General features: G+C 71.3%; 49 protein-coding genes and 1 pseudogene (1 of these 50 only partly in view). 21 read left to right on the top strand and 29 right to left on the bottom strand.

The genetic code is table 11. The features are described from left to right. From AB0M59_RS37700 to AB0M59_RS37690, 3 genes are all read right to left on the bottom strand, one after another. On the bottom strand, positions 1-478 hold the 5' portion of the coding sequence (locus AB0M59_RS37700) for a glucose 1-dehydrogenase (RefSeq protein ID WP_364624999.1). Its footprint begins 287 nt before the window's first position; the window shows 478 of its 765 coding nt (coding positions 1-478); it begins with the start codon at positions 476-478; the stop codon falls past the left edge of the window. Beyond that, positions 475-1,332, bottom strand: coding sequence for a 3-oxoacyl-ACP reductase (locus AB0M59_RS37695; RefSeq protein WP_364624997.1), 858 nt, complete (start codon positions 1,330-1,332; stop codon positions 475-477). Before AB0M59_RS37695 ends, AB0M59_RS37700 begins: the two co-directional genes overlap by 4 nt. Positions 1,333-1,414: 82 nt before the next feature. Next, positions 1,415-1,606: a ferredoxin gene (locus AB0M59_RS37690; RefSeq protein ID WP_364624996.1), complete on the bottom strand. Its 192-nt coding sequence runs from the start codon at positions 1,604-1,606 to the stop codon at positions 1,415-1,417. 70 nt (positions 1,607-1,676) lie between these two features. On the opposite strand from AB0M59_RS37690, the gene AB0M59_RS37685 reads away from it, so the two are divergent. From AB0M59_RS37685 to AB0M59_RS37675, 3 genes and pseudogenes are all read left to right on the top strand, one after another. Beyond that, positions 1,677-2,837, top strand: a complete 1,161-nt coding sequence (locus AB0M59_RS37685) for an acyl-CoA dehydrogenase family protein (protein WP_364624994.1) — start codon at positions 1,677-1,679, stop codon at positions 2,835-2,837. 9 nt (positions 2,838-2,846) lie between these two features. Next, positions 2,847-3,863 (top strand): acyl-CoA dehydrogenase family protein, encoded by a 1,017-nt coding sequence (locus tag AB0M59_RS37680; RefSeq protein ID WP_364624992.1) that lies wholly within the window; start codon positions 2,847-2,849, stop codon positions 3,861-3,863. 65 nt (positions 3,864-3,928) lie between these two features. Continuing rightward, positions 3,929-4,979: pseudogene (locus tag AB0M59_RS37675) on the top strand (LLM class F420-dependent oxidoreductase). A 252-nt stretch (positions 4,980-5,231) separates the two neighbouring features. Here the strand turns inward: AB0M59_RS37675 and AB0M59_RS37670 are convergent. The 4 genes from AB0M59_RS37670 to AB0M59_RS37655 form a co-directional block, all read right to left on the bottom strand. Beyond that, positions 5,232-6,362, bottom strand: a complete 1,131-nt coding sequence (locus tag AB0M59_RS37670) for a serine hydrolase domain-containing protein (protein ID WP_364624990.1) — start codon at positions 6,360-6,362, stop codon at positions 5,232-5,234. A 3-nt stretch (positions 6,363-6,365) separates the two neighbouring features. Beyond that, entirely contained in the window at positions 6,366-9,047 is a 2,682-nt protein-coding gene (locus AB0M59_RS37665; protein WP_364624988.1) for a GNAT family N-acetyltransferase, read from the bottom strand. Positions 9,048-9,049: 2 nt separating this feature from the next. Further along, positions 9,050-10,219 (bottom strand): acetoin utilization protein AcuC, encoded by a 1,170-nt coding sequence (locus tag AB0M59_RS37660; RefSeq protein WP_364624986.1) that lies wholly within the window; start codon positions 10,217-10,219, stop codon positions 9,050-9,052. Positions 10,220-10,352: 133 nt separating this feature from the next. Continuing rightward, positions 10,353-11,198 carry a sulfurtransferase gene (locus tag AB0M59_RS37655; protein WP_364624984.1) on the bottom strand — a complete coding sequence of 282 codons (846 nt, stop codon included), beginning with the start codon at positions 11,196-11,198 and terminating at the stop codon, positions 10,353-10,355. 113 nt (positions 11,199-11,311) lie between these two features. Here AB0M59_RS37655 and AB0M59_RS37650 point away from each other — a divergent pair, with 113 nt between their 5' ends. The 3 genes from AB0M59_RS37650 (at position 11,312) to galE (ending at position 14,301) form a co-directional block, all read left to right on the top strand. Further along, positions 11,312-12,028, top strand: coding sequence for a metal-dependent transcriptional regulator (locus AB0M59_RS37650; protein WP_284741136.1), 717 nt, complete (start codon positions 11,312-11,314; stop codon positions 12,026-12,028). Then, positions 12,025-13,209: a galactokinase gene (galK, locus tag AB0M59_RS37645; RefSeq protein ID WP_364624982.1), complete on the top strand. Its 1,185-nt coding sequence runs from the start codon at positions 12,025-12,027 to the stop codon at positions 13,207-13,209. The genes AB0M59_RS37650 and galK overlap by 4 nt, the downstream gene beginning before the upstream one ends. 102 nt (positions 13,210-13,311) lie before the next feature. Then, entirely contained in the window at positions 13,312-14,301 is a 990-nt protein-coding gene (gene galE / locus AB0M59_RS37640) for a UDP-glucose 4-epimerase GalE (protein WP_364624980.1), read from the top strand. A gap of 64 nt (positions 14,302-14,365) precedes the next feature. Here galE and AB0M59_RS37635 read toward each other — a convergent pair whose 3' ends face one another. After that, a complete protein-coding gene (locus AB0M59_RS37635) occupies positions 14,366-15,478 on the bottom strand; it encodes a DUF4192 domain-containing protein (protein WP_364624978.1) in 1,113 nt (370 codons plus the stop codon). Between the two features lie 158 nt (positions 15,479-15,636). Beyond that, positions 15,637-16,491 (bottom strand): M23 family metallopeptidase, encoded by an 855-nt coding sequence (locus tag AB0M59_RS37630; protein WP_364624976.1) that lies wholly within the window; start codon positions 16,489-16,491, stop codon positions 15,637-15,639. 96 nt (positions 16,492-16,587) lie between these two features. Here AB0M59_RS37630 and AB0M59_RS37625 point away from each other — a divergent pair, with 96 nt between their 5' ends. Together AB0M59_RS37625 and AB0M59_RS37620 are read left to right on the top strand one after the other, a co-directional pair. Next, positions 16,588-17,712 carry a histidine kinase gene (locus AB0M59_RS37625; protein ID WP_364624974.1) on the top strand — a complete coding sequence of 375 codons (1,125 nt, stop codon included), beginning with the start codon at positions 16,588-16,590 and terminating at the stop codon, positions 17,710-17,712. Then, entirely contained in the window at positions 17,709-18,350 is a 642-nt protein-coding gene (locus tag AB0M59_RS37620) for a response regulator transcription factor (protein WP_364625095.1), read from the top strand. Before AB0M59_RS37625 ends, AB0M59_RS37620 begins: the two co-directional genes overlap by 4 nt. Position 18,351: 1 nt before the next feature. Here the strand turns inward: AB0M59_RS37620 and AB0M59_RS37615 are convergent, their stop codons facing one another. The 3 genes from AB0M59_RS37615 to AB0M59_RS37605 form a co-directional block, all read right to left on the bottom strand. Then, complete coding sequence (locus AB0M59_RS37615; RefSeq protein ID WP_364624972.1) at positions 18,352-19,533, bottom strand: hypothetical protein; 1,182 nt, start codon at positions 19,531-19,533, stop codon at positions 18,352-18,354. A 79-nt stretch (positions 19,534-19,612) separates the two neighbouring features. Beyond that, complete coding sequence (locus AB0M59_RS37610) at positions 19,613-20,251, bottom strand: YdcF family protein (protein ID WP_364624970.1); 639 nt, start codon at positions 20,249-20,251, stop codon at positions 19,613-19,615. Next, a complete protein-coding gene (locus tag AB0M59_RS37605) occupies positions 20,251-22,059 on the bottom strand; it encodes a Xaa-Pro dipeptidyl-peptidase (RefSeq protein ID WP_364624968.1) in 1,809 nt (602 codons plus the stop codon). Before AB0M59_RS37605 ends, AB0M59_RS37610 begins: the two co-directional genes overlap by 1 nt. An 84-nt stretch (positions 22,060-22,143) precedes the next feature. On the opposite strand from AB0M59_RS37605, the gene AB0M59_RS37600 reads away from it, so the two are divergent. Beyond that, a complete protein-coding gene (locus tag AB0M59_RS37600; RefSeq protein ID WP_364624966.1) occupies positions 22,144-23,706 on the top strand; it encodes a DUF4139 domain-containing protein in 1,563 nt (520 codons plus the stop codon). 3 nt (positions 23,707-23,709) lie between these two features. Here the strand turns inward: AB0M59_RS37600 and AB0M59_RS37595 are convergent, their stop codons facing one another. From AB0M59_RS37595 to AB0M59_RS37580, 4 genes are all read right to left on the bottom strand, one after another. Next, positions 23,710-27,096: a DUF3376 domain-containing protein gene (locus AB0M59_RS37595; RefSeq protein ID WP_364624964.1), complete on the bottom strand. Its 3,387-nt coding sequence runs from the start codon at positions 27,094-27,096 to the stop codon at positions 23,710-23,712. 163 nt (positions 27,097-27,259) lie between these two features. Continuing rightward, positions 27,260-27,691, bottom strand: a complete 432-nt coding sequence (locus tag AB0M59_RS37590) for a CBS domain-containing protein (protein WP_364624962.1) — start codon at positions 27,689-27,691, stop codon at positions 27,260-27,262. Between the two features lie 101 nt (positions 27,692-27,792). Beyond that, complete coding sequence (locus AB0M59_RS37585) at positions 27,793-28,239, bottom strand: hypothetical protein (RefSeq protein WP_364624960.1); 447 nt, start codon at positions 28,237-28,239, stop codon at positions 27,793-27,795. Continuing rightward, a complete protein-coding gene (locus AB0M59_RS37580) occupies positions 28,236-29,648 on the bottom strand; it encodes a PLP-dependent aminotransferase family protein (RefSeq protein WP_364624958.1) in 1,413 nt (470 codons plus the stop codon). The genes AB0M59_RS37585 and AB0M59_RS37580 overlap by 4 nt, the downstream gene beginning before the upstream one ends. Before the next feature lie 77 nt (positions 29,649-29,725). On the opposite strand from AB0M59_RS37580, the gene AB0M59_RS37575 reads away from it, so the two are divergent. Then, positions 29,726-30,298, top strand: coding sequence for a TIGR03086 family metal-binding protein (locus AB0M59_RS37575; protein WP_364624956.1), 573 nt, complete (start codon positions 29,726-29,728; stop codon positions 30,296-30,298). Here AB0M59_RS37575 and AB0M59_RS37570 read toward each other — a convergent pair. Further along, positions 30,291-31,217, bottom strand: a complete 927-nt coding sequence (locus AB0M59_RS37570) for a neutral zinc metallopeptidase (RefSeq protein ID WP_364625093.1) — start codon at positions 31,215-31,217, stop codon at positions 30,291-30,293. The genes AB0M59_RS37575 and AB0M59_RS37570 overlap by 8 nt on opposite strands. Positions 31,218-31,398: 181 nt before the next feature. Between AB0M59_RS37570 and AB0M59_RS37565 the strand changes: the two genes are divergently transcribed. Then, entirely contained in the window at positions 31,399-33,411 is a 2,013-nt protein-coding gene (locus AB0M59_RS37565; protein ID WP_364624954.1) for a prolyl oligopeptidase family serine peptidase, read from the top strand. On the opposite strand, the gene AB0M59_RS37560 is transcribed toward AB0M59_RS37565, so the two are convergent. After that, the gene (locus AB0M59_RS37560) at positions 33,401-33,715 is read right to left on the bottom strand and encodes a multidrug efflux SMR transporter (RefSeq protein WP_364624952.1); all 315 of its coding nucleotides are present in this window, start codon (positions 33,713-33,715) and stop codon (positions 33,401-33,403) included. The genes AB0M59_RS37565 and AB0M59_RS37560 overlap by 11 nt on opposite strands. Further along, positions 33,715-34,326: an NAD(P)H-dependent oxidoreductase gene (locus AB0M59_RS37555; protein ID WP_364624950.1), complete on the bottom strand. Its 612-nt coding sequence runs from the start codon at positions 34,324-34,326 to the stop codon at positions 33,715-33,717. Before AB0M59_RS37555 ends, AB0M59_RS37560 begins: the two co-directional genes overlap by 1 nt. 76 nt (positions 34,327-34,402) lie before the next feature. On the opposite strand from AB0M59_RS37555, the gene AB0M59_RS37550 reads away from it, so the two are divergent. Further along, complete coding sequence (locus tag AB0M59_RS37550; RefSeq protein WP_364624948.1) at positions 34,403-34,942, top strand: helix-turn-helix domain-containing protein; 540 nt, start codon at positions 34,403-34,405, stop codon at positions 34,940-34,942. On the opposite strand, the gene AB0M59_RS37545 is transcribed toward AB0M59_RS37550, so the two are convergent. After that, on the bottom strand, positions 34,939-35,673 hold the full coding sequence (locus AB0M59_RS37545) for a ferritin-like domain-containing protein (protein WP_364624946.1): 735 nt from the start codon (positions 35,671-35,673) through the stop codon (positions 34,939-34,941). The genes AB0M59_RS37550 and AB0M59_RS37545 overlap by 4 nt on opposite strands. Before the next feature lie 101 nt (positions 35,674-35,774). Here AB0M59_RS37545 and AB0M59_RS37540 point away from each other — a divergent pair, with 101 nt between their 5' ends. The 3 genes from AB0M59_RS37540 (at position 35,775) to AB0M59_RS37530 (ending at position 37,265) form a co-directional block, all read left to right on the top strand. Beyond that, positions 35,775-35,930: a ribbon-helix-helix domain-containing protein gene (locus tag AB0M59_RS37540; protein WP_364624944.1), complete on the top strand. Its 156-nt coding sequence runs from the start codon at positions 35,775-35,777 to the stop codon at positions 35,928-35,930. Then, positions 35,927-36,247, top strand: a complete 321-nt coding sequence (locus AB0M59_RS37535; RefSeq protein WP_364624942.1) for a VOC family protein — start codon at positions 35,927-35,929, stop codon at positions 36,245-36,247. Before AB0M59_RS37540 ends, AB0M59_RS37535 begins: the two co-directional genes overlap by 4 nt. A gap of 259 nt (positions 36,248-36,506) precedes the next feature. After that, positions 36,507-37,265: a hypothetical protein gene (locus tag AB0M59_RS37530; protein WP_364624940.1), complete on the top strand. Its 759-nt coding sequence runs from the start codon at positions 36,507-36,509 to the stop codon at positions 37,263-37,265. Positions 37,266-37,331: 66 nt separating this feature from the next. On the opposite strand, the gene AB0M59_RS37525 is transcribed toward AB0M59_RS37530, so the two are convergent. Next, a complete protein-coding gene (locus tag AB0M59_RS37525) occupies positions 37,332-38,030 on the bottom strand; it encodes a TetR/AcrR family transcriptional regulator C-terminal domain-containing protein (RefSeq protein ID WP_364624938.1) in 699 nt (232 codons plus the stop codon). Positions 38,031-38,121: 91 nt separating this feature from the next. On the opposite strand from AB0M59_RS37525, the gene AB0M59_RS37520 reads away from it, so the two are divergent. After that, entirely contained in the window at positions 38,122-39,642 is a 1,521-nt protein-coding gene (locus tag AB0M59_RS37520; protein WP_364624936.1) for an FAD-dependent oxidoreductase, read from the top strand. A 44-nt stretch (positions 39,643-39,686) separates the two neighbouring features. Next, positions 39,687-40,478 carry an isocitrate lyase/phosphoenolpyruvate mutase family protein gene (locus tag AB0M59_RS37515; protein ID WP_364624934.1) on the top strand — a complete coding sequence of 264 codons (792 nt, stop codon included), beginning with the start codon at positions 39,687-39,689 and terminating at the stop codon, positions 40,476-40,478. A 34-nt stretch (positions 40,479-40,512) separates the two neighbouring features. Here AB0M59_RS37515 and AB0M59_RS37510 read toward each other — a convergent pair whose 3' ends face one another. From AB0M59_RS37510 to AB0M59_RS37500, 3 genes are all read right to left on the bottom strand, one after another. After that, on the bottom strand, positions 40,513-43,326 hold the full coding sequence (locus AB0M59_RS37510; RefSeq protein WP_364624932.1) for a vitamin B12-dependent ribonucleotide reductase: 2,814 nt from the start codon (positions 43,324-43,326) through the stop codon (positions 40,513-40,515). A 31-nt stretch (positions 43,327-43,357) separates the two neighbouring features. Beyond that, complete coding sequence (nrdR, locus tag AB0M59_RS37505) at positions 43,358-43,852, bottom strand: transcriptional regulator NrdR (RefSeq protein ID WP_086676168.1); 495 nt, start codon at positions 43,850-43,852, stop codon at positions 43,358-43,360. A 463-nt stretch (positions 43,853-44,315) separates the two neighbouring features. Next, positions 44,316-44,786 carry a LysM peptidoglycan-binding domain-containing protein gene (locus AB0M59_RS37500; RefSeq protein WP_364624930.1) on the bottom strand — a complete coding sequence of 157 codons (471 nt, stop codon included), beginning with the start codon at positions 44,784-44,786 and terminating at the stop codon, positions 44,316-44,318. 358 nt (positions 44,787-45,144) lie between these two features. On the opposite strand from AB0M59_RS37500, the gene lexA reads away from it, so the two are divergent. Then, a complete protein-coding gene (lexA, locus tag AB0M59_RS37495; protein WP_364624928.1) occupies positions 45,145-45,804 on the top strand; it encodes a transcriptional repressor LexA in 660 nt (219 codons plus the stop codon). A 271-nt stretch (positions 45,805-46,075) separates the two neighbouring features. Here the strand turns inward: lexA and AB0M59_RS37490 are convergent, their stop codons facing one another. From AB0M59_RS37490 to AB0M59_RS37480, 3 genes are read right to left on the bottom strand one after another with little or no spacing between them, the layout of a single operon-like run. Further along, positions 46,076-47,089 carry a hypothetical protein gene (locus AB0M59_RS37490; protein WP_364624926.1) on the bottom strand — a complete coding sequence of 338 codons (1,014 nt, stop codon included), beginning with the start codon at positions 47,087-47,089 and terminating at the stop codon, positions 46,076-46,078. 52 nt (positions 47,090-47,141) lie between these two features. Then, the gene (hflX, locus tag AB0M59_RS37485) at positions 47,142-48,590 is read right to left on the bottom strand and encodes a GTPase HflX (RefSeq protein WP_364624924.1); all 1,449 of its coding nucleotides are present in this window, start codon (positions 48,588-48,590) and stop codon (positions 47,142-47,144) included. A 42-nt stretch (positions 48,591-48,632) separates the two neighbouring features. Continuing rightward, a complete protein-coding gene (locus tag AB0M59_RS37480) occupies positions 48,633-49,136 on the bottom strand; it encodes a winged helix-turn-helix domain-containing protein (RefSeq protein ID WP_364624923.1) in 504 nt (167 codons plus the stop codon). Positions 49,137-49,198: 62 nt separating this feature from the next. Here AB0M59_RS37480 and AB0M59_RS37475 point away from each other — a divergent pair, with 62 nt between their 5' ends. Together AB0M59_RS37475 and valS are read left to right on the top strand one after the other, a co-directional pair. Further along, entirely contained in the window at positions 49,199-50,452 is a 1,254-nt protein-coding gene (locus AB0M59_RS37475) for an MFS transporter (protein ID WP_364624921.1), read from the top strand. 9 nt (positions 50,453-50,461) lie between these two features. Next, positions 50,462-52,978 (top strand): valine--tRNA ligase, encoded by a 2,517-nt coding sequence (valS, locus tag AB0M59_RS37470; RefSeq protein ID WP_364624919.1) that lies wholly within the window; start codon positions 50,462-50,464, stop codon positions 52,976-52,978. Positions 52,979-52,994: 16 nt separating this feature from the next. On the opposite strand, the gene dapF is transcribed toward valS, so the two are convergent. Together dapF and miaA are read right to left on the bottom strand one after the other, a co-directional pair. Next, positions 52,995-53,822, bottom strand: coding sequence for a diaminopimelate epimerase (gene dapF, locus AB0M59_RS37465; protein ID WP_364624917.1), 828 nt, complete (start codon positions 53,820-53,822; stop codon positions 52,995-52,997). A gap of 10 nt (positions 53,823-53,832) precedes the next feature. Continuing rightward, complete coding sequence (gene miaA / locus AB0M59_RS37460) at positions 53,833-54,759, bottom strand: tRNA (adenosine(37)-N6)-dimethylallyltransferase MiaA (RefSeq protein WP_364624915.1); 927 nt, start codon at positions 54,757-54,759, stop codon at positions 53,833-53,835. A 218-nt stretch (positions 54,760-54,977) separates the two neighbouring features. Here miaA and AB0M59_RS37455 point away from each other — a divergent pair, with 218 nt between their 5' ends. Further along, positions 54,978-56,291 (top strand): DUF349 domain-containing protein, encoded by a 1,314-nt coding sequence (locus tag AB0M59_RS37455; RefSeq protein WP_364624913.1) that lies wholly within the window; start codon positions 54,978-54,980, stop codon positions 56,289-56,291. The last annotated feature ends 346 nt before the right edge of the window (positions 56,292-56,637 follow it).

Here is a 56,637-nt window from a genome sequence, read left to right as displayed (position 1 = left end):
CGCGGATGGCGAACTTGCTCGCGGTGTAGGCGACGAGGTAGGGCATCCCGGCCAGTCCCTCCACAGAGGACACGTTGACGATGGAGCCACCGCCGGCGGCGGTCATCGGTTCAACGACCGAGCGCATCCCGAGAAACGCCCCGATCTGGTTCACCCGGATGACGCGTTCGTAATCGGCCAGTTTCGTCTTGCCGAGTTCGGAGAAATGGAGGATCCCCGCGTTGTTGACCAGCACGTTCGGCGCGCCGAACTCGGTGGTGACCCGGTCGAGGGCGGTGACCCAGCCGTCCTCGTCGCCGACGTCGAGGTGCTGGTAGACGGCCCGCTCCCCGAGTTCGGCGGCGAGCTGCTTGCCCTCGTCGTCGAGGATGTCGGCGATCAGCACCTTCGCGCCTTCGGCGACGAACGCGCGTGCGGCGGCCTCGCCCTGGCCGCGCGCGGCGCCGGTGATGAGGGCGATCTTCCCGTCCAGCCTCATGACTCTCCCAGGATTTCGGTGGTGGCGAACATCCGGCCGGGGTCGCGGTCGGCGAAGAAGGAGCTGACCGACGTCTCGAGCTCGTCGAGGGACCAGCGCCGCTCGATCCGCGGCGCTTCGACCAGCGACACCGTGCCGCCGTGGACGATGAACACCTGGCCGTTGACGTGCTCGGCCGCAGGTGAGGCGAGATAGGCGACAAAAGGTGCGACGTGTTCGACCGAGAGCGGGTCGGCGCCCTCGGCGGGAGCCACGCCGAACACGCCCTCGGTCATCGCCGTCCGCGCGCGAGGGCAGATCGCGTTCGCGCGGACGCCGTACTTGGCCAGGCCGCGGGCGGCCGACATGGTGAGCGCGGTGATGCCGGCTTTGGCGGCGGCGTAGTTGGGCTGGCCGGGCGAGCCGATGAGGAACGCTTCGGACGCGGTGTTGACCAGTCGCCCGTAGACCGGCCTCCCGTCCGCTTTGGACTGATCCCGCCAGTACTTCGTCGCGTTGCGGGACAACAGGAAGTGGCCGCGCAGGTGGACGCGGAGCACGGTGTCCCAGTCGTCGTCGGACATCGAGAAGAGCATCTTGTCGCGCAGCACGCCGGCGTTGTTCACGACGATGTCGAGCCCGCCGAGGTCGAGCGCGGCCGCCACGAGGGCGTCCGCGGTGGCCCGCTCCCCCACGTCGCCGGCGACCGCGACGGCCTTGCCACCGGCGGCTTCGATCTCTTCGACGACGTCCTTCGGCTCACCGATGTCGTTGACGACGACCGTCGCGCCCCGGGTGGCCAAGGCGAGCGCTTCGGCCCGCCCCAAGCCCGCGGCGGCGCCCGTGACGATCGCTGTCCTGCCGGTCAGGCTCACGCGCGGCCTCCTCGTCGAGTCCTGTGATCGGGCCTACACTAGAATCTGTTCTCGTTCAGAGCAAGCTTTTCAGTAAACGGCGCTAACCGGCGATGAACAGGGCGTTCTTCGGGCACCCCTTGACCGCATCAGAAACACGTTCTACCTGGTCGGCCGGCACCGCGCCCGGCGCGATGACGAGTTCTTCGTCGTCGTCCAGGTCGAAGACGTCCGGCGCGAACCCCACGCACACCGCGTTCGCCTCGCAGAGCGAACGATCGACGCCGATCTCCATGCTTCCTCCGCCGCGTGAGTCCTGGTACAACTAGAACAGGTTCTACTATAACGCCGGATCGAGGTGACGGGTGCGGATCGACTACACACCGGAGCAGCGCGCGCTGGCCGCGGAGCTCCGTGAGTACTTCGCCGAGCTGATGACGCCCGAACGGCGGGAAAGCCTCCGCGCGGGCGACGAGTACGGCGACGGGTTGGCGTACAAGGAGATCGTCCGGCAGCTGGGCAAGGACGGCTGGCTGGCGCTCGGCTGGCCGAAGGAGTACGGCGGGCAGGGCCGGCCGATGCTCGACCAGCTCATCTTCACCGACGAAGCGGCCGTCGCCGGGGTCCCGGTCCCGTTCCTGACGGTGAACACCGTCGGGCCGACCATCATGCGCTACGGCACCGAAGAGCAGAAGGCGTTCTACCTGCCGAAGATCGCCGCCGGCGAGCTGCACTTCTCGATCGGCTACTCCGAGCCGGAGGCCGGCACCGACCTGGCGTCGCTGCGGACGCGCGCGGTGCGCGACGGCGACGAGTACGTCGTCACCGGGCAGAAGATGTGGACCAGCCTGATCGAGTACGCCGACTACGTCTGGCTCGCCGTCCGGACCGACCCCGACGCCAAGAAGCACCGCGGCCTGTCGATCCTGATCGTGCCGACGTCCGCGCCCGGGTTCTCCTGGACCAAGGTGCGCACCGTGGCGGGTGCGGGCACCAGCGCGACGTACTACGACGAGGTGCGCGTGCCGGTGTCCGCGCGCGTCGCCGACGAGAACGCGGGCTGGCCGCTGATCACCAACCAGCTCAACCACGAACGCGTCGCGCTGACCTCGTCGGCGCCGGTGCGTAAGGCCCTCGCTGACGTCGTGGCCTGGGCGAAGGAGACCGGCGCCATCGACCAGGAATGGGTGCGGCTGCACCTCGCGCGGGTGCACGCCGGCGCGGAGTACCTGAAGCTGCGGAACTGGCGGATCGCCTGGGCGGCCGCGGCGAGCGAGCTCGGCCCGGCGGAGGCGTCGGCGACGAAGGTGTACGGCACGGAGTTCGCGATCGAGGCCTACCGCCTGCTGATGGAGGTGCTGGGCGCGGGGGCCGTCGTCCGCGACGGCTCGCCGGGCGCGCTGCTGGCCGGGCGGATCGAGCGGCTGCATCGATCCGCGCTGATCCTCACCTTCGGCGGCGGCACCAACGAGATCCAGCGGGACATGATCGCCGCGACCGCCCTCGGCCTGCCCGTCACGCGCTAGGAGCGTCTCATGGACTTCACCCCTTCCGAGGCGTCGGCCGACCTGGCGGCGCTGACCCGGCGGATCCTCGCCGACAAGGCCGGCCACGACCCGCACGGCACCGGCGGCTTCGACGCTCCCTTGTGGACGGCCCTGGGGCAGGCCGGCGTGCTCGACGCGGCGCTGCCGTCCTCGCTGGGCGGCGGCGGGTTCGGCCTGCTGGAGCAGTGCGCGGTGCTCACCGAGATCGGCCGCGCGGTGGCGGCGGTCCCCTACCTGCCGTCGATCACGATGGCGGCGTCGGCGGTGGCCGAGTTCGGCACGCCGGAGCTGGTGGACCGCTGGGTGCTGCCGGTACTGCGGGGAGAACGCGTTCTAGCGGTGGCGCTGTCCGGTTTCACCGCTTCGGAGGGACTGCTCTCGGGCTCCCGGTCCGCGGTGCACTTCGGCGCGTTCGCCCACGGTTTCCTGGTGGCAACGGCCGACGAGGTCTTCCTGGTCGACGCTTCCGCGCCCGGCGTGACGGTGCGGCCTCAGCAGACGACCGACCACGCGGACGCTGGTCTGGTGGAACTGTCCGACGTGCCCGGGACTTCGCTGGGCGACATCGGCGAGTGGCTGCGCCTGCGCGGGACGGCCGGGGTGTGCGCGCAGCAGCTCGGCGTGGTCGAGCGGGCCTTGGAGCTGACGGCGGCGTACGCGGCCGAGCGCAAGCAGTTCGGCCACGTGATCGGTGGGTTCCAGGCGGTCCGCCAGCGCCTCGCGGACGCCTACGTCGACGTGGAGGCGGTGCGGCTGACGTCCCTGCAGGCGGCGTGGCGGCTCGCGTCGGACCTCCCGGCGGCGGAAGCGGTGGCGACGGCCAAGTTCTGGGCGGCGGAGGCGGGCCACCGGGTGGCCCACACGACGGTCCACGTCCACGGCGGCGTCGGCATCGACGTGGACCACGAGGTCCACCGCTACTTCACGGCGGCGAAGCGCCTCGAATTCGAGCTGGGCTCGGCGACTCCGCAGCTGCTGGCGCTGGGGAACCTGCTCGCCGGATGATCGGCACCCCTGTCCCACCCCTGTAAACCGGTAGTTCGATGATTACCAACGGTAACTTCGAGTGCGTGAAAATCGGACTGAACATCGGGTATTGGGGTGCCGGGGACGACTGGGCGAATCTCGAACTGGCCGGGGAAGCCGACCGCCTCGGGTTTTTCCGTGGTGTGGGTGGCCGAGGCCTACGGTTCGGACGCCGCGACCGTGCTGGCATGGCTGGCGGCGCGGACCGAGCGGATCGATCTGGGCAGCGCGATCCTGCAGATCCCGGCGCGCCGCCCGACCATGACCGCGATGACGACGGCGACCCTGGACAACCTTTCCGGCGGCCGGTTCCGGCTCGGGCTCGGGGTTTCCGGCCCGCAGGTCGCCGAAGGCTGGTACGGCGTCCCGTTCGGGAAACCGCTGGAACGCACGCGCGAATACGTGGAAATCGTGCGCAAGGCCCTGCGGTACGAACGGGTCCGCCACGACGGCGCGCATTTCCGGCTGCCGCTGCCGGGTGGCCCTGGCAAGGCTTTGCCGCTCGCGGTGCCGCCGGTGCGCGAGCACATCCCGCTCTACCTCGCTTCGCTCGGCCCGAAGAACCTCGAACTCACGGGCGAAATCGCGGACGGCTGGCTCGGCCTGTTCTTCTCCCCCGACCACGGCGGCGAGGCGCTCGCCCGGATCCGCGCGGGCCGCGCGAAGATCGGCGAAACGCTGGCCGGGTTCGACGTGGTGACGACGGTCCCGCTGGCGGTCGACGCCGACTGGCGAAGGGCGGCCGACCACGCCCGGCCGTATGTGGCGGGGTTCGTCGGCGGAGCGGGCAGCCGGGAGCGCAACTTCTACCGCGACCTGGTGGCCCGCATGGGCTACGAAGCCGCGGCCGACGAGGTGCGCGAGCGGTACCTGACGATGGACTACGACGGCGCGATGGCGGCGATCCCGGTGGAGTTCCTGGACGCGACGTCGTTGCTCGGCCCGAAGGAGCGGATCGCCGACGGGATGCGCGCTCTCGCCGAGGCGGGGGTGACGACGTTGGCGGTGTCGCCGGTGCACGACGATCCGGCGGCGAACAAGGCGGCGCTGCGGTGCGCGGCGGAGGCTCTCGAGTCGGCCGGGGTGGGCGACTGACGCGAGGCGGAGGCTCTCGAGTTGGCCGGGATGGGCGACTGACGCGAGGCGGAGGCTCTCGAGTCGGCCGGGGTGGGCGACCGACGCGACCGGAGGCTCGGCAGCGGCGTCGAGCCTCCGCATCGCGCATGGTCGGCAACCGGCGCGGGCCGGGCTTGCCTCCGCACCAGCCCGGAAGCTCCGCCTCCGCACCGGCGGAGGCAATCCCGCTGCGAGCGCGCCGGCCTACCGCGGCTGCTCGCCCGCGGGCCGTCACTGCTCGGCGGCGTACTGCCAGAACTCGCGCATCAGCTCGGTCGGTTCCGGGCTCGTCATCTCGACCTGCGTCAGCAGGACCGTGACCGTGCCCGTCGCCGGGAGCAGGTGCCACGCCGTGCTCGCGCCGCCGACCCAGCCGTAGCGGCCCGGGACCTCCCACGGCTGCTTCGCCTCGACGTCGACCGCGCCGCCGTAGCCCCAGCCCTGGCCGCGCAGGAACACCCGCCCGGCCTCGCGCTGGGCCGGGGTCAGGTGGTCGGCCGTCATCCGGTGCACCGACTCCGGTGTCAGCAGCCGGTGGTCGCCGGCGGTGCCCTCGTCCAGCAGGAACCGGGCGAACGCGAGCAGGTCGTCGGCCGTCGAAACCAGGCCCGCCGCGCCGGACGGAAACGGCGGTGCGACGCTCCACCGGCCCTCCGGCGAGTCGATCAGCCGCAGCCCCGCTTCGCCCGGCCGGTACGCGCTGGTGAACCGGCCCAGCGCCGCGGTCGGCACGGCGAACCCGGTGTCGGCCATGCCCAGCGGTTCGAACAGCCGCTCCGCCAGGAACTCCGGCAGCGGCCGGCCCGACACCCGCGCGACCAGCACGCCCTGGATGTCCGAACCGGTGTCGTAGAGCCACGCCTCCCCCGGCTGGTGGAGCAGCGGCACCTGCGCCAGCGCGGCCACCCACTCGTCCGGCGCCAAGGCCCGCGGCGCCGCCGCCGGGTGGCCCAGCACCTGCAGCAGCAGGTCGACCGCGGGCAGCGTCATGTCCGCCGCGAGGCCGTACCCGCAGCGGAACGTCAGCAGGTCGGCCACCGTGATCGGGCGGACGGCGGGCACGACGTCGTCGACCGGCCCGGCCGGCGTCCGCACGACCACCGGCGACGCCAGCTCCGGCAGCCACCGCGCGATCGGGTCGTCCAGCGCGAGCTCGCCCTCGTCGACGAGCAGCATGACCGCCGCGGCCATGATCGGCTTGGTCAGCGACGCGATGCGGAACAGCGAGTCCCGCGCCATCGGCACCGTGCCCCCGGCGTCGGCCGAGCCCACGGCCGCCACCTCGACCTGGTCGCCGTGCGCGACGAGGGCCACCGCGCCGGGCAGGTCCCCGGCGTGCCGCTTCAGCAGTTCGGTCAGCACGGTTCAGTCCACGGGGTTGATGGCGCGCAGGCGCCGCGGGCCGGTGTCGGGCCGTGACGGCGGCGGCCCCAGCACGAGGCGGGCGTTGGCGACGAAGGCGCCGTCCGGCGACGCCAGGATCGGGTCCAGCACCAGCGAGCGCACCTCCGGGTTGTCCTCGGCCAGCGCGGCGACGCGCAGCACCATGTCCTGCAGGGCGGCAAGGTCGGCGGGCTCGTCGCCGCGGTAGCCGGTGAGCAGCGGCGCCGTCCGCGGCTCGCGCAGCAGCGTGGCCGCGTCGACGTCGGTGAGCGGCACGGCCCGGTAGGCGCGGTCGCCCAGCAGCGTGCTGACCAGGCCGGACAGCCCGAACGACACGAGCGTGCCGAACGACGGGTCGTCCTGCAGCCCGATCACGCACGACAGGCCCTTCGGGGCCATCCGCTGGACGTACACGTCGTCGTCGCCGGAGATCTCGCGCAGCGTTTCGTAAGCGGAGCGCACGGCCTCTTCGGACGCCAGGTCGAGCCGCACCCCGGCCAGGTCGGGCCGGCCGCGCAGCCGCTCGTCGACGGCCTTGAGCGTCACCGGGTAGCCCAGCTCGGCCGCCGCCGCGACGGCTTCGTCCACTGTGGACGTGACGCGGAACGGGACGACGTCGATGCCGTAGCAGCCCAGCAACCGCACGACGTCGGTGTCGGACAGCAGCGTCGTCCGGCTGTCCTCGGCTTCGAGCAGCTCGCGCACGAGCCCCTGCGCCTGCTCGGTGTGGGTCCCGGATGGCCGCACCAGCGTGCCTTGCGGGCGCTGACGCCACGCCGCGTACCGGATTACCCCGGCGAGGGCGTTCACCGCGCGTTCCGGGCTCGGGTAGGACGGGATCGAGCCACGCGTCGGCACGCCGTCGTCCGTCGACACGGCCAGCTCGTCAGGCACGCCTTCGGCGGCGAGGAACGTCGAGACGATCGGCTTGCGCTGCCCCAGTTCGACCACGGTTTCGCGCAGGGCGCGCGCGTACGACGTGCCCGGGATCGCGACCGGCGGGGCGAACACGACGACCAGCGCGTCGGTGTCCGGCGAGGTCAGCGCCTCGCCGACCGCCTTGGCGAAGTCCTCCGGCCCGGCCTGCGGGCCGACGTCCACGGGATCGAACGCGAGCCGCAGCCCCTGCATGCGCGCGGTGTCGGCGGCCAGGAGCCCGATCGCGCTGGAGTTGCCGACGATGCCGATCCGCGGCCCGGCGGGCAGCGGCTGGTGGGCGAAGACGAGCGCGGTGTCGAACAGCTGCGCCAGCGACTCCACGCGCACGACGCCGGCCTGCTCGAACAGGGCCTGGACGCTGGCCTCGTCGATCTCCGTCGACGTCGCGGCCAGCTGCGGGCGCACCGCGTGCCGCCCCGACTTCACCGCGACGATCGGCTTCGTCCGCGCGAGCCTCCTGGCCAGCCGAGCGAACTTGCGCGGGTTGCCGAAGGACTCGAGGTACAGCAGGACGAGGTCGGTGTCCGGGTCGGTTTCCCAGTACTGGAGCAGGTCATTGCCCGAGACGTCGGCGCGGTTTCCGGCCGAGACGAACGTCGACAGGCCGAGGCCGCGCGACTCGGCGTCGGCGAGGATCGCCGTGCCCAGGGCGCCGGACTGGCAGAAGAACCCGGTGCGCCCGCGCACGGGCAGGCGCGGCGCGAGGGTGGCGTTGAGCCGGACGCCGGGCGCGGTGTTCAGCACGCCGAGCGCGTTCGGGCCGACGACGCGCATGCCGTGCGCCCGCGCTTCTCCGACCAGCCGCAGCTCGGCGTGCAGGCCGTGCGGCCCGGCTTCGGCGAAGCCGCTGGAGAGGATCAGCAGCGTCTTGACGCCCTTCGCGAGGCAAGCGTCCAAAACGGACTCGACGGCCTCGGCGGGCACCGCGACGACGGCCAGGTCGACCGGGTCCGGGATGTCCAGCACCGACGGGTACGCGCGGACGCCGCGGATCGAGCGGTGCTCCGGGTTGACCGGGTAGACGGTGCCGGTGAACGCGGCGGCCAGGAGGTTCACGAAGGCGACGTGGCCGACCTTGCCCGGCTCGGCGGAGGCGCCGATCACCGCGACCGAAGTCGGGTGCAGCAGGTTGTGCACGCTACGCGCTTCGGCGGCCTGCTCCCGCGAGCGCGCGACCGCGAGGGACTCCTCGGTCGGGTCGATGTCGAACTCCAGGTGCAGCACGCCTTCCTCGAACTCGCGGCTGACCTGGTAACCGGCGTCACGGAAGACCCGCACCATCGCGGCGTTCTCGGCGAGGACCTCGGCGACGAACCGGCGCAGCCCGCACTCCGCCGCGGCCGCGGCGAGGTGTTCCAGGAGGATCGAGCCGAGCCCGCGTCCTTGGTGCGCGTCGCTGACGACGAAGGCGACCTCCGCCGAGGGCCCGTGGTCGAGCCGCTCGTACCGGCCGACGGCGACGATGTCGTCGCCCAGGAAGGCGGCGAACGCGACCCGGTCGTGGTGGTCGACGGTGGAGAAGCGCTTGAGGTCCTTCTCGGGGATCCGTGGGTAGGCGCCGAAGTAGCGGAAGTAGCGGGTGCGCTCGGACAGCTTGCCGTGGAAGGCGACGAGACCGTCGGCGTCGGTGGGGACGATCGGGCGGAGGTGGACGGTGCCGCCGTCGGACAGCACGACGTCGGCCTCCCAGTCGCGGGGGTAGTCGAAGGGGTCCCGGCCGGCCATCGTCAGTCCCTGGGGTCGTCCGGGTCGAGACCGTGCAGGGGGAAGACGGCCCGGCGGGTGTCCCGGACGGCGACGTCGACCGGGTCGTCCTCGCCGTCGCCCCACGGCTTGAACTCGGTTTCGCGGTCGTCGGTCATCGCCGTCGGCAGCTCGGCGTGCGGCGCGGCCTTGCTGACGGTGGAGACCCAGCCGGGCGGCAGCGGCGTCGCCGGGGCGATGTCCCGGTCGAGGACGGTGGCGATCAGGTGCGTCCACGACCGCGGGACGACCCGGATCAGCTGGTAGCCGCCCCCGCCGACGGCGATCCACTTGCCGCCGGCGTAGGTCTCGGCGAGGTCGCGGAGGGTGGCGTAGATGGTGCGGTGCCCGTCGACACTCAGCGAGAGATCGGCGAGCGGGTCTTCTTCGTGCGAGTCGACGCCGCACTGGGTGAACAGCAGCTGCGGCTCGAAGTCGGCGAGCAGGGACGGGACGACGGCGTTGAAGGCGCGCAGCCACCCGGGGTCCCGGGTCCGCGGCGGCAGCGGCACGTTGACCGAGGTGCCGTCGGCCTTCCCGCGGCCGGTCTCGGCGGAGTAGCCGGTGCCCGGCCAGAGCGTGAAGGGGTGCTGGTGCATCGAGATGGTGAGGACGCGGGGGTCGTCGTAGAAGGCGGCCTGGACGCCGTCGCCGTGGTGGACGTCGGTGTCGATGTAGGCGATGCGGTCGAAGCCGTGGTCGAGCAGCCACGAGATGGCGACGGCGCAGTCGTTGTAGACGCAGAACCCGGACGCCTGGTCGCGCATGGCGTGGTGCAGGCCGCCGGCGATGTTGACGGCCCGTGTCGCCTCGCCTTCGGCGATCTTCCGGGCGGCGAGCAGCGTCGAGCCGACGACCAGCGCGGAGGCGTCGTGCATATCGGAGAAGACGGGGTTGTCGGAGGTGCCGAGCCCGTGCCCGACGTCCCATCCGACAAGCGGCGCCTCCCGCACGGCGGCGATGTACTCGGGGGCGTGGATGCGGAGCAGTTCCTCGTCCCCGGCGCTGGTGGGGACCAGCAGCGGCACGTTGTCGAGCACGCCGAGCTCGGTGGCCAGCCGGACGGTGAGCTCGAGCCGGACGGGGTTGAACGGGTGGTCCCCGCCCAGGTCGTAACCCAGCAGGGCGGAGTCCCAAACGACAGCCGGCGACATGCGGTCGACTGTAGTGCCGATCGCGGAGATCCGTGACTTCGAAGACCGCTCCGGCACGCGGTGAAAGCCGCGAAGGCCTCCTTACCGGCATCTTGGGCCGTCAAGGAGGCCTTCACGGCTTTCGGGGGTCCGGTCAGCCGGGGAGGGTGCCCGTCGCCGCGGGGCGGTGCGGGTCCCGGGACCAGTGGGACCACGAGCCCGCGTACAGGCCCGCGCCCGGGTGGCCCGCCAGCTCCAGTGCCAGCACCACCGAGCTCGCCGTGACCCCCGAGCCGCAGTACGCGCCGACCGGCTCGCCCGGGCGCAGGCCCAGGTCCGCGAACCGGGCGGCCAGCTCCTCGGGCGCGCGCCAATGGCCGTCGTCGTCCGTGTGGGCCGCGAACGGTGCGTTCACCGCGCCCGGGATGTGGCCCGCCCGCGGGTCGACCGGCTCGGTCTCACCCGTGTAGCGCGGGGTGGCGCGGGCGTCGAGCAGCAGTCCGTCGCGGGCCAGCGCCGCCGCTTCGTCCGCGTCGAGCACCGGCATGCCGCCCGGGCGGACCGTGACGTCGCCCGGCTCCGGCCGCGCGGGGTCCGCGCTCACCGGGTGACCGCCGGCGATCCACGCAGCGTAACCACCGTCGAGCACTGCCACCTCGTCGTGGCCGGCCCAGCGCAGCAGCCACCACGCCCGCGCGGCCACCGAGCCGTCGGCGTCGTCGTAGACCGCCACCGGCGTGCCCGCCCGCACGCCGGCCGCGCGCAGATCACGCTGCAAGTCGGCCGGATCGGGCAGCGGGTGCCGGCCGCCCTCGCCCGGCTCGCCCGCGAGCACACGGTCGAGGTCGGTGAAGACGGCGCCGGGCACGTGGCCTTCGCGGTAGGAATCGGCGCCGGGCGGGCCGGCGAGCCGCCAGCGGACGTCGAGGACGACGGGCCGGTCCCCGGCCGGGCCGGCCAGCGCGGCGGCGAGGTCGGTGGTGCTGATCAGCGGACGCATGCCTCCCATCTTCCAGCGGCCGCCCGCCCGGCCGCGCCGGGGTGCGGACATATCCGTCACCGGCGAGTTGTTATCTCTGAGGGCCGCCGCCGCTGTCGGGGTCAACGACTACGATGAGCAACGCGGACGAAGGGGACAGCGTGAACGATCTCATCGACACCACCGAGATGTACTTGCGTACGATCTACGAGCTCGAAGAAGAAGGTGTCGTTCCGCTGCGCGCCCGCATCGCCGAGCGCCTGCAGCAGAGCGGCCCGACCGTGAGCCAGACCGTCGCCCGCATGGAGCGCGACGGGCTGGTCGTGGTGGCCGACGACCGGCACCTCCAGCTGACCGACCACGGCCGCGAACTGGCCATCGCCGTCATGCGCAAGCACCGCCTGGCCGAGCGTCTCCTCGTCGACGTCATCGGGCTCGAGTGGGAGCACGTGCACAACGAGGCGTGCCGGTGGGAACACGTCATGAGCGAGGCCGTCGAGCGCAAGCTGGTCAAGCTGCTCGACCACCCGACCACCTCCCCCTACGGCAACCCGATCCCCGGTCTGGACAAGCTGGGCGACGGCGACCCGGCACCGCCCGCCGAGGCCGACCTCGTCCGGCTCGACGAGTTCGCCCGCACCGGCGGCGGCCGCGTCGAGATCCGGCGCATCGCCGAGCACGTCCAGCTGGACGAGTCGCTGATGACCGAGCTCAAGTCCGTCGGCATCGTGCCGGGCGGCACGGTCACCATCGGCCGGGCCAACGGCGGCACCGTCGAGGTCACCGGCGGGGACACCACCGCCCAGGTCGCCAGCTCCGCGCTGCACGCCGTCCTGGCGCTGGCCAGGTGAGCCCGGCTTCGGAAGCCGCGGCGGCGTTCCGCACGGTGCACGGCGGCGAGCCCGCCGGCGTGTGGTCCGCGCCGGGGCGCGTCAACCTGATCGGCGAGCACACCGACTACAACGACGGCTTCGTGCTGCCGTTCGCCCTGCCGCACCGCCTGGCCGCGGCGGCGTCGCCCCGCGAGGACGGCGTCCTGTCCGTGGCCACCCTGGGCGACGACGGCCAGCTCCAGCGCTCCGGCGAGCTCAAGATCGCCGACCTGGCGCCGGGCACCGTCGACGGGTGGGCCGCGTACCCGGCGGGGGTCGCCTGGGTGCTGCGCGACCAGGGCTTTTCGGCGGGCGCGAACCTGGTGGTCGCCGGGGATGTGCCGTCGGGGGCGGGGCTGTCCTCCTCCCACGCGCTCGAGTGCGCGGTATCGCTGGCGTTGCTGGGCCTGGCCGGGCTGGAGCTGGGCGCGCCCGGCGACCGCGTCCCCACGCGGCCCGAGGTCGCGCGGTGGGTCCAGCGTTCGGAAAACGACTTCGTCGGCGCGCCCACCGGCTTGCTCGACCAGACTGCGTCCCTCTGCTGCACCGAGTCGTGCGTGCTGTTCCTCGACGTCCGGTCGGGCGAACAGGAGCAGGTGCCGTTCGGCCTGGCCGATGCCGGGCTGCAGGTGCTGATCATGGACACCCGCACGAAGCACTCGCACGCCGAGGGCGGGTACGGCGAGCGTCGCCGCGGCACCGAACGGGCCGCCGAGCTGCTCGGCGTCAAGGCGCTGCGCGACATCACCGTCGAAGGGCTCTCCGCTGCCCTCGACCGGCTGCCCGACGACCTGGTGCCGCTCGTGCGGCACGTCGTCACCGAGAACCAGCGGGTGCTCGAGGTGGTCGAGCTGCTGCGCGCCGGCCGGCTGGCCGACATCGGCCCCTACCTGGACGCCTCGCACGTCAGCATGCGCGACGACTACCGGATCTCCACGGCCGAGCTGGACCTCGCGGTCGACTCGGCGCGGGCGGCCGGCGCCCTCGGCTCCCGGATGACCGGCGGCGGCTTCGGCGGCTCGGCGATCGCGCTGGTCCGCGACGCCGACCTCGACGGGGTCAAGGCGGCCGTCGAAGCGGCGTACGAGAAGGCCGGCTACCGGCGGCCGCGGATGTTCACCGCGGTGCCCTCCCGCGGCGCCGGACGCGACGAGCTCTGAGGCCGCGCGGGTCCGCTCGGGGCAACCCCCGCGCGGACCCGCGCGTCGCCATGGGGGAAGACTGAGACGCACAGTCAGCACCCTCGGCAGGAAGGCCTGGACGTGTCGGAACAGAGCAACGCCCTGAAGCTGGTCGTCACGGGCGGAGCCGGGTACGTCGGCAGTGTCTGCGCCGCCCGGCTGATCGAGGCCGGGCACCAGGTCACCGTCGTCGACGACCTGTCCACCGGCCACGCCGACGCCGTCCACCCGGACGCGCGGTTCGTCGAGGGCGACGCCGCCGAGGTGGCGGGCAGCCTGCTGCGCGAGGGCTTCGACGGCGTGCTGCACTTCGCGGCCAAGTCGCTGGTCGGCGAGTCGATGACGGAGCCGGCGAAGTACTGGGAAGGCAACGTCGTCACGTCGCTGCGGCTGCTCGAGGCCATGCGCGAGCACGGCACGCCGCGCCTGGTGTTCTCCTCGACCGCGGCGACCTACGGCGAGCCGGAGCAGTCGCCCATCCAGGAGTCCGCGCCGGCCCGGCCGACCAACACCTACGGCGCGACGAAGCTCGCGATCGACCACGCGATCACCAGCTTCGCCGGCGCGCACGGGCTGGCGGCGGTGAGCCTGCGGTACTTCAACGTCGCGGGCGCGTACGGCGCGTTCGGGGAGCGCCACACCACGGAAACCCATCTGATTCCCCTCGTTCTCCAGGTCGCCACGGGCGACCGCGAACAGATCAAGATCTTCGGCGACGACTACCCGACGCCGGACCGCACGGCGATCCGCGACTACATCCACGTCGCGGACCTCGCGGACGCCCACCTGCTGGCGCTGAAGCACGCGACGGCGGGTGCGCACCGCATCTACAACCTGGGCAGTGGCACGGGGTTCTCCGTGCTCGAGGTGATCGAGGCGTGCCGCGAGGTCACGGGGCACCCGATCCCGGCCGAGGTGGCGCCGCGGCGGGCGGGCGATCCGTCGGTGCTCGTGGCGGCCAGCGACCGGGCCCGGGCAGAGCTCGACTGGAAGCCGGAGCGGACCGAACTGACCGGGATCGTCCGGGACGCTTGGCAGTTCACCCAGTCCCGCCAGGGCGCTCAGGGCTGAGGTCGCCGCAACCCGCCGAGCCGGCGTTCACCCAGGCCGACGCCGCCGCCGCTCAAGGCTGACCTTACCGAGCCTCCGAACGTCCACACGCGACACCCAACGGCAAGCCCACACCGGGCTCCCCGAAGTCCGGCGGAGCCAGGCCGAAGCCCGACAAACCCGTCGGGTCCGCGGTCAGCGCCAGGCCCAGCAGCTGGCCCGGGGGCATGCCGTGACTCAGCACTGTCCTCAACAACCCGGCCAACACGTGGTCCGGCTTCGCCGCCAGCGCATTGTCCAAGGCCATGCCCGCGAACGTGCCGTCGCCGCGCATGAAGGCCGTGTATCCCAGCAGGGCCGCCGCTTCCGCGCGTGCCGGGGCGGGGAGCTCCTGGACCAGCGTCAGCCACAGGCGCTCCGCCTCGCGCGCGGCCGGGGTGTGGGGTGGGACCGCCATCCCGAGGCACATGTCCCGGATCTCCGGGAGTTTCAGGGCGCTCGCGAGCAAGACCGCTTCCTCGTCCGTCGGCGGCCCCGAACCGCGCACCTGGTGCTCGAACGCCGCTCGGATCACCGACGCCGCCTCGGAGACGCGTGTCGCTTCGGGCCAGGGTGATGAGGGCTGCCGGGCCAGCGCTTCGGCGCGGCGGGCCAGCGCTTCCGGCGAACGTGGGGCCAGCAGCATCTCCAGCTCGTCGCGGCTGTCGAACGCCACCGTGCCGCCGCCAGTCGCGACCGCCGCCACCACGGTCGAGCGGGGGTCCGGCAGCTCGCCGCCGCAGTCCGGGTCCGCGTAGCACCCCCACGGTGCGCCTTCGCTGATGTCCGCCACCCACATCGCGTGCAGCACCGGGAGGCCGAACTCGCCGAGTGCGTCATCCAGCAGCTCGACGAAGCCCGCGTGCGGCGGCGGGCTGCCGGGTCTTCGCCGGCCGCCGATCACCACCAGCGTCACGCCCGTGTGCGGGGCCAGGGCGAACCGCGGGGCGAGCGCGCGGGCCTGGTGGGCCTGGTCTTCGCGACGCGGGATTTCGCCGCGCAGCACCAGGCCCAGCCGGTCGCCCGCGGGTGCCCGGTGGCCGAGCAGGACGACGGAGTTCGCGGGCCGGAACCCGATCAGGTAAGGGAGCGCGGCCAGCAGCTGCGCGGGGCTTCGGAGGTCGACCGGCGGCCGGCCGGTCGGGGTGGCAGTGGTCATGCCTCCACCGTGGGGCAAGACGGGGCCGGCTGGGGCGGTGGCGGCAAATCTGTGGATGGCCGGGGCCGATGTGGACGGAACCGACCGGGAGCCCGCCGGTCGGCGGGTTTTTGTCGGTGGGGCGGGCTAGAGTGCCCGGCCCCACCGACCGGCCTGGCTCAGCCGCAGTGCTCGAAACCGCTTTCGTAGGTGTTGCTGCCGACCGAGCCGCCCCACTTCACGCAGGTCGCTTCGGCGGTCTTCTTCACCGGTCCGGCGTAGTAGGTGAAGCTGCCGGAGTCGGTCACCCGCGCCGCCCCCTGGACCTCGAGGAACGCCGAAACCGGGCTGGCCGTGCCGAGCGACGTCGCCTTCAGCGTCGTCACGCAGTTCGCCTTGGTCGACGCGTTGTACAGCAGGTAGGTCGTGCCGGACGAGCCGGCCAGCGCCTGCTGGTCGACGACGGAGAAGCCCGAGCCGCAGACCTCTTCGGCGGAGTACGGGTTGCCGCCGCAGTTGTTCTTGCTCGTGAAGTTCGTGTGCCCGTAGTACGGCACGGCGACGCCGTTCAGCTTCGCCTTCTGCACGACACCGTTCAGCCGCTCTTCGAAGTGCAGGTGCGGGCCGGTGACCCCGCCGGTCGCGCCCGCTTTGCCGAGCTCCTTGCCGCCGGCGACCGACTGCCCGACCGAGACCTCCTGGGCCGACAGGTGCGCGTACCGGGTGCGCCAGCCGCTGCCGTGGTCCACCTCGATCCACTTGCCGTAGCTGGTGCTGCCCTCGTCGGCGACCCGCGTCACCGTGCCGGACGCCGCGGCCAGCACCGGCATGCCCGTGATGCCCGACTTCTGGAAGTCGACCGAGTACTCCGGGCTGTGGCCGCTGAACGTCGCCGCGGTCACGGTGACCCCGCACTTGAACGGCACCTGGAAGTTCGGCGCGGCCGACGCGGTCGCCGAGCCGGCGAGGGTGAGGCCGAGCGCGGGCAGCGCCGCGGCGGCGGCGAACACGGCGAGCCGTCGCAACCTGGACATGGGCGAACCTCCTGACGAACGGGACATCTCGACACCACGAAGGGAAGCCCGCGTCGGTACATTTTCCGTACAAGCACCCGCGGAGGCCACCCGAAGATGATCATCCGACAAGCCGGATTCCGCCGGTTTCCCCAGGCCCAGGACTGGGTGCGCTGGGGGCTCATCGCGGTGCCGATGTTCGCCGCGATGCCCCGGGCGAACACCCTCTCGTGGGTCCTGATCGGGATCACCCTGACCCTGTCGCTCCCGCTCCTGTGGATCCAGGGCGTCAGCGGCGGGCACCGGCTCGTGCCGGTCGTGACCCTTGCCGTGATCGCGGCCGCGGGCACCCTGTGGGCGATCGTGCCGAACAGCTGGGCCTCGGTGACGATGTTCAGCACCACGTTCTTCGTCGTGCTCTGGCAGCCGAAGGTGCCGATCATCCTCGCGGTCGCCCTGGACCTCGCCGCGATCTCGTTCTGGGCGGGCTACCACCACGCCTGGGACGGCGCGCTGCCGACGTACGCGATCGTCGCCGTGATCGTGCTGCTCGGCCTCAACCGGCGGACCCGGATCGCCCGGATCGAGCAGACCGAACTGGCGCTGGCCCGCGCGCAGACGGCCACCGAAGAGCACACGCGCGCCGCCGCCCTGGCCGAACGCGCCCGCATCGCCCGCGAGCTGCACGACGTCCTCGCGCACTCGCTGGCCGGGCTGTCCCTCAACCTGCAGGGCGCGCGGCTCATGCTGGTGCGCGACGGGGCGAGCCCGGACGCCGTCGCGCAGATCGAACGGGCGCAGAAGCTGGCGTCGGAAGGCCTCGCCGAAGCCCGCAAGGCCGTCGCCGCGCTGCGCGAGGACGCCGTCCCGGTCGAACGCACGATCGCGGACCTCCTCACCGCCTACCGGCTGGACAGCGGGGCCCGGGCCGACCTGACGGTCGAGGGCGAACCGCGCGAACTCGCCCCGGCGGTCGGCACCGCGCTGGTCCGCGCGGTGCAGGAGGCACTGGCCAACACGCGCAAGCACGCGGCGCGGGCCGAGGTCGACGTCACCCTGGACTACGGCTCCGGCAGCGTCGCGCTGACCGTCGCCGACCGGCAGGGCAGGCACCCGCCGGACGCGCCGGCGGCAGGCTACGGTTTGCGCGGGATGAGCGAACGGGTCGCGCTGCTCGACGGGCGGTTCGAGAGCGGGCCGGGGGAGGACGGATGGCGGATTCACCTGACGGTGCCGGCGTGACGCTGCGCGTCGTGCTGGCCGACGACCAGGCGGTCGTCCGGGAAGGCCTGGTCACGCTGCTCGGGCTGCTGCCGGGCGTCGAGGTGGTCGGCGCCGCCGCCGACGGCCTGGGCGCCCTCGACCTCGTCGCCGAGCACCACCCCGACGTCGTGCTCGTGGACCTGCGGATGCCGCGCTGCGACGGCGTGGAGACCACCGAGCGGATCCGCGCCGAGCACCCGGGCACCGAGGTCGTCGTGCTGACCACCTACGCCGACGACGAGTCGCTGCTGGCCGCGTTGCGCGCCGGCGCCCGCGGGTTCCTCACGAAGGACGCCGACGCCGAGGCGATCGCCCGGGCGCTGCGCTCGGCGGCCGCCGGCCAGTCCACAGTGGACGGCGAGCTGCAGCGCCGGCTCGTCGAGGCCGCCACCCGCAGCGCACCCCAGCGGGTCAAGGAGATCGAAGGCCTGACCGCCCGCGAGATCGAGGTGCTGCGGCTGATCGCGGCGGGCCTGTCGAACACGGAGATCGCGCGCACGCTCGTCGTGAGCGAGGCGACCGTGAAGACCCACGTGAACCACCTGTTCACCAAGGCCCGGCTGCGGGACCGCGCGCAGGCGGTCGCCTTCGCCTACCGGACGGGCATCGCGGACTGACTCACCTGGCAGTCGGAGTGGCGCCGCCGCGCTCCTGTCTCGCGGCGATCTCCGCGATGAGCCGGAACGCGGAGTCCCGGCCCTGGTCGTCCGCCACTTTCGAGACCAGGAAGTTGGCGAAATACAGGTGGTGGGTGGCCACCAGTCGGTCATGGAACGTGCCGATGGACTTCACGGTCTCCGTGAACATCCGGAGATAGACGACCGCGATGAAGTTGCCGAGGATCCCGCCGATCGCCCCGAGCGCCGCCACCAGGATCTTCTCGAGCGCCCCGGCCGGGTCCATAGTGCGGAGCAGGACAAACGCGACCGCGATGACCGAGAACCCGGCGACGATGCAGAAGATCCCGGTCAAGAAGATCAGCCCGCGCTGCCGGAGCGCTTGGTCGTAGTACCGCTTCAGCTGCTGGCTGTGCACCTGGAACAGTTTCATCGCCCGAGGTTCCAGTTCCTTGTCCTGGAGTGATTCGACGATCTCCTGTTGGTCGCGGATCGCTGCGATGTCTTGGAACAGTGAGAGTGCTTTCGCCCGACCCCACGCGCCATACGCCAGCAGTACAGCGCCGCAGAGGACAGTCAACGCAAAGACTCTCGCGGAGCCGGTCAAAGTGAACACGAACCCGCCGCCCACAATGCAGAGCACGGCCACCAAGATCGTCGCGGCCGAAAGCCACCTCAGCCGATGCCGTCGTGTATCCATCCGGCGTACTCGATGGTCGATCGCAGCAGAGTCAGAGGAGAGAACCGGGTCGGTCTTCTCCACCTCCAGATCGCGGCCCGGACTCCAGCCGGCTGTTACCCGAAGTGGCTGGTCGAGCAGTCTTTCACCGCGATGTTTCAGCGCTGGGATGAAAACCTTCAGCAACGCGAGGACTTTCATTTCGAACCGCGTGCCCACCGTAAGACGGCTGAACCTGCCCAGGTTCAGCCGTCCGTAAGCGTAGAGCCGGGCGGTGATGACCACGCTCTTCGCGTCGAGCTCGAGAGTGCCGCTTCGGACGTCCTTGAACTGTTGCCGCGCCGCGCGCAGGAGCAGCTTCTCCCCTCCGCTCACGAGCTCACCGAGCTGGGCCGCGGCAAGGGATGACCCGTTCGCGGCCCGGAGGGTCACCCTGACCGAGATCATTTCTCCCGAGGAGAGAACGAAATCAGTCGCTGCCCGGAGTTCCTCCAGTTTCACCATGGCTTCCTCCTCGGCGGTCTCGGCCGTCGCCACCGGGGTCGAAATCCGGGCGACCGGCGTTACCCACCGGAGACGAAGTTCAGAGCAGTCGCTGGGTGAACCCCGCCGCGGCCAGCCGGCCGAACGCCCGCTCCACCACGGCCGGGACGTCCTGCGGGATCACGAAACCGAGCTCGGCGTACGCCGTGATCCGCTGCGTCTCACCGACGAGCATGCTGATCACCCGGTCGGCGTCCTCTTCGCCGGTCAGGTGGTCCTCGAACGACACCGCTTTCGACGCGCACACGATGTCGACGCCGGGCCAGAGCCGCTTCGCCGTGGCGTAGGCCCGCCGCTGCTGGTAGGGCCGCGTCACCAGCGTCACGGACCGGATCTCCCGCTCGGCGAGCAGCGCGCGGGTGAACACGATGTTCTCCCCCGTATTGCGTGCCTCGGGCTCGACCAGGATCACCTCGTCGGGCACGCCGAGTTCCAGCGCGATCTCGCGGTAGTGGACCGCCTCGCCGCGCGGGAAGCGCTCCACCGTCGTCGGCGCGTTGGCCCCGGTGAACACGACGAGCGGGAACCGCCCGGCGTGGAACAGCTCCGCCGCGTGGACGGCGACGCCGGGATCGCGGCTGCCCAGCCCGATCCCGGCGTCGGAACGCCGGGGCTCGTGCCGCAGGTCGTGGTAGTCCCACAGCGTGCGGACGTCGGCGTCGAGGTGCTCCGGCAGCATCAGCCGAACGCGGCTCGCAGGGCCGGCTTGCCGCCCGTGACCGGGAGCGTCACCGACGTCTTGGTCAGGTCGAGCGCCAGCCCCGCGCCCGGCTTCGGCCGCAGCGTGTAGTCGTGGTCGCTGGACGCCAGCAGGAACTCCAGCCGGTGACCCGCCGCGAGGATGTAGTCCTTCGGCATCAACTCGACGCCGATCCGGTAGGTCTGGCCTGGCGTGATCGGCTCGGTCCGAGCCGGTGACGTGCGGTTCTGCGGGTCGGTCCAGCCGCGGCTGATGATGTGGGACGTGCCGTCGGGGGCGCGGTCGAGCAGGATCGCGGAGACGTTCGCCGCGGGCCGGTCGAACGCCAGCGCCAGGTCGGCCCGCACGGTGCCCGAGAGACGCACGGACTGCTTCGCCGCCGAAGTCGCGTACAGCAGCCGGTTGCCGGACGACGCGAGGCCGGCCAGCTGCTCGATCGTCTTCGACGAGTCGTCGGCGAGGGTTTCGACGGCTGCCGTACCCGGCACCGGGTTCCGCGTGTCGATGGCGCCCTTCGAGCGGCCGCCCGGCCACGGGTAGACGCGCACGTCGGACGTCCCGGGTGCCGGCCAGTCGGCCTCGTCGGTCCAGGACAGGTCTTCGCGCTGGATCGTCGCCTTCGGCTCGTTCTGGATGCCGTTGTCGATGCCGTAGAGGTAGTGCGACATCCATTTGTTCAGCGTCGCGAGCCAGACGTCGCGCCGCAGCGTGTACGGGTCCGCGTGCGCGGCCTGGTGCAGCCAGATCTTGTGCTCGACGCCGTGCGCCTTCAGCGCCTCGTACCACTCGGCGACCTGGTCGGTCTTGACGTTCCAGTCGTTGAGGCCGTGCACCGCGAGCACCGACGCGTGCACCTTCGCGACGTCGTTGCGGTAGTTGCGGACGTCCCAGAACGGCGTGTAGTCGCCGGTCACGCGGTCCTGGTCGCGGGTCAGCCCGTCGATCACCGATCGGCAGACCTGCCGGTCCGCGCGGGTGTAGACGTACTCGGCGAGCACGTCGGCGTCCTCGCCCTGGAAGCCGCCGGCCGCGACGACGGCGCCGTCGTTGCGGTAGTACTGGTACCAGCTGGAGATGGCGGCGATCGGCACGATCGTCTCGAGGCCTTCGACGCCGGTGCTCGCGACGGCGTTGGGCAGCGTCCCGTTGTAGGACACGCCCATCATGCCGGTCTTGCCGGTGCTCCAGTCGGCCTTCGCCGCGGCGCCGGCGGCGTCGCGGGCGGGCGTCCGGCCGTTGAGCCAGTCGACGACCGAGCGCGCGCCGATCGTCTCGTTGACGTCACCGGTGGTCGGGCAGCCGGTGGAGAGGCCGGAGCCGAGCGATTCGCCGTACACGACGGCGAACCCGCGCGCGGTGAAGTAGTCCTGGTAGCGCCAGGTGATCGGGGTGGCCGGGCCGACGCCGTGCGCGACGACGCGCGGGCCTTCAGGAGCGCGCGCGTAGCCGGGCGCGGAGAGCTCGACGTCGACGTCGTGGTTCGCGACGTCGTTGCCGCCGGCGTAGTACGGGCTGGCCTGGTAGACGACGGGGACCTTCAGGCCCTGCTGCGTCGCGCGCGGGCGTACGACCTGGGCGTGCACGAGGTCGTCCTGGCCGTCGTGGTCGCTGTCGACGGGCGCGGTGACCCAGACGTCCTCGCGGACGACGTCGGCCGGGTCGAACACGGGTTGCGCCTGGCCGCCGGTGAAGACCGGGCCGGGCGGATCGGCGGCTTCGGCGGTGATCGCCGTGAGCGGCAGGGTGGCCAGTGCGAGGAGCAGGACTGCGGTTCGTGCGGCTTTCACTCAAACCCCCAAGCCGGGCGAAGCGGACGACTGTCGAGACTTCCGCCCCGGCCTCGGGAGTGTCAAGAGACTAACGTCGGGGGCATGCCGACCGTGGAAGCGCCGATCGTCGCCGTGACCGTCTACCCGCAGCAGGCCCGGATCACCCGCCGGGGCAAGGCACCGCTCGACGGCGGGCCGCGCCTGACCTTCGCCGGGCTCCCCCTGTCACTCGACCCGGGCTCGGTGCGCGTCACCGGCACCGGTCCCGCGCTGATCACGGGCGTCGACGTGCGCACCGAACGGCACGCGACGCCGGCCGACACGGCGTTGCGCGCTTTGGTGGAGCAGCGGCGCGCGGACCAGGCCACGCTCGACGGCGTCGTGGACGACGAAGCGGCCGAAGCGATGAAGGTGGACCTGCTGACTTCGCTCGCGAAGCGGAGCGGCGGCAGCTTCGCGAAGGCGCTGGCGGCCGGGACCGCCGAACCGTCGCGCGTCGCCGAGGTGACCGACGCGCTGAGTGCCCGGCTGGCCACGGCATTGAAGTCCCGGCGGGCTTTTTCCGAACGGGTCACCCGATTGCGCGAGGACCTCGCGGCGCTGGACCGCCGGATCGAGTCGCACAGCGCACGGTCCGAAGAGGACAGTACGTCGGTGGTCGTGGAGCTGGAGATTTCGGACGTTTCCGGTTCGGCGGAGCTGGAACTGTCCTATGTGGTCCCGGGCGCGAACTGGGAGCCGGGCTACGACATCCGGGTCAGCGGCACTTCCGTCACCGTGCTGTCGTACGGGCTGGTCAGCCAGCACACGGGCGAGGACTGGCCGGAGTGCGAGCTGGCGCTGTCGACGGCGCGGCCGGCGGTTTCGGTGGTCGTGCCGGAGCTTTCGCCGTGGTACCTGGACCGGGTCCACCCGGTCCCGCCAGCGCCCGCGGCGGCATATGGCGGTTCTGGTGGCGGTATTCCCGAGGGGGCGCCGAGGGCGCGTTTCACCGCTTTGGTCGCGGCTCCTGCGATGGCGCCGAAGTTCGCGGCGGTCGAGCAGGGGACGACTGCGGTGACGTACCGGCCGTCGCGTCCGGTGGCGGTGCCGTCGGGGGCCCAGGGGCACCGGACGACGTTGGCTGAGCTTTCGCTCACAGCGGTTTTGGGTTACGTGACCGCGCCGGTGTTGGCGGAGGAGGCTTATCTGCGGGCTACGGTTGTCAATACGTCTTCTTTTGCTTTGAGGCCGGGACGGGCTTCGGTCTTCCACGACGCCGAGTTCGTGGGGACGACTTCTTTGGAGGCTTGGGCTCCTGGGGAGGAGCTGGAGTTGGCGTTGGGGGTGGACGACCGGATCCGGGTGGAGCGGGAGCTGGTGCGGCGAACCGCTTCGAAGGCGACTCTGTCGGGGCAGAAGCGGCGTGAGGCCGAGTACAAGATTTCTGTCGCTAACCATGGACCTCGGGAAGCCGTGGTGACGGTGCTGGACCAGGCGCCGGTTTCGCGGGACGACGCGGTCACGGTTCGAGATGTGAAGACTTCGCCGGAGCCGGTCGAGACTTCGGAGCTGGGCGAGTTCACGTGGAAGCTGACCTTGGCGGCGGGCGAGACCAAGACGGTGACGTTGTCGTACCGCGTGGACGTCGCGAAGGGCGTGGAACTCTCCGGCTGGCGGGAGTAGGTCTTACCGGGCTGCTGCCATCGGCGGGTCCGGAAAGTACTTCGTGAGCATGACGGTCTCCCCGAGGATGGTGACGTACAGAATCCCGGCCGCCGCCCAGCCGCCCAACGGGCCACCGTCCATGACGAACACACCGAATACCGCCGTCAGGACGGTTGCCACCAAGGCCGGGACGAGGGACGTGAACACCACGAAGACGATGCGACGCCAGCGCCCGGTGCGGATGCCGATCGCGGCGACGCCCCAGAGGGAGACACCCACGGCGGCGGCACTCAGCGCGCCGACCGCCACCGCGCGAACCCAAGGGGCGACCTGCACGGGGAGTGGCTGGTCCTGCAGTAGCAAGCCGATACCGACCAGGTAGGCGAAGACGCCTATGGCGAAGGCCGCTACCCGCCGGAACGGCGTCCTGCGGTCCTTGTCGGGGAGGTAGTGCCAGCAGAAGTACCCACCGGCCAGCGCGGCCCCGAGGGCGACGAAGTAGTGGCCCGGCGGGCTGAACCAGCGACCGGTGCCGATCGACACTGCGCTCCAGGCGAAAGCGGCGGCTACCGCACTCCACACCGGCGCGAGGAAGCCGATCAGGAAGGGCGGCACGACCAGGGGTTTCATCATCATGAACAAAGTCCGTCCGGCACGCGCGCCCTTGGTCGCGCCGGCGGGCTGGATGGCGCGCCACGCGACAAGGCCGAGGCGTAGGCCGGCCCGGCGGAGGTGGGCGTGCTTGAAGAGCATGCGGACCGATTCGTCACCGACGTCGCCCAGTACGTGGGCGTTGCTCGCCAAGCAGGCGACCGAAGTGCCGCTGGCTCGCTCCAGCTGTTCGGAGGTCGGCGGGACGTCGCCGTTGCTCCGGAGACCGGCCAATCCAGTGAGCAAGGGAATCTCCTGCTGCAAGATGTTCCAATGCAGCCAGGTGGTGAGCAGCATCGGAAGTTTCCGCCGAACATTGGCCTCCGTCACACCCAGCGCGGGCCACGGGCCGATGAGACCCGCGAGCTCGGGATGGCTTTTGAGATCGTAGGAAGTGTCCCCGAAAACCTGGACGTAGTGCTTCGCATATAGCTTCCTCAGCCACTTCACAAGCTCGGCGTTGTCCTTCGCCAGCAGCCGTTCGCTTCGGGCGACCACGTCGACCAGGGAACACGCGGCGTCGAGGCGGCCCCAGGTCCAGTCGTTGAGGCGCCAGCGAGCCGACAAGAAGCTCGCGAAGTTCATCAACTGGTTGCCGCTCAGCTTGCTGTCCACCCGCTCGGAGTCGGTGGCCGGCTTGCTCCGCAATAGGATCGGCTCAAGCGGGCTCTTGGCGGCCGCGGACATCGCGTGCACGCGAATGCGGCTGGGCTCGGCGAGCGGGTCGGGCCGGAGCGGTCCGATGAGCAGTTCCGCCACGGCCAGGACGTGCAGGGTTTTGCAGGGCCCGGAGCAGGCCGCCTCGTGGAGCGCGGTGAACCCGGCGACGCGTGCGGCCCGGCCGATCTCGTCGACGAGCTTTCCGGCGAGAGTGGCGACGCGCTCCCAGACCGGTTTGAGGTAGCCGTCCGGGAATCCCGGCTGGACGGGCAGGAGATCGGACTGGACGGCTTGCTCGGCGACGTCCGCCAGAACGCAGCACCACTTCCGGCGGTGATCGAGGCCGCCAGCAGCCGAAATGAAACAGGCGAGCCGCCGGCTCGCGGTCATGACCCATGGAAGCACTTCGAAGTCCGGTGAACCACCACGCAAGAGCAGCCGATCCCGCGAAGCGAGCAGAACCTCGCAGGCGAAGCGGGCTTCGTAGAGCTCGTCGCGGATGTCGCTGATCGCCTTGAGCTGTTCCTTGGTGAGGCCGCCCGCCGCCTCGACCGCCTGTACCCAGTCCAGAACCAGCGCGACGGCACGAGCGGGGGCCAGTGGCGACCTGAACCAGCAGATGTCTAGCTTCCTGGTTCCCGGTCGGCGAACGAGGTCCGGCATGGCCGGACCGCGCAGATGCTCGAGGATCGGCGCCGCGGCTTGCCCGTTCGTGAATGCCCGGCTGTCGGGAATGGGCAAGGGGTCGGGCCCGGCGAGGGAGATCGGATCGTCCACCAGCCGGGAAAGGCGGTCGGCCTCGACAGAGGCCACCGCGTCCGCATAGCGCGGCATGAGGTCCGCGCAGGCATTCGCGCCGGGCAGGTGTGCCATGTCCGGGTCACCGGGCAAGCCACCGGCGGTGCCGTGAAGCCGCTGCGCCGACGTCCACGCGTCGCTGAGTTCCGCCGCGTCGTCAAGCAGGGTCTCGCTGTTCATCTTCGTGGAGATCAGCGCTCTGACCACTCGGGCCAGCCGCGCGAGCGAGCCGCGTTGCGTACTGCCGGGCGGGAGCTTCGGCGGAGTCGGCGGTACCGGCTGGAGGTAGAGCAGCCACCGGTCTACCGGGGCCTGGGCGGGTGCCCCGGCCACCGCTCGGATGGCCCAAGACAGCGGGATGTTGTCGAGCACCCCACCGTCCATCAGCTGCGCTTGGTCGCTTCCGGGGTCGGGGACACCTGTTTCGCTGCAGGTGCCGATGGCGTCGTGCCACGGCTCGCTGTCGGTGATGTCGGGCCCGGTGACGGTCAGCCGGGCCGGTTCGAACGCGCCGGGGAAGGACGACGTCGTCCGGGCCGCATAGGCGAGGCGGTCGAGGTGAGTCGTCGACCGCGCGAGGAAGTCGGTGAAAACGGGATGCGCCTCACCGCATTCCGTCCGGTAATGGCGGAACGCCATGTGTGCCTGCGACCAGGATGCGAGCAGGGCCTGCCCCACGGACGGGCGGAGATACTCGTTCCGCGGAAAGAGTCTCGTGGCGGTCAGGATCAGCCGCACGAGGCGCGGAGAATTCTTCGTCTCGAGAGGCATTGCACCGGAGTCGGCGAGCAGCCGCTTGAGTTGCTCCGCAAGTCTGACGTAGAATCCTTGATCGCCTTCGAGCAGAGAAGGCGGGAAGCCCTTGCCGGGGTGACGAGTAAGCTGCTCGAGATCACCTAGCTTGAGCCAGATGTCCCGGATTCCGTCATCGAACCTCATCCCGTAGACCAGGTGACTGGCAAGCAGCGCACCGTTGAGCCCTCCGGCACTGGTACCGGCGATGACATCGACGTCGACCTGGTCGTATTCGCTGAGCCTGAGGATCTTCCGATAGATCGCTCGCTGCGCGCGATCGCGCGCGGTGACGGCCGCCGGTCCGTCGAGGTTCATGTCGGCGGAACGCAGCGCGGTGATCTCACGACAAGCACCGCCCATCCACACGGCGAGGCTCACCCCACCCCGCATGCAAAGCGCCAGCCGAAGATCGCGCGGAAGCGTTCGCGCATTCGACTTCGCGTCATCACATTCGATCGGCGCGGTTTCCGGGCAGGGTTTGCATTCTCGTTTCCTGAATAACATGGCGACCTCCCTGACCACTGGTCGCCGAAACGATGCGGGGATACTACCGGCTTTGCACAAAAGATAGTGTTCCGTGACACCTTCGTCGCCGATTCCCCCGAACACGAACTCACCGTGGTTCGCGCAAAACGAACCACGGTGAGGGGGAGAACGATTCCGCGACCTAGCCCTGGGAGATGTAGGCCTCCAGCTGTTCCTGGCTCTTCTCCAGCTGCTCCATCCGGTTCTTCACCACGTCCCCGATGGAGATGATCCCGGCCAACCGTCCGTCCACCAACACCGGCACGTGCCGGATGCGGCGTTGGGTCATCAGGACCGACAGCTGGTCCACCGAGTCCTCCGGGCCGCAGCTGGCCACCAGCTTCGTCATGATCTCCGACACCGGCCCGTCCAGCAGGCCCGGGCCGTGCTCGTTCAGGCGGCGTACCACGTCGCGCTCGGAGACGATGCCTGCTATCGAGCCGTCCGGGGACACCACCACCATCGCGCCCACGTTGTTTTCGGCCAAGCCGGCGAGCAGCGCGGTCACCGTGGTCTCCGGGGTGACCGTTGCGACCGCCGACCCCTTCTTGCGCAGCAGATCCGCAATCCGCATGGCGATCCTTCCCGTCGGTGAGCTGGATCACCACAGGGTAAGGGCACCGGGACGTGCGCGAAAGTCCGGCAAACGGGGCGGATTCGTGGTATGAAAAAGATTCAGCCGAGACGGTCGGCCAGGCCGTCCAGGGCCAGGCGGATGCCGGCCGCGTAGTCGTCGTCGCACAGGGCGTCGAGGCGGGCGCGGGCCAGCTCCAGCTGCTCGCGAGCCGCCGCCGTGTCACCCAGTTTGCGGTAGTCCTCGCCCAGGTTGAGGTGCAGCGACGGGTAGAACCCGCGCACAGCCAGCGACGAGTGGTACTCCTGGGCCCGCGAGTCGGTCAGGGAGTCCGCCGCCGCCAGGGCGCGCAGGTCCCACTCCAGCTCCTCCGCCGGGTCGTCGCAGACGTCGGCCAGGTGGTGCGCCAGCGCGACGCGGTGCAGCGGGTCGCCGGCCGGGCCGATCGACGCCCACAACGCCGTGAACGTCGCGTACGCGCCCGCTCGGTCGCCGCCGATGTGCTGCCGCAGACCGGCGTCGATCGCCACCATCACGTCGTCGGTCATGCCGCTCCCTCGTCCGCCAGTGCCCGCAGCCGGGCCAGCCCCGGCCCGATCCGCTCGGCCGCGACCGCACCGTAGCCGAACACCAGCCCGTGCCGTCGCTCCCCCACGGCGAAGTCACCCAGCGAATACAGCCGGACGCCGTCGTGCCGGGCGCGGCGGACCAGGAAGGACAGATCCGACGACGAAGTCGCGCTCAAGTGCAGGCCGGCCGAAGACGGCAACGGCGTCAAGAAATCCGCGAAGTCCCGGAAAAGCACCTCCGACAGCAGCTCGTGCCGCGCGCGGTAGACCTTCCGCATCCGCCGGACGTGCCGCGCGAAGCCGCCCTCGGCCATGAACGCCGCCAGCGCCGCCTGCTCGACGTTCGGCGCGTGCCAGTCGGTCAGGTACCGGGCCTTCACCAGGGCCGGCACCAGCGACGGCGGCGCGACGAGGAAGCCCAGCCGCAGCGCGGGCGAAAGCACCTTCGAGAACGAGCCGACGTACACGACGCGGCCGCGGGAATCCAAGCTGTGCAACGGTTCCAGGGGTCGTCCGGTGTAGCGGAACTCGGTGTCGTAGTCGTCCTCGACGAGGACAGCGTCGTTCCGCTCGGCCCAGTCCAGCAGCTCGAGCCGCCGCTCCAGCGACATCGACAGCCCCAGCGGGTACTGGTGCGACGGCGTCACGTACACCAGCCGTGTCCCCGCCGGAATGGCCTTGACGACGATCCCGGACGCGTCCACCGGCACCGGCGCGACCCGCACGCCGCGGGCGGCCAGCACCAGCCGCGGCGGCGGGTAGCCGGGGTCCTCGACGGCGGCCACGTCACCCGCTCGCAGCAGCACACGCCCGACCAGGTCCGTCGTCTGCTGGGCCCCGGCGGTGACGACGACCTGGGCCGCGCTCGCCCGCACGTCCCGCGAGACCCCGATGTGCCGCGCGATCTCGGCGCGCAACGATGCGAGGCCCTGCGGGTCGCCGTAGGTCATCAGGTCGGCCTGGCCGGCGCGCAGCCGCTGCGTGACGAGCCGGCGCCAGGTGTCGAACGGGAACCGCGTGAGGTCCGGGACGCCGGGCCGGAAGTCGAACTCCGGCGCCGGGGCGAACGGCGCGGGCGGCGACGGCACCGCGTCCCACTCCGGCAGCGGGCGGACACCCGAATCGAGAACGGGCGCGGGGAGGGTCAGGGAAGAAGCCGTGACGAACGTGCCCGCGCCGACGCGCCCGGCCAGGAACCCCTCGGCGGTGAGCCGGTCGTAGGCCGCGCTGACCGTCGTCCGGGAGACTGCCAGCCGCTGCGCCAGCTCCCGCGTCGGCGGCAGCGCCTCGCCGGACCGGATCCGGCCGTCCAGGATCGCCGCGCGCAGTTGCCGGTAGATCGCGTCGCGGTGCCCGCGCGTCCCGGTCAGGTCGATGTGGACGTCCATCGCTCCAGATTGGCACACCTGAAGTGGCACGGATTTGGCACTTCTCGTGGTCCGCTCGCGCGCCTAGCGTGCTGAGCATGGATCTCCGCGAACTCGACCGCCGCAGCCTGCTCGTGCTCGACAAGCTCGTCGCCACCGCCACGCCCGCCGACCTCGCCCGCCCGACCCCGTGCGCCGGCTGGACGCTGGCCGATCTCCTCCGCCACCAGGTCAGCGAGAACCACGCCTTCGCGACCGCGGCCCGCGACGGTTCGGCGCCGGACTGGGACGCCGGCGATCTCGGCGACGACGCCCGGGCCGCCTACCAGGCGTCCGTCGACGACTTCCTCAACGCCATGGCCGACGACGCCGTGCTGGACCGACAGCTCACGATCAACCACTTCGGCACGTTCCCCGGGACGATCGCCGCGCACATGCACCTCGTCGACACCGTCGCGCACGGCTGGGACCTGGCCCGCACGCTCGGCCTGCCTTACGAACCGGACGCCGAAGCCGTGCACGTCGCCTTGCAGCTCGCCGAGCGGATCCCGGACGAAGGACGCGAGAAGAACGGATCGTTCGCACACCGCGTCGACACCGGCGTGGAAGCGAGCGAACTCGACCGGTTCCTCGCCCTCCTCGGCCGCGACCCGGCCTGGACCGTCAGCTGATGTCGCCCGGCGCGGCGCTCCACGTGTCGCACGCCTTCGTCGTCTTGACGTCGTAGCCGGCCTTCGCCCAGGACAGCTGGTGCGCGCGCGAGCCGTGGGTGTCGCTGTCGTTGGCACGGCCGTAGTCGGCGACGGCGGCGTTCGCCAGCGACCGGCTGACCGAGCCCGACCCGGCGACCGCCGCCAGGAACAGCGCGCCGAAGCAGTTCGCCTGCAGCTCGATCCGGCGGACGACCTCCTTGTCGGCCGCGCTGTCCTCGTCCGGCGAGGTCATCTTGTCCGCCGCCGCGGACAGGATGCCGCTCTCGCGCTGCACGTGGTGGCCGTATTCGTGGGCGATCGTCGCGATGTGGCGGGCCTTGTTGAGGCCGGCGTCCGACAGCATCCAGTCGGTCGGGGCGTAGATCGTGGTGTCGCCGCCGCAGTAGTAGGCGACGGCTTCGTTCTCCGTCGGCGCTTCGCCGCACGCGCTGTGCTCGGGCAGGGTGACCGAGACGGTGGCGGTCAGCGTCGGCTCGTTAGCCTTCTGCAGCGCCGGGCGCCACGACTGCTCCAGGCAGTCGACGAGCGCCCCGTAGTAGGCCTTGAGCTGCGCGGCGGCCCGGCCGAGGTCGGGCAGCGAGCACGTGGCGGGCCCGGGCGTGATGCTGTCGGAGAGCAGTGGGTTGCGGGCCAGCTCCGGCACGGCCTTCGCGGGCTTCCCGTCCGAGCCGCCGCTGTACGCGCGGCCGGTGTCGACGCCCTGCGCCACGAACGCGTGGCCGTCGACCCGGTGCGGGATGGTGGCCGCGATCAGCGAGATCGCCAGCACGACGATCATGACCCCGGCGACGGCGCCCCAGAGCCGGTTGCGCGGCGGGGCGATCGGGACGGGCGGTGCGGCGGCCCAGTTCGGCGCCCAGGGGTTCGGTTCCGGCACCCACGCGGGTTCCGGCGGCCGGTTCCCCACCGGCGGCGCGGGAAAGCCGGACTTTCCGTCGTCGTTCACGTTTTCCCCCTGCTTGGTGTGACCAGCATACGGACCGGCCAAGAGGGGAGGATCACGAAACGAAAACGCCGCCCGGTGGCCACCAGGACCGTTGGCGGGCGAAACTGTCGGCATGAGTGTCGAGGACCCGTACCTGTGGCTGGAAGACGTGACCGGCGATGAAGCGCTCGGCTGGGTGCGCGAGCGCAACGACGAGACGCTGACCGAGCTGACCCGCGGTGCGCGGTTCGCCGAGCTGCGCGACGAGCTGCGCGAGGTGCTCGACGCCGACGACCGGATCCCGTACGTGCGCCGCCGCGGCGAGCTCCTCTACAACTTCTGGCAGGACGCGAGCCACCCGCGCGGCCTGTGGCGGCGGACGACGCTGGAGTCCTACCGGCGGGCCGAACCCGAGTGGGAGCTGCTGCTCGACGTCGACGCGCTGGCCGAGGCCGAGGGCGAGAACTGGGTCTGGCAGGGCGCCACCGTGCTGCGGCCGGACTACCGCCGCGGCCTGGTCGAGCTGTCCCGCGGCGGCGCGGACGCCACGGTCGTGCGCGAGTTCGACCTCGACGCGCACGAGTTCGTCGAGGGCGGCTTCACCGTGGCGGAAGCGAAAACGCGGATCGGCTGGATCGACGAAGACCGCGTCTACATCGGCACGGACTTCGGCGAGGGCACGCTGACCAGCTCCGGCTACCCACGGCTGGCCAAGGAGTGGCGCCGCGGCACGCCGCTGGCCGAGGCAGTCACGGTCTACGAGGGCAAGCCCGAAGACGTCTCGATCGGCGCGTCGCACGACCCGACCGAAGGCTTCGAACGCGACTTCGTCAGCCGAGCCGTCGACTTCTACCGCTCCGAGCTGTACCTGCGCACGCCCGACGCACTGGTCAAGATCGACGTCCCCGACGACGCGAGCGCGTCCGTCCACCGCGAATGGTTGCTGGTGCGGCCGCGCACGGCGTGGACCGTCGACGGCACCGAGCACCCGGCCGGTTCGCTGATCGGCATCCGGTTCGACGACTTCATGGCCGGCGACCGGGCGTTCACCACGCTCTTCACGCCCGACGACCACACCTCGCTCGACTACTGGGCCTGGACGCGCAACCACCTGCTGCTCGGCACGCTGCGCGACGTCCGCACCGAGCTGCGCACCCTGACGCCGGGCCCGGACGGCTGGGCCGAGGAGCCGCTGTCGGGCGGGCCGGAGTTCGGCAGCGCGGACATCTTCGACACCGATCCTGACGTCAGCGACGAGTACCTGATCAACTCCAGCGGCTTCCTCCAGCCGTCGACGCTGAGCTACGGCCACGTCGGCGAAGAGGTCGAAGTGCTGAAGCAGGCTCCGGCGTTCTTCGACGCTTCGGGCATGAGCGTCGCGCAGTACTTCGCGACGTCGGAGGACGGCACGAAGATCCCCTACTTCGTCGTCCGGCCGTCCGGTGTTGAAGGCGGGCCGACGCTGCTGACCGGCTACGGCGGCTTCGAGGTCTCGCTGACGCCGTCCTACAGCGGCATGATCGGCCGCGGCTGGCTCGCGCGCGGCGGCACCTACGTCGTCGCGAACATCCGCGGCGGCGGCGAGTACGGGCCGAGCTGGCACACGCAGGCGATCAAGGCGCAGCGCCACCGCGTCTACGAGGACTTCGCCTCCGTCGCCGCGGACCTGGTCGAGCGCGGCATCACGACGCCGGAAAAGCTCGGCATCCAGGGCGGCAGCAACGGCGGCCTGCTGATGGGCGTCATGCTGACGCGCTACCCGGACCGGTTCGGCGCGATCGTCAGCCAGGTGCCGCTGCTGGACATGCGCCGCTACCACTTGCTGCTGGCCGGCGCGTCGTGGATGGCCGAGTACGGCGACCCCGACGAAGGCGCGGAATGGGAGTACATCTCGAAGTACTCGCCGTACCAGAACGTCCACAGTGGACGTGCGTACCCGCCTTCGCTGTTCGTGACGTCCACGCGCGACGACCGCGTGCACCCCGCCCACGCCCGCAAGATGGTGGCGCGCATGCGTGAGCAGGGGCACGACGTCCGCTACCACGAGAACATCGAGGGCGGCCACGGCGCCGCGGCCGACAACGAGCAGCTGGCCTTCAAGTGGGCTCTGGTGTTCGAGTTCCTGTGGGAGCAGCTCACGAAGTGACGCGCGCGAGCACGACGCCGCCGACGATCAGGGCCAGCGCGGCCACCCGGCCAGCGCTGAGCGGGTCCTTGGTCACGACGACGCCGAGCACGATCGCGCCGACAGCGCCGATCCCGGTGAACACCGCGTAGGCGGTGCCCACCGGGACGGTGTCCATCGCGCGCGAGAGCAGGTAGACGGCGGCGGCGCCGAGCACGAAGCACAGGAGCGTCGGCCACGGCCGCGTGAAGTTCTCCGTCGGCTTGATGCTCTGCGACCAGGCGATCTCGACGAGCCCGGCGAAGACGAGCGTCACCCAGCCCATCAGAGCGCCTCAAGTGCCGCTTCGCGCGACGCCGCCCGCTCCGCGTCGCGCGCGGCGAGGTGCGGGTCGACGAGGGCGTTGGTCAGCTCGGCGTGCACGAACCGGACGTCGTCGACGTCGTAGTGCCCGGCGATGAAGTCCCGCAGGTAGCGCTCGTGGTGGTCGAACGGCGCACGCGGCGTCCCGGGCGCATACGTCCCACCGCGGGCGCCGGCGATGACGAACGCCTTGCCCTTCAACGACATCCGCGGAAACGTCACCTGGTCGATCCACGTCTTGAGCGCGGCCGGGATCGAGAAGTTGTACATCGGCGCGCCGATGAGGACGACGTCGGCTTCGAGCAGCTCGGCCAGCAGCGGTTCGACGATCGCCCAGGCCTGCTTCTGCGCGGGCGTCTCGACGACATCGGCGTAGTGCGCGGGGTCGGTGATCCCCGCGGTGAGCAGGGCGTCGCAGATTTCGGTCCACGCCTCGCCGATCACCGGAACCGGGTCGGCGGCGAGGTCGCGGTAGGTGCGGGTGCCCTCCCAAGCGGCGGCATAGCGCGCGGACAGCTCGCGTGAGAACGACGCGCGGCGGGCGCTGGAGTCGAGGGGCAGCAGGTGGCTCACGGTTCCTCCTCAAGTGGACGCAGTGTCCAGTTGCCTCAACTGGACGTTGCGTCCGCTTATTCCCTAGGCTGCCGCCATGCCCGAACGCGCCGACGCGGCCCGCAACCGCGCGAAGATTCTGGCGGCGGCCGACGAGCTGTTCACCGCCCACGGCGCGGCCGACGTGACCATGGAGGACATCGCCCGCGCGGCCGGCGTCGGCCGCGGCACGCTCTACCGCCGCTACCCGGACCGCGCGTCGATCGCCGTCGCGCTGCTGGACGAGCACGAGCGCCGGCTGCAGGAGTCGCTGCTGCGCGGCGATCCGCCGCTGGGCCCGGGCGCGCCGCCGACCGAGCGGCTGGCCGCGTTCTACGCGGCGATGGTGGAGCTGCTGGAGCGGCACGCGCACCTGGTGCTGGGCACCGAGGTGGGCCATTCCCGCTTCACGACGGGCGCGTACGGCTTCTGGCGCACGCACGTCCGGGTGCTGGCGGCGGGCGCCCCCGACCCCGACGTCCTGGCCGACATCCTGCTGGCGCCGCTCGCCCCGGAGCTGTATCTGCACCAGCGCGCGCGGGGCGTCACGCCGGAACGGATCACGGCGTCGCTGCGGGAGCTGGCCGGCCTTCTCTAGTCGAGCCCTCGCGGCCGGGCCCGCTTCGGGACGTACACCCGCTTCGGTTTCGGCTCTTCACCGCGGATCCGCGCGAGGGCGGCTTCGAAGGCGGTGAGCACGTCGGCGACGAAGACGAGCCGTCCGACGCCGAGCCGGTGCAGCGCGGGACCGTGATCGGCGGCGACGGTGACCGCGACGCCGAGCAGCAGCACCCGCCAGGCGCCGAACACCGCGGCGCGCACCGGCTTGGAGAAGCCGGCGAACCCGATCCGCAGCCGGTGGCAGTGGAAGGGCACGTGCCGTTCCTCGTCGGCGAGGATCCGGGCGGCGACCTGCGTGACGAGCGGGTCGTCGGCGCCGTCGCGCAGGGCGCGGTAGTACCGCAGCGCGACGACCTCGGCGATGAGCAGCACCATCAGCTCCAGCCGCAGCCCGAGGGCGCGCCGCAGCCGGACGAACACGGTGTCGGACCAGTGCGTCGCGATGGTGGGCACGCCGGCTACCCGGAGGAGCTCGGCGAGCATCCGCGCGTGGTTCTGTTCCTCGGCGACGAACAGCTTGACGGCGGCCAGGTAGTCGCCGTCCCCGGCTTTCGCGATGAGGTTGGCGCCGTCCCCGGCTTCGCCGACCTGGAACCGCTGCACGCTCTTGGCGACGTCGGGGTGCAGCCGCGCCCCGCGCGCCCAAGGTGGGTCCTCGCGAAGGCGTCGGCGTTCGGCTTCCGCTTCGAATTCCCGCAACCAGTTCATCGAGCCCGATGATGCCGCCCGCTCGTGGATTTCCCGAGCGGCTCCGGTGGAGATCCGGTGAAGGTTGACGCGCTACCAAGTTAGGATGCTAGCATCCTGTCATGGCGGACAAGGACGTCAAGCAGTTCAACGTGTACCTCCCCGTGGACCTGATCCGGGAGGTCAAGCACCACGCCGTCGACACCGGGCAGTCGCTGTCGGCGCTCGTCACCGAGGCGCTTCGCCAGTACCTCACCACCGAAGGAGAAAAGCCATGACGATCGCAGCCGTGTACCTCGAGACACACAACTGGGGCAAGACGGCCAAATTCTTCCAGGCCCTCGGGTTCGAGCTCGACTTCGCGACCGACCACAACTCGGGGCTGCTGCGCAACGGCGACGGGCCCTACGTCTTCGTCGCCGAGGTGCCCGAGAGCCGGCCGACCGGGATGAAGCTCGTCCTCAAGACCGGCGAAGACGTGCCGTCCGACGTCGAGGTCGTCTCCCCCTTCGAAGACACCCACTTCGGGACCCGCGAAATGACCGTCCGCGACCCCGACGGGCGGGAGTGGATCCTCCAGACCGGGAGCCAGTGATTTCCGGATAAACAGGGGACCACCTGAGCGTGTGATTTCCCGCGATTCACACCGACATTGCTTTCCGCCCGGCCTACGCTGTTCCGGTCCCCTTCCCCGAATGTCCTCCAGCGGGCGGGTTCCCCGCACCGATCGGGTATCCACGCAGGTCAGAAGGCCGCATTGCCGGGTACGGTCCGAAGTGGCCAGATGTTCTGTCCCGGCACTCCGGATCCCCGAAATTCCGAGTGCCGCAGCCAGGAAGGAACCCCGATCACTCATGTCCACATTGCGGCGGCTCGCTTTCGCGGGCGCATTCGCACTGCCGATTTCGCTCGTCATAGCCGGCCCCTCGTCGGCCGGGACGTTCGACGGACCGTTTGACCCCTGGAGCTCCGAAACCTCCACCAGCTGGGCCGGCATCGGCGGCGCGGGCACCACCGACACCGACGAAGGCGCCACCGTCTGGGGCCACCACTGGTCCGAGGAGGACAGCGCGGTGGCCGGCATCGGCGGTGCGGCCGTGGTCCACAGCGAGGAATCCGGCGACGACGCCGACACCGGCTGGACCGGCGACGGGAACGACGGCGACTGGAACAACAGCTGGAACAACGACGCCGACGTGGCCGTGCCGCACCACGCCGTACACCACCCGGTGGAGACGACCAGCCACCACTCCCCCGCGCGGCCGGCCCACCACCACACGGACGACGCCGACGACGCGAGCTACGTCGCCGAAACGCAGTCGGCCGACATCGACGGCGCGACCTCTTCGCACATCGAGAGCCACGCCGGCGACGACCACGCCACCTACGAGGCCGGCGCCCTGACGGCCGGGCCGGACGGCGCCTCCTCCGAGGGCGTCCACTCGATCGCCGTGCCGGGCTACGCCGGTTACCACAACTGGTACGTCGCCGCGGGCGAGGACGGCGCCGTCGCGCACTCGGCGTCCGCCGTGGCCGACGCCACCGACGAGTGGCACGGCCGGCACCACCACGACCACGAATACAACCACGACCACGACTACGACGAGGACTGACCGACCTCTCGCCGAACCGGGCCCGCACACGAGGCGGGCCCGGTTCGGCGGGCCCGGACTTTCCGTTCAGTGCGGCGCACGAGCCGCGATGCCGTCCAGCACGCAGCCCAAACCGAACTCGAAGACCTCCTCCGCGCTCCGGTCCTCCCCTTCGATCACCCGGCGCGAGAACTGCGGGTACTCGCCGCTCTCGATGACTTCGCGGATGTACGGGCCGACGCTCGCCTGCCACTGCTCCTTCGTCAGCCCCGACCGGCGCTGGGCCTGCAGTTCGGCCAGCTCCTGCGTGACCGTGCCGAAGACGTACGCCAGCACCGCGTCCACCGCCCCCGCCACGAACGTGATGTCGCCGGTCAGCGGGGCCGCCGCCGCGAGGGCGGCTTCGTGGCGGCGCAGCGAGTTCGTCCCCAGCGCCGGACGGCCGGGGATTTCGCCGCTCAGCCACGGGTGCCGCAGCAACGTCGCGCGGACCTGGTGGGCGACGCTCGCCAGGTCGGCGCGCCAATCGCCGGTGAGCTCGGTGTCCTCGGCGCTCTTGACCTCGTCGATCATCAGGTCCAGCAGGTCGTCGCGGCTCGCGACGTAGCGGTAGAGCGACGCCGTGCCCGAGCCGAGGTCGGCCGCGACCCGGCGCATCGAAAGCGCGGGCAGCCCTTCGGTGTCGGCGATCGTGATCGCCGTCCGCACGATCTGCTCGACGCTCGGGGCCTGACGCCGCGGACTGCGCCGCTCCTTCGCCCAGACCAGCGCCGGCTCGTCCGCCATCGTCGTCCTCCCGGGGTTCGTTGCGAACAGCGTACCTGATTGGCTACGGTGTATCCGTAGTGAGAACGCCGTAGCCATAACTGGGGGAACCATGACTCGCGTGCTCATCGCCGGCGGCGGCACCGTCGGCCTGTCCACCGCTCTCTTCCTCGCCCACCACGGCGTGGACGCGCTCGTCGTCGAACGCGCCGACGGCCCGTCCGCGCACCCGCGCGCCACCGGTCTCAGCTTCCGCACGCTGGAGTTCTTCCGCCAGGCGGGGATCGCCGACGACGTCGAGGCGGTCGCCGTCCGGCGCACCGCCACCCTCGGCAAGATCTATGCCCCCACCCTGGCGACGGCGGACTTGCCGGACACGCCGCCCGCCGTGCCGAACAGCCCGAACGTCGCCGCGTCCCGGCACAGCCCGAGCGTGCTGCGCGGCACCTGCCCGCAGGACCGGCTCGACTCGGTGCTCCTCACCGCGGCCCGCGAACGCGGTGCGACGGTCGCGTACTCGACGACGCTCGTCTCGTTCGAGCAGGACAGCACCGGCGTCACCGCGGTCCTCGACGGCCCGGCCGGGCGGCGGACCGAACGCGCCGACTACCTCGTCGCGGCCGACGGCGGCCGCAGCGAGGTGCGCGCCGCGCTCGGCATCGGCACGACGGGCCCGGGCGCGCTCGGGCAGCCCCTGCTCAACATCCTGTTCCGCGCCGACCTGACGCCGTACACGAAGGGCCACCACTTCGCGAACTGCACGATCACGACGCCCGAGTCGCCCGGGATGCTGGTGACCGTCGACGCCGAGAAGGACTGGATCTTCCACACCGAGCTCGGCGACGAGCCGGTGGACGCCTTCCCGTCCTCGCGCTGCGCCGCGCTGATCCGGGCTGCCGTCGGCGTTCCGGACCTGGCCGTGGAGGTGCTGAGCGTGCTGCCGTGGCGGGTGCGCGGGCTGCTGGCCGACCGGTTCCGCGCCGGACGCGTGTTCCTCGCCGGCGACGCGGCGCACGCGGTGCCGCCGCTCGGGGCGTTCGGCGCGAACACCGGCATCGCCGACGCGCACAACCTGGCGTGGAAGCTGGCCGCGGTCCTCGACGGCTCCGCGGGTCCGGCGCTGCTGGACACCTACGAAGCCGAACGCCGTCCGGTGGCGGCGCTGGCGCTCGACCAGGCGCTGCGGCGCCTCGATGACCCCCGCCTGCACTGGGAGCAGGGCCCGGCGGCCGCGGCGGCCCGCGCGGCCGCCGGCGTCGTCAACGCCCCGGTCGTCCACCTCGGCTACCGCTACGACTCGGCGGCGGTGCTCGGCGCGCGGCCGGAGCTGCCGTCCACCGAGGACGTCGTGCTGGACGGGGCGCCCGGGTCGCGGCTCCCCCACGCCTGGCTTTCGGACGACTTGTCCACTTTGGATCTCGTCGGCCGCCGGCTGACCCTGTTCACCGGTCCCGGTGGCGATCACCGACCGGCGGGTGACTTCGACGTCCACGTCGTCGAAGACGAAGAATGGCTGCGCGCCACGGGCATCGCGGACGGCGGCGCGGTGCTGGTGCGCCCGGACCACTTCATCGCCTGGCGAGGGCGACCGGACGAGCTCGGCGGGGCGGTGGACCGCATCCTCGCCCGCTGATCGAGGCCATTGTCCGCCGGTCGTCGCGGGAGGAAGCTGAACGCATGACGACCGCCGACGAGTTCCGGGCGCTGCACGAGCGGCCCGAGCCCTTCCTGCTGCCGAACCCGTGGGACGCCGGGACGGCCCGGCTGCTGGCCGGGCTCGGCTTCGAGGCGCTGGCCACGACGAGCCTCGGCGTGGCCAACGTCGTGGGCCGGACCCGCGCGACCCGGGCGGAGATCCTGGCCAACGTCCGGGAAATCGCCGAGGCGACGCCCCTGCCGGTCAACGCGGACCTCGAGAACGGCTTCGCCGACGAGCCGGCCGAAGCCGCGAAGATGATCGACGCGGCCGCCGACGCGGGCGCTGCAGGCGTGTCGATCGAGGACCAGTCGAGCGACCCGGACAGCCCGATCTACGACTTCGGCTTGGCGGTCGACCGAGTCCGCGCGGCCGTGGAGACCGCGCGCGCCCGATCGGTGGTCCTCACGGCCCGCACCGAGAACCAGCTCTGGGGCGTGAACGACTTCGCCGACACGATCAAGCGCCTGCAAGCCTTCGGGGAAGCGGGCGCCGACGTGCTCTACGCGCCGGGCCTGCGGACGCTCGACGAGATGCGCGCGGTGGTGTCCTCGGTGAGCAAGCCGGTCAACGTGGTGATGGGGTTCGCGGACCCGTCGATCACCCTCGAACAGCTGGCCGGGATCGGCGTCCGGCGCGTCAGCATCGGGGCGGCGTTGTCCCGGCTGGCGTTGAAGTCCTTCATGGAGGGCGCCCGGGAAATGCGCGCGGGCCGGTTCGGTTTTGTCGGCGACCTGCCGCCGATTTCCGAGCTGCAGCAGGCGTTCCGCTGACCCGGGTGGCGCCCACCCGGGTCAGCGGAGGCCGTCAGCTACAGCCGGACGTCGCGCCGCAGCCTTCGCAGGCGTAGCACGAGCCGGCCGGGCGCATCTTCGTTCCGCACGTCATGCACAGCGGGGCGTCCGCCGCCTTGCCGAGACGCAGCTCCATCAGCTCCGTCGTCGTCTGGGCTTCGCGGTGCGGGTGCTGCGGCTCCTCCGCGTGCGGCTCCGGCGAGGAGTCCACTGTGGAGCTCAACGCTTCGAGGTCGACGCTGGGGCCTCCGTAGGTGGCTTCCACCTCCGCCGAGCGCTCGTCCGCCGACAGGATGCCCAGCTGCGAACGCTTCTCGTACGGCAGGTAGTCCAGCGCCAGGCGGCGGAACAGGTAGTCCATCACGCTCGTCGCGATGCGGATGTCCGGGTCGTCGGTCATGCCCGCCGGCTCGAAGCGCAGGTTGGAGAACTTCGAGACATAGAACTCGAGCGGGATGCCGTGCTGCAGGCCCACCGAGATCGACATCGAGAACGCGTCCATCACGCCGGCCAGCGTCGAGCCCTGCTTGCCCAGCTTGACGAAGATCTCGCCGAGGCCGTCGTCCGGGTACGAACCCGCCGTCAGGTAGCCCTCCGCGCCGCCGACGGTGAACGACACCGTCTGGCTCGGGCGCTTCTTCGGCAGGCGCTTGCGCACCGGCCGGTACTCGACGACCTTCTCCGGCTCGGCGGCCGCCTTTTCCTTCTTGCCCGTGGACAGCGGCTGGCCGACCTTGCAGTTGTCGCGGTAGATCGCGAGCGCCTTGAGACCGAGCTTCCAGCCCTGGAAGTAGATCTCCTCGACCTCTTCGACCGTCGCCGACTCCGGCATGTTGACCGTCTTCGAGATCGCGCCGGAGAGGAACGGCTGCACCGCGGCCATCATCCGGACGTGACCCATCGGCGCGATCGAGCGCTCGCCGACCGCGCAGTCGAACACCTCGTAGTGCTCGGGACGCAGCCCCGGCGCGTCGACGACGTGGCCGTTCTGCGCCACGAACTCGACGATCGCCTCGACCTGCTCGGTCTGGTAGCCCAGCGCCTCCAGCGCGCGCGGCACCGTCTGGTTGACGATCTGCATCGAGCCGCCGCCGACGAGCTTCTTGAACTTCACCAGTGAGAAGTCCGGCTCGATGCCGGTGGTGTCGCAGTCCATCATGAAGCCGATGGTGCCGGTGGGCGCGAGCACCGACGCCTGCGCGTTGCGCCAGCCGTGCTTCGCGCCGATGTCGAGGCCCCGCTTCCACTCCTCCGTCGCCAGCGCGCGGACCGCGGCGTCGTTGGCGTGGTAGGTGCGGACGAGCTCGTTCGCCGCCGCGTGCTTGCGCATCACGCGCTGGTGCGATTCGGTGTTGCGGGCGTAGCCCTCGTACGCGCCGACCGCCTGGGCCAGCTCGGCCGAGCGCCGGTACGAAACCCCGGTCATCAGCGACGTGATCGCCGCGGCGAGCGCGCGGCCGCCGTCGGAGTCGTACGCGTGGCCCAGCGCCATCAGCAGCGCGCCGAGGTTGGCGTACCCGATGCCGAGCTGGCGGAACTTCCGCGTGGTGTCGGCGATCGGCTCGGTCGGGAAGTCCGCGAAGCAGATCGAGACGTCCATCGCCGTGATGACGAACTCGACGGCGCGCGCGAACAGCGGCGCGTCGAACGTGCCCTCGGGCGTGACGAACTTGAGCAGGTTCAGCGAGGCGAGGTTGCAGCTCGAGTTGTCGAGGTGCATGTACTCGCTGCACGGGTTCGACGCGGTGATCCGGCCGGACTCCGGGCAGGTGTGCCAGTCGTTGATCGTGCCGTCGTACTGGATGCCGGGGTCGGCGCACTCCCACGCGGCCTGGGCCACGCTGCGGAACAGCTTCTTGGCGTCGGTGCGGTCGATGACCTCGCCGGTGAGCCGGGCGCGCAGGCCGAAGTCGGTGCCGTTCTCGACCGCCTGCATGAACTCGTCGGACACGCGGACCGAGTTGTTCGCGTTCTGGTACTGCACCGAGGAGATGTCCGCGCCGGAGAGGTCCATGTCGAACCCGGCGTCGCGGAGGACCTTGATCTTCTCCTCTTCGCGCGCCTTCGTCTGGACGAACTCCTCGATGTCCGGGTGGTCGATGTCGAGCACGACCATCTTCGCCGCGCGCCGGGTGGCGCCGCCTGACTTGATGGTGCCGGCGGACGCATCGGCGCCGCGCATGAACGAAACCGGGCCGGACGCGGTGCCGCCGGAGGTCAGCAGTTCCTTCGAGGAGCGGATGCGGGAGAGGTTCAGGCCGGCGCCGGAGCCGCCCTTGAAGATCAGGCCCTCCTCGCGGTACCAGTTGAGGATCGACTCCATGGTGTCGTCGACGGCGAGGATGAAACACGCGCTGACCTGCTGTTTTGACGCCGTGCCGACGTTGAACCAGACCGGGGAGTTGAAGCTGAAGACCTGGTGCAGCAGCATCCAGGTGAGCTCGTGCTCGAAGATTTCGAGGTCCTGCTGCGTGGCGAAGTAGCCGTGGTCGCGCGCGCCCTTGACGTAGGACTTCACGACGCGGTCGATGAGCTGCTTGAGGCTGCGCTCGCGCTGCGGGCTGCCGACGGCGCCGCGGAAGTACTTGCTCGCGACGATGTTGGTCGCGTTGACCGACCAGGACGACGGGAACTCCACGCCGCGCTGCTCGAAGTTGACCGAGCCGTCGCGCCAGTTCGTCATCACGACGTCGCGCTGTTCCCAGGTCACCTGGTCGTACGGGTGCTTCCCCTCGGTGGTGAAGACGCGCTTCACACTCAGGCCGCCGGCCGCCTTGCTCTTCTTGCCGGCGGCCGCGCCGGTCCCGGTTCCCACGGTTTCGGTCATCGGTCGAACCCTCACTCCCGCAGCGGGACGGTCAATCGCCGTCTTCGCGCTGATCGCTCTCCTCCGGGGCAGCAGAACCCGCCATGGCCTCACGAAGATCGGCTATCTCCTTCTCGAAGTCCTCGACCGAGGAGAAGGAGCGATAGACACTGGCGAACCGGAGGTAGGCGACCCCGTCGAGCTCACGCAGCGGGCCCAGGATGGCCAGGCCGACCTCGTGACTCGGGATCTCCGCCAAGCCGGCGGAGCGGATCGACTCCTCCACGCGCTGCGCGAGCTGCTGCAGCGCGTCGTCGTCGACGGGCCTGCCCTGGCAGGCACGGCGGACGCCGCTCACCACCTTGTCCCGGCTGAACTGTTCGGTGACCCCGGACCGCTTGACGACGGCGAGCACCATCGTCTCCGACGTCGTGAACCGCCGTCCGCAGGACGCGCACGAGCGCCGCCTGCGGATCGCCTGGCCTTCATCCACCTCTCGGGAGTCGACGACCCGGGAGTCCGCATGCCGGCAGAACGGGCACCTCATCCGCCGATCACCTTCCCCTCATCGCCGGCCGCCCCGGTCGACGTCCCCGCGGCCACCATGCACCCCTGCACCTGGTGATCGTTTTGTGGACATCCGGTGGGTAAGAGCCGAGCAGCTGTGGACAACTGCTGCCCAGTCTACCCCAACCTGTGGACCAACTACAGCGGTGTAACTACTACATATAGCGGGCGAGCGTAGAACTCGGAGGGAGTGGGCGCAAGCGACGCGGCCGCAGCCGAACCCGCCCGGGTGAGGTCCGGCCGGCCGTCTTGCGAACGCGGGGTCGTGCTTCGTCCGGGACCGGACCGCCACGACGCGAAGGCCGGGGCGGCATCACCCTGGTGGAGCAGTGAGAGCGTCGCCCGGACCCGGTGCCGCGGGCCGGCGGCGCACCACGTCCCGCGCGGTCGGCGGTTTCACCGGAGCGGGTGATTCTCGGCGGCCGGTCGTCCGCGGGGCGGAGTCACGGCGCGGGGACCGTGCCGGCGACCGGGACCGTCAGCGGCAGGCCGGGCACCAGGACCGCCTCGTCCAACCGGTTGAGCTCCTTGATCCGGGCGACGACCGCGCTCGCGTCGCTGTCCGGCGCGAACCGCGCGGCCAGCGAAGAGAGGGTGTCGCCCTGGCCGACCGACACCGTGGCCGTCCGGTCCGGCACCGGCGCGTTCGCGGCGGCGGCGCCACCGAAGAGCCCCAGCCCGGCGACCACGAGACAGCTCGCGACGGCGAGCGCGGCGAGCCACGGCCACCGCACCGGCACCCGGCGGGGCGCCGCGCACGGGGCACCGGCCGGGCGGCGGCCCGCGACGACGCGTGCGCGTGTCGGCGGACGCTGCACCTCGCCGCGGCGCCCGCGCAGGACGCGGACGGGACGGGGTGGCGCCGGGACCGGGGTCGCCGGGCGGGCGTGCCCGCGTTCGGCCAGAATGGACATCCGAACCTCCTCGAAACCCTGGTGTCCGCCCGTTTCCGCGGCCGGTACCGGCCCGTGGATCAAGGTCGAACAAGCGTTCTATCGAACGCCCGTGCGAAGGTCTACCACCTACCACCGACAAAATCGAGCGGACACGGCGTGTCGATCGAACAGATGTTTGAAATCGTCGTGCCCGGGGGCTAACGTCGGTGACCAGGGCATCTGCCGGGCAGATGCCGCCGGCGAGGCTGCCCGCACCCGGCGGGCGGCGGCCGGCGCGCATACGTGCAGCGAACGTCTGGGAGGCGACGCAGTGGCGAAGGAGAACAAGGCGGGCAGGACCAGTGGGTCCCCCGGGGGCACCGGCAAGGTGCACGCCATGCCGGAGGTGTACGACGTGGACGACGCTCTCACCGTCCGCCAGCAGCAGGTCCTCGACGTGATCCGCGGCTGGGTGAGCCGGTTCGGCTACCCGCCGAGCGTCCGGGAGATCGGCGAGGCGGTCGGACTGACGTCGACGTCGTCGGTCTCGCACCAGCTGCGGGCCTTGCAGCGCAAGGGTTACCTGCGGCGGGACGCGAACCGCCCCCGCGCGGTCGGCGTGCTTTCGGCGACCGACGACAACCCCATGGGCATCGAGATGGACCAGCAGCCGGTCATGCCGAAGGCGGCATACGTGCCGCTGGTCGGCCGGATCGCCGCCGGTGGCCCGGTGCTGGCCGAGCAGGCCATCGAGGACGTGTTCCCGCTGCCGCGGGAGATCGTCGGCGAGGGCGAGCTGTTCCTGCTGAAGGTCACGGGCGATTCGATGATCGACGCGGCCATCACCGACGGCGACTGGGTCGTGGTCCGGCAGCAGCCGGACGCCGACAACGGCGAGATCGTCGCGGCGATGATCGACGGCGAGGCGACGGTCAAGACGTTCAAGCGCAAGGGCGGCCACATCTGGCTGATGCCGCACAACGAGGCGTACGACCCGATCCCGGGTGACGACGCCACGGTGCTCGGCAAGGTCGTCGCCGTGCTGCGACGCCTTTGACAGGGGCCTTCCGGGCTATCGCACGGCCCGGAAGGTTCACCGGATCGGATGATCTCGGCCGTGGGGAGCCGAGATCGGCAGCGGAGCCACCGCGGGCGTGATCCCGCCGGCGGGCAGGACGGGAAGCCCGGCCCCGTCCCCCGCCGAGCCGGACGACGTGCTCGTGTCCGCCCCTCCGTGCGATGCGCAGGACGCGCGGCCGCTGCGGCCGCGCCCCGCACCGCGCGGAGGGGTCGGCCGTTCCGCCGGACGGTGACTGCCGCGGGTTGTCTCAGCCGCGGCGACGGCGCAGCCTGGTGAACCCGAACCAGCCGAGTCCCACCACGGCCACCGCGATCCCCGCCGCCGGCAGGACCGGCACTCCCCCGTCGTCGGACGACCCGCCGCCGTTCGCGCTCGAAGCGGGCTTTCCGTCCGTCGAAGCCGAAGCCGACTCAGCTGCCAACGCGGCCGCGCCCTTGATCGCGCGGATCGGCTCGCCGACGCCTTCGCTTCCCGAAAGCAGCGTCCCGTCGGGGTCGAACGCGATCGCCTCGCCCTGCTTCTCCCCCGGCAACGGGATCCGCACCGGCGTTCGCTGCAACGCCGCCGGCACGTCGCCGTCCGGAGCCGCATACACGTAAGCGTCGGTGTAAGTCCGCAGCGCCACGACGGTTCCGTCGGCCGAAGACGCGCCACCCGTGACGAGCACCGAGCCGAACGAGCCCACCGGGCCGCCCTGGGTGTCGGTCTCCGAGATCTTGACCGTGCCGACCTTCTCCAGATTGGTCGGCCCCGGGCTGGCCAGCGGCCCCGACGGCCGGTACACCTTGGCCTCGCCGAGGATGTCCTTGGTGATCAGGTACGGCGTCCCCGCCTTGTCCATGATCAGCGCTTCGGTGTCGTGCTGGCCGTCCGGGTAGGTGAGCCGGTGCAGCGTGAGCTTGCCCTGCGGGCTCATCTCGAGAAGCGCGACCGTCAGACGGCCCTTTTTGTTGTCCCCCGTGTCGGACAGCCACAGCCTCCCGTCGGGCGTGCGGGCCAGGTCCTCGACGTCGAAGGGGTCGGTCTTGTCCGTCATGACCTTCTGGACCTTGCAGTCCCGGCCGAGCACGAACACCTGGACCTTGCTGCCGCCGTCGTTGATCGCGTACAGCTTCGAGCCGTCCGAGACCAGACCGGACAGCTCGCCGATCCGCGAGTCCTTCATGGTGCACAACGGCTCAGGAGCCGGCGCCGCCGACGCCGGGACCGGCCCGCTCAGCAGAGCCAGCAAAACCGCCGCCAAAGCGACCACCGAGCGCACCCAGCCACCTCCGTAGTGTGCGACCTTCCTGGCCGCACACTACGGAGACGTCTCAGGCCCTGGTCGAGTTGGTCTCGTACTCGCGCAAAGCCGCGGCGAGGTCCGGGCGGACCCGCACCAGCAGGCGCGTGCCGTCCTCGACGTGCTCCTCTTCGAGCACCTCGCCCTCCGCGTGGGCCCGCGCGACCAGCTCGCCGCGCGAGTAGGGCACGAGGGCCTCGACCGTGACCTCCGGCCGCGGCAGGCGGTCGGCGATCACCTCGACGAGCTCCGCGATGCCCGCCCCGGTCCGCGCCGAGACCGGCACCGAGCCGGCCAGCGCGTGCCGCAGCCGGGCGAGGCTGACCTCGTCGGACGCGTCGATCTTGTTGATCACCAGCAGCTCCGGCGGGAGCGGCTCCTTGCGCTTGCGCGTGATCTCGCCGAGCACCTCGCGCACGGCGCTGACCTGCTCCTCGGGCGCCGGGTCGGACCCGTCCACCACGTGCACGAGCAGGTCGGCGTCCGCCGCTTCCTCGAGCGTCGAGCGGAACGCGTCCACCAGCTGGTGCGGCAGGTGCCGCACGAACCCGACGGTGTCGGTCAGCGTGTAGGTGCGCCCGTCCGCGGTCTGCGTGCGCCGCGTGGTCGGGTCGAGGGTGGCGAACAGCGCGTCCTCCACCAGCACCCCGGCCCCGGTCAGCGCGTTGAGCAGGCTCGACTTGCCCGCGTTGGTGTAGCCGACGATCGCCACACTGGGCACCTCGTTGGCCAGCCGCCGCCCGCGCTTGGTCTCGCGGATGGTGTCCATGGCGGCGATCTCCCGGCGCAGCTTCGCCACGCGCTTGTTGATCCGCCGCCGGTCGGTCTCGAGCTTGGTCTCACCGGGACCACGCAGGCCCACGCCGCCGTTCGCGCCACCCGCGCGGCCACCGGCCTGCCGGGACAGCGACGCACCCCACCCGCGCAGGCGCGGGATCAGGTACTGCAGCTGGGCCAGCTCGACCTGGGCCTTGCCCTCCTTGGAGCGGGCGTGCTGGGCGAAGATGTCGAGGATCAGGGCGGTCCGGTCGATGACCTTGACCTTGACCTTTTCCTCGAGCTGCCGCAGCTGGCCGGGCGAGAGCTCGCCGTCGCAGATCACGGTGTCGGCGCCGGTGGACCCGACGATTTCGCGTACTTCCCGCACCTTGCCCGAGCCGATGTAGGTGGCCGGGTCCGGCTTGGTCCGCCGTTGGATGAGCCCTTCGAGGACTTCCGAGCCCGCCGTCTCGGCCAGGCGCGCCAGCTCGGCCAGCGACGCCTCGGACTGCAGGGCGGTGCCCTCGGTCCACACGCCGACCAGCACGACGCGTTCGAGCCGCAGTTGCCGGTACTCGACCTCGGTGACGTCGTCGAGCTCGGTGGACAGCCCCGCGACCCGGCGGAGCGACGCCCGGTCCTCGAGCTCCATTTCGCCTGTCGACGGGTCTCCGTCGTACAGGTCGTCGTCGTGGTCTTCGGTGTGTGTCAGATCTGTCATCGTGCCTCCATGTTCCCACGATTCGCCGCGGGAACCGAACTTTTACGTGCTGGGATAGGTGGCGAGGTAGACCGCGGTGCGCGCCGCGCCGGGACGGCGGGGACGCGCGCGGAACTCCTCGAGCAGCGATTCGAGCCGGTTTTCCAGCTCTTCGAGCTCCTCAGGGGCCACCTGGACGACGAGGCGCGTCTGCTGCACGTCCTCGAACCCGGTTTCGGCGATCTCGGCCAGATAGGCCTCGAGCACCGCCTGTTTCACGCCCTGGTCACCGCATGAGTCCAGTGTCCACGAGAGCCCCGTCGAAAGATACGGAATTTCCTTCGCGCCCCGGGCTCCGCGCCGCGGCGGCTGCGCGGCCAGGAAACCGGTTTCGACGAGCTTGCGCACGTGGTGCAGCGTCGTCGCCGGGTCCCGCCCGAGCCGCTCGGCGAGCTCCTTGTTCGTGAGCGCGTCCGAGAAGGTCAACCGGATGATGCGCAGCCGTATTCCGGAGGCCAGGGCGGCGGCCTCGGCTTCGGTCGCGGTACGTCGCTTCTCGTGGGGCACGCGCACAGCCTAGAGCGAACAGTGATTGACACTTTCCAATCACTCGCGCCAGACTCGAGCGCATGTCCAGGGGGTCTCTTTTCCGCCACGCCGACTTCAGACGGCTGTTCGCCGGCGACACGGCCAGCCAGTTCGGCACGTTCGTCGGCAACACCGCCGTTCCGCTGCTGGCCGCGGTGACACTGGCCGCGACGCCGTTCGAGATGGGTCTGCTGGCCGCGGCCGAGACGCTCGCGTTCCTGCTGCTCGGGCTGCCCGCCGGGGTGTGGGTCGACCGGATGAGCCGCCGCCGGGTGATGCTCACGGCTGACTTCACGCGGTTCGCGCTCCTGCTGAGCGTGCCGATCGCCTGGTGGGCGGGGGTGCTGACGCTCGCGCAGCTGCTGGTGGTCGTCCTGCTCGTCGGCATCGCGACGCTGTTCTTCGACATCGCGTACCAGTCGTACCTGCCTTCGCTCGTCGGCCGGGAGCACCTGGTGGAGGGCAACGCGAAGCTGCAGGCCGTCCACTCGACCGCGCAGATCGCCGGGCCGAGCGCGGCCGGCGTGCTGGTCCAGGTCATCAGCGCGGCGAACACCGTGCTCATCACCGGACTCGGCTTCCTGACGTCGGCGCTGTGCCTGTTCCGCATCCGCACGGAGGAACCCGAGCCGGACCGCGGCGCCCACGCCCGGCTGCTCCCGCAGATCGTCGAAGGACTGAAGTTCGTCTTCTCCGACAAGCCGTTGCGCGCGATCGTGGCGTGCACGGCAACGGCGAACTTCTTCGGCGGCGCGCTCGCCGCCGTGCAGGTGCTGTTCCTGACGCGGGTCGCCGGGCTGCCGCCGGCCGCGGTCGGCGTGCTGCTGGCGGCCGGGGGCGCGGGCGGGATCCTCGGCGCGCTCTGCTCCGGGGCGGTCACCCGGCGGCTCGGCCAGTCGCGGGCGATCTGGCTGGTCCCGCTGTTCACCTGGCCCGGCCAGCTCGCCCTCGCCCTCGCCGCGCCGGGCTGGCGCCTGGTGCTCGCCGGGGGCGGCCTGGTCCTCGGCGGGTTCGGCCTGGTCGTCTACAACGTCGCGCAGGTCTCCTACCGGCAGGCGATCTGCCCGGACCGGCTGCTCGGCCGGATGAACGCGAGTGTGCGGTTCGTCGTCTGGGGCACGATTCCGCTCGGCGGCCTGCTGGGCGGTGTTCTCGGCGAGCTGCTCGGGCTGCGCGGCGCGCTGTGGCTGGCGCTCGCCGGCGAGGTGGCCTCGGCGCTGTGGGTGCTGTGCTCGCCGTTGCGGCACATGCGCGATCTGCCGACCGCGGCGAAAAGCGGTTCTCCGGCCGCCTAGAGTTGCTTCATGAGTACCCCATACGAGCGCCCGAAAGTCCCGGACAAGGTCGGTGTCGACGGTCTGGAGGCCAAGTGGGTACCCGTATGGGAATCCACCGGCGCCTACCGCTTCGACCGCACGAAAACCCGCGACGAGGTCTACTCGATCGACACCCCGCCGCCGACGGTCAGCGGGTCGCTGCACATCGGGCACGTGTTCTCCTTCACCCAGACCGACGTCCTCGCGCGGTTCAAGCGGATGCGCGGGCTCGAGGTGTTCTACCCGATGGGCTGGGACGACAACGGCCTGCCGACCGAACGCCGGGTGCAGAACCACTTCGGCGTCCGCTGCGAGCCTTCGCTGCCCTACGACCCGGACTTCCGGCCGCCGGAGAAACCGGGCAAGGACGTCGTGGCGATTTCGCGCCGGAACTTCGTCGAGCTGTGCGAAACGCTGACCGAGACCGACGAGCAGGTCTTCGAACAGCTGTGGCGGCAGCTCGGGCTGTCGGTCGACTGGACGATGACCTACCAGACGATCGGGCACGACTCGCGGCTGATCTCGCAGCGCGCGTTCCTGCGCAACCTCGCCCGCGGCGAGGCGTACCAGGCCGAAGCGCCGACGCTCTGGGACGTCACCTTCCGGACGGCGGTGGCGCAGGCCGAGCTGGAGGACCGCGAACGCCCGGGCGCGTTCCACGACCTCGCGTTCACCGGTCCCGACGGCGCCGACGTCGTGATCGCGACGACCCGGCCGGAGCTGCTGCCCGCGTGCGTCGCGCTGGTCGCGCACCCGGACGACGAGCGCTTCAAGCCGCTGTTCGGGAAGTCCGTGCGGACGCCGGTGTTCGGCGTCGAGGTGCCCGTGGTGGCGCACCACCTGGCGGACCCGGCGAAGGGCCGCGGCATCGCGATGGTGTGCACCTTCGGCGACACCACCGACGTCACGTGGTGGCGCGAGCTGCGCCTGGCGACGCGGGTGGTGCTGGGCCGCGACGGCCGGTTCCTGCCCGACGCGCCGCACGGCGTGCCGGCCGAGGCGTACGCGCCGCTGGTGGGCAAGACCGTCCACACGGGACGCGAGATCATAATCCGCCTGCTGCGCGAAGCCGGTGCCCTGCACGGGGAACCGCGGCCGATCACGCACTCGGTGAAGTTCTACGAAAAGGGCGACAAGCCCTTGGAGATCGTCGCCAGCCGGCAGTGGTACCTGCGCAACGGCGGCAACGACTCGTCCTTCCGCGAGAAGATGCTGGCCCGTGGCGAGGAACTGACCTGGGTGCCGAAGCACATGAAGTTGCGCTATTCGTCGTGGGTCGAGAACCTGGCCGGCGACTGGCTGGTCAGCCGCCAGCGGTTCTTCGGCGTGCCGATCCCGTTGTGGTACCGGCTCGACGCCGCCGGCGAGCCCGACTACGACGCGCGGCTGCTGCCGGACGACTTGCCGGTCGACCCGAGCAGCGACGTCCCGCCCGGCTTCAGCGAAGTACAGCGAGGTGTCCCGGGCGGGTTCGTCGCCGAAGCCGACGTGATGGACACGTGGGCGACGTCGTCGCTCACGCCGCAGATCGTCGGCCGGTGGAGCCTCGACGACGACCTGTTCGAGCGGGTTTTCCCGATGGACCTGCGGCCGCAGGCGCACGAGATCATCCGCACCTGGCTGTTCTCGACGGCGGTGCGCGCGGAGCTGGAGCACGGCGTGCTGCCGTGGCGGGAGGCGTCGATCGCGGGCTGGGTGCTCGACCCGGACCGCAAGAAGATGTCGAAGTCCAAGGGCAACGTGACGACGCCGGTGGACCTGCTGGAGCGCTTCGGCTCGGACGCGGTCCGCTACTGGGCGGCGAGCGCGCGTCCCGGCGTCGACACGGCGGTGGACGAAGGCCAGATGAAGGTCGGCCGCCGCCTGTCGACGAAGCTGCTCAACGCGAGCCGGTTCGTGCTGGGCCTGGGCGTGCCGATGCCGGGCGCGGTCGCCACCGAGCCCCTGGACCAGGCGCTGCTGGCCGAGCTGGCCACCGTGATCGGCAAAGCGACCTCGGCATTGGAAGAACTGGACTACGCGCGAGCCTTGCAGGTGACCGAATCGTTCTTCTGGACCTTCTGCGACGACTACGTCGAGCTGGTCAAGGGCCGGGCCTACGGTGACCGCGGCCTCGACGCGGCCCAGTCCGCGCGGGCCGCGCTCGTCGCGGCGCTGTCGGCGTTGCTGCGGCTGTTCGCGCCATTTCTGCCGTTCGCGACCGAGGAAGTCTGGTCGTGGTGGCGTGCGGGGTCGGTGCACCGGGCTTCGTGGCCGGTTCCGGAGACCGCCGACGGGGATCCGGAGCTGCTGACGCTGGCGGGCGAGGTGATCGCGGCGGTGCGCCGGGCGAAGACGGACGCGAAGGTGTCGATGCGCACGGCGGTGGAGACGCTGACGGTGACCGGGCCGGCCGAGGTGCTGGCGCGGTTCACGGCGATCGAGCCGGACATCCGCCTCGCGGGCGCGATCGCGGACGTCAAGACGCAGGAGGGCGACCTCGCGATCGAAGCGAAGATCGGCTGACGCCGGGGGGCCGCCGTCAGGAACCGGCGGCGGCCCACCAGGCTTCGTCGATCTCGCCGCGCGCCACGATCTCCGCGGGTCCTGACAGCGTCGAATCGCCGCGCGACACCGTCACCTCGACCCGGCCACCCGGAATGTCCACGGTGGACGCTCCTGTGTCCGTGCCCGCCAGGTGCAGCGCCGCCGCCACCGCGGCCACCGTGCCCGTGCCGCACGCCCGGGTCTCCCCCACCCCACGCTCGTGCACGCGCATCCGCAGCGCGCCTTCGCCGAGGCGGTTGACGAACTCCAGGTTGACCCCGTGCGGGAAGACGTCGTGGTCGAAGTCCGGCTGGTCGCGCAGATCGAGGTCCGCGACGTCCTCGTCGGTCAGCGACACCAGGTGCGGGTTGCCGACGTTCACCGCCACGCCCGAAAACGGCCGGCCGGCCACCACCGTCACCGACGTCCCGGTGATCGTCGCCGGCCCCATCCGGACGGTCACCGAGCGGTCCGGGTGCACCACCACCGGGCGGTCGCCGGCGCGGGTGCCGATGACGAACTCGCCCTCGGTCTCCAGGCCCGATTCGACGAGGTAGCGGGCGAAGACGCGCACGCCGTTGCCGCACATCTCGGCGATCGACCCGTCGGCGTTGCGGTAGTCCATGAACCACTCGCCCTCGGACGGGACTTCGAGCGCGGCGGCGCGGACGACGCGCAGCACGCCGTCGGCGCCGAGGCCGCGGTGGCGGTCGCACAGCGCGGCGACCCTCGCCTCGTTCAGGTCGAGGCGGCCCGCCGGGTCGGGGAGCAGCACGAAGTCGTTCTGCGTGCCGTGCCCCTTGAGGAAGTCGATTCCGCCCATAGGGGCAAGATTACCGCCCCAGGGTATCCAGGACGCGTGCGGCCAGCCCGGTCTCCGCGCCGTCGTACCAGTGGATCCGCTTGTCGCGCCGGAACCAGGACCGTTGCTTCCGGACGAAGCGCCGCGTGGCCTGCGCCGTCGCCGCGGCGGCCGCTTCGAAGTCGCCTTCGCCGTCCAGCTCGGCGAGCACCTGCTGGTAGCCCAGGGCCCGTGACGCCGTCTTCCCTTCGCGCAGACCCCGCTCCAGGAGCGCGCGGACTTCGTCGACCAGTCCGGCGGCGAACATCCGCCGGACGCGCTCGTTCACGCGCTCGTCGAGCTCCTCGGGCGTGCGGTCGACGCCGACCACGACCGTGTCGTAGCGGGCCGGCCCGGGCTTGGGCAGGTTCGCCGAGAACGGCTCGCCGGTGATCTCGATGACCTCGAGGGCGCGCACGATCCGGCGGGTGTTGGTCGGCAGGATCGCGGCCGCGGCGGCCGGATCGCGTTCACTCAACCGGGTGTAGAGAGCGGGCGTGCCGGCTTCGGCGGCCTCGGCTTCCAGCCGCGCGCGCACGCCCGGGTCGGTCCCCGGGAACCGCAGGTCGTCGAGCACGGCCTGGACGTAGAGCCCGGATCCGCCGGTCAGCACGGGAATCCGGCCGGCGGCCAGGAGCCGCTCGATCTCGGCGCGCGCGTCGCGCTGGTAGGCCGCGACGGACGCCGTCTCGGTCACGTCCAGGACGTCGAGGAGGTGGTGCGGGACGCCGCGGCGCTCGGCCTCCGTGGCCTTGGCAGTGCCGATGTCCATCCCCCGGTAGAGCTGCAGCGCGTCGGCGTTGACGACCTCGCCGCCCAGCTCCAGGGCCAGCTCCACGGCCAGCGCGGTCTTGCCGGTGGCCGTCGGCCCGACCACCGCCACGGGACGGGTTCCGGGCGGCGCGGCGGGGCTGGTCACGGCGGCTGACGATACCGGCGGGCCGCCACGGAGCGTCCACCGGAAGTAGGATCACGAGCTTCGAGTGGCCCATCCGGTACCACGGTGCGCGCTGAGCTGCTTGAATGCCGCGTGGGGCCGTAGCATCCGAGCACGGCCCGTGACGACCGCACTACCCGGCCCCGCTTCCGCGGCGGGGCGCCCGCACCAGCGGGCGTACAGGCGATAAGGAGCCTGCGATGGCCCAGGAGAACACTTCCACCGGTACCCCGGCCCCGCACCCGGTGCCGCACGCGCTGCACGCCGGGCACGCCGCCCCGCCCGTGCCGCTCGCCGAGTCCACCCCGTCCACCTGGGGCCGCATCGACGAAGAGGGCACCGTCTACGTCATCACCGCCGAGGGTGAGCGAGCGGTCGGCGTCTGGCAGGCAGGCAGCCCCGACGAGGGCCTGGTGCACTACGCCCGCCGCTTCGACGACGTGCGCACCGAGGTCGAGCTGCTGGAGACCCGGCTGGTCTCCGGGGCCGGCGACCCGAAGCACGCACTGTCGAGCGCCACGCAGATCCGGGACGGGCTCGCCGAGGCCGCCGTGGTCGGCGACCTGGCCGCGCTCGCCGCCCGGCTGGAGTACGTCATCGGGCACGCCGAGAAGGCGCTGGCCAGCGCGAAGCAGGAGCGCGAGGTGGCCCGCGCGGCCGCCGTCGCCCGCAAGCAGGAGCTGGCCGAAGAAGCCGAGAAGATCGCCGCCGACTCCACCCAGTGGAAGGCGGCGGGCGACCGGCTGCGCGCGATCCTCGACGAGTGGAAGACGGTCAAGGGCGTCGACCGGAAGACCGACGACGAGCTGTGGAAGCGGTTCTCCAAGGCCCGCGAAGGGTTCAACCGGCGGCGCGGGTCGCACTTCGCCGAGCTCGACAAGCAGCGCGCCTCGGCCAAGCAGCGCAAGGAAGAGCTCATCGCCGAGGCCGAGGCCATCAGCGAGTCCGAGGACTGGGGCGACACCGCCGGTCGTTACAAGGACCTGATGACCGAGTGGAAGGCCGCCGGCCGCGCGCCCAAGGACAGCGACGAGGCACTGTGGCAGCGGTTCCGCGCGGCGCAGGACAAGTTCTTCGCCCGCCGGTCCGCGCTGTTCTCCGAGCGCGACGCGGAGTTCACGCAGAACGCGTCCCGCAAGGAAGAGCTGCTGGTCGAGGCCGAGAAGATCGACGCGGCCGCGAACCTGGAAGCCGCGAAGAACGCGCTGCGCAAGATCCAGGAGCAGTGGGACGAGATCGGCAAGGTCCCGCGCGAGCGCATCCGCGAGCTCGACGGCCGGCTGAAGGCCGTCCAGGACACGGTGAAGTCGGCCGAGGACAGCCGCTGGCGCCGCACGGACCCGGAGGCGCAGGCCCGGGCCGCGCAGTTCCGCGAGCGCGTCGCGCAGTTCGAGTCCCAGGCCGAGAAGGCCCGCGCGGCGGGCGACGAGCGTCGCGCCAAGAAGGCCGACGAGCAGGCCGCGCAGTGGCGCGAGTGGCTGCAGGCCGCGGAAGCCGCGGTCGCCGACCGCTGAGGTTCCTTCGAGCTGGCTTGTCCACAACGCCTTCGTGATGTGGACAAGCCGGCCGCTCGGCGCCGTGTCCGGCGGTTCCGTCGGTGGGCGCCGATACGCTGGAAGCGGGGCCGCCCCCCAGGGAGGGCGGGGGCTGCCTGGGGCCGGCCGGCAAAGGCGGGTCGCCAGGTCGGATCGGTCGTTGCTCGGGCGTCGGCGTGTCTTGAATGAGTCATTCAGGACCGCCGAAGACCTGAATGACTCATTCAAGACTGGGCTTGCCCCGGTTTGGCAGACAGGGTTGATGAGTGGGGTCAGGCTACCTGAGCTGAGATAGCCGGCTGGCTGGTTGTTTCGTAGGCAGTGG

Origin of the sequence: Amycolatopsis sp. NPDC051371 (assembly GCF_040682155.1) — a bacterium.
In the GTDB taxonomy this organism is placed as follows: domain Bacteria; phylum Actinomycetota; class Actinomycetes; order Mycobacteriales; family Pseudonocardiaceae; genus Amycolatopsis.
Note: the sequence above shows the minus strand (reverse complement) of the source record. Positions and strands in the feature narration are given on the sequence as shown.

Excerpts from the sequence above, each read along its gene's own strand:
- AB0M59_RS37690 (WP_364624996.1), bottom strand. The coding sequence starts at position 1,606 with ATGGAGATCGGCGTCGATCGTTCGCTCTGCGAGGCGAACGCGGTGTGC.
- AB0M59_RS37680 (WP_364624992.1), top strand. The coding sequence starts at position 2,847 with ATGGACTTCACCCCTTCCGAGGCGTCGGCCGACCTGGCGGCGCTGACC.
- AB0M59_RS37665 (WP_364624988.1), bottom strand. The coding sequence starts at position 9,047 with ATGGCCGGCCGGGACCCCTTCGACTACCCCCGCGACTGGGAGGCCGAC.
- AB0M59_RS37660 (WP_364624986.1), bottom strand. The coding sequence starts at position 10,219 with ATGTCGCCGGCTGTCGTTTGGGACTCCGCCCTGCTGGGTTACGACCTG.
- AB0M59_RS37655 (WP_364624984.1), bottom strand. The coding sequence starts at position 11,198 with ATGCGTCCGCTGATCAGCACCACCGACCTCGCCGCCGCGCTGGCCGGC.
- AB0M59_RS37650 (WP_284741136.1), top strand. The coding sequence starts at position 11,312 with ATGAGCAACGCGGACGAAGGGGACAGCGTGAACGATCTCATCGACACC.
- AB0M59_RS37635 (WP_364624978.1), bottom strand. The coding sequence starts at position 15,478 with ATGACCACTGCCACCCCGACCGGCCGGCCGCCGGTCGACCTCCGAAGC.
- AB0M59_RS37630 (WP_364624976.1), bottom strand. The coding sequence starts at position 16,491 with ATGTCCAGGTTGCGACGGCTCGCCGTGTTCGCCGCCGCCGCGGCGCTG.
- AB0M59_RS37625 (WP_364624974.1), top strand. The coding sequence starts at position 16,588 with ATGATCATCCGACAAGCCGGATTCCGCCGGTTTCCCCAGGCCCAGGAC.
- AB0M59_RS37615 (WP_364624972.1), bottom strand. The coding sequence starts at position 19,533 with ATGGTGAAACTGGAGGAACTCCGGGCAGCGACTGATTTCGTTCTCTCC.
- AB0M59_RS37610 (WP_364624970.1), bottom strand. The coding sequence starts at position 20,251 with ATGCTGCCGGAGCACCTCGACGCCGACGTCCGCACGCTGTGGGACTAC.
- AB0M59_RS37600 (WP_364624966.1), top strand. The coding sequence starts at position 22,144 with ATGCCGACCGTGGAAGCGCCGATCGTCGCCGTGACCGTCTACCCGCAG.
- AB0M59_RS37595 (WP_364624964.1), bottom strand. The coding sequence starts at position 27,096 with ATGTTATTCAGGAAACGAGAATGCAAACCCTGCCCGGAAACCGCGCCG.
- AB0M59_RS37590 (WP_364624962.1), bottom strand. The coding sequence starts at position 27,691 with ATGCGGATTGCGGATCTGCTGCGCAAGAAGGGGTCGGCGGTCGCAACG.
- AB0M59_RS37585 (WP_364624960.1), bottom strand. The coding sequence starts at position 28,239 with ATGACCGACGACGTGATGGTGGCGATCGACGCCGGTCTGCGGCAGCAC.
- AB0M59_RS37580 (WP_364624958.1), bottom strand. The coding sequence starts at position 29,648 with ATGGACGTCCACATCGACCTGACCGGGACGCGCGGGCACCGCGACGCG.
- AB0M59_RS37575 (WP_364624956.1), top strand. The coding sequence starts at position 29,726 with ATGGATCTCCGCGAACTCGACCGCCGCAGCCTGCTCGTGCTCGACAAG.
- AB0M59_RS37565 (WP_364624954.1), top strand. The coding sequence starts at position 31,399 with ATGAGTGTCGAGGACCCGTACCTGTGGCTGGAAGACGTGACCGGCGAT.
- AB0M59_RS37560 (WP_364624952.1), bottom strand. The coding sequence starts at position 33,715 with ATGGGCTGGGTGACGCTCGTCTTCGCCGGGCTCGTCGAGATCGCCTGG.
- AB0M59_RS37550 (WP_364624948.1), top strand. The coding sequence starts at position 34,403 with ATGCCCGAACGCGCCGACGCGGCCCGCAACCGCGCGAAGATTCTGGCG.
- AB0M59_RS37545 (WP_364624946.1), bottom strand. The coding sequence starts at position 35,673 with ATGAACTGGTTGCGGGAATTCGAAGCGGAAGCCGAACGCCGACGCCTT.
- AB0M59_RS37540 (WP_364624944.1), top strand. The coding sequence starts at position 35,775 with ATGGCGGACAAGGACGTCAAGCAGTTCAACGTGTACCTCCCCGTGGAC.
- AB0M59_RS37535 (WP_364624942.1), top strand. The coding sequence starts at position 35,927 with ATGACGATCGCAGCCGTGTACCTCGAGACACACAACTGGGGCAAGACG.
- AB0M59_RS37530 (WP_364624940.1), top strand. The coding sequence starts at position 36,507 with ATGTCCACATTGCGGCGGCTCGCTTTCGCGGGCGCATTCGCACTGCCG.
- AB0M59_RS37525 (WP_364624938.1), bottom strand. The coding sequence starts at position 38,030 with ATGGCGGACGAGCCGGCGCTGGTCTGGGCGAAGGAGCGGCGCAGTCCG.
- AB0M59_RS37520 (WP_364624936.1), top strand. The coding sequence starts at position 38,122 with ATGACTCGCGTGCTCATCGCCGGCGGCGGCACCGTCGGCCTGTCCACC.
- AB0M59_RS37515 (WP_364624934.1), top strand. The coding sequence starts at position 39,687 with ATGACGACCGCCGACGAGTTCCGGGCGCTGCACGAGCGGCCCGAGCCC.
- AB0M59_RS37510 (WP_364624932.1), bottom strand. The coding sequence starts at position 43,326 with ATGACCGAAACCGTGGGAACCGGGACCGGCGCGGCCGCCGGCAAGAAG.
- nrdR (WP_086676168.1), bottom strand. The coding sequence starts at position 43,852 with ATGAGGTGCCCGTTCTGCCGGCATGCGGACTCCCGGGTCGTCGACTCC.
- AB0M59_RS37500 (WP_364624930.1), bottom strand. The coding sequence starts at position 44,786 with ATGTCCATTCTGGCCGAACGCGGGCACGCCCGCCCGGCGACCCCGGTC.
- lexA (WP_364624928.1), top strand. The coding sequence starts at position 45,145 with ATGCCGGAGGTGTACGACGTGGACGACGCTCTCACCGTCCGCCAGCAG.
- hflX (WP_364624924.1), bottom strand. The coding sequence starts at position 48,590 with ATGACAGATCTGACACACACCGAAGACCACGACGACGACCTGTACGAC.
- AB0M59_RS37475 (WP_364624921.1), top strand. The coding sequence starts at position 49,199 with ATGTCCAGGGGGTCTCTTTTCCGCCACGCCGACTTCAGACGGCTGTTC.
- valS (WP_364624919.1), top strand. The coding sequence starts at position 50,462 with ATGAGTACCCCATACGAGCGCCCGAAAGTCCCGGACAAGGTCGGTGTC.
- dapF (WP_364624917.1), bottom strand. The coding sequence starts at position 53,822 with ATGGGCGGAATCGACTTCCTCAAGGGGCACGGCACGCAGAACGACTTC.
- AB0M59_RS37455 (WP_364624913.1), top strand. The coding sequence starts at position 54,978 with ATGGCCCAGGAGAACACTTCCACCGGTACCCCGGCCCCGCACCCGGTG.